This is a genomic window from Aliiroseovarius sp. S1339 (assembly GCF_023195695.1).
Classification (GTDB): domain Bacteria; phylum Pseudomonadota; class Alphaproteobacteria; order Rhodobacterales; family Rhodobacteraceae; genus Aliiroseovarius.
On record NZ_JALPQG010000001.1, the window covers coordinates 571,623 to 629,293 of the forward strand.

General features: G+C 58.5%; 52 protein-coding genes (2 of these 52 cut by a window edge). 26 read left to right on the forward strand and 26 right to left on the reverse strand.

Features of this window, described 5'->3' with window-relative positions; all coding sequences use genetic code 11:
- Positions 1-683, forward strand: partial view of an energy-dependent translational throttle protein EttA gene (gene ettA / locus MUY35_RS02650; RefSeq protein WP_248363733.1) — the 3' end only. It extends 973 nt beyond the left edge of the window; only the last 683 of its 1,656 coding nucleotides appear in the window; its start codon lies beyond the left edge, outside the window; the stop codon is at positions 681-683.
- 697 nt (positions 684-1,380) lie between these two features.
- On the opposite strand, the gene MUY35_RS02655 is transcribed toward ettA, so the two are convergent.
- From MUY35_RS02655 to MUY35_RS02690, 8 genes are all read right to left on the reverse strand, one after another.
- Positions 1,381-1,770: an acyl-CoA thioesterase gene (locus MUY35_RS02655; protein WP_248363735.1), complete on the reverse strand. Its 390-nt coding sequence runs from the start codon at positions 1,768-1,770 to the stop codon at positions 1,381-1,383.
- A gap of 72 nt (positions 1,771-1,842) precedes the next feature.
- Entirely contained in the window at positions 1,843-2,268 is a 426-nt protein-coding gene (gene hpaR / locus MUY35_RS02660; RefSeq protein ID WP_248363737.1) for a homoprotocatechuate degradation operon regulator HpaR, read from the reverse strand.
- The gene (locus MUY35_RS02665; protein ID WP_248363739.1) at positions 2,265-2,663 is read right to left on the reverse strand and encodes a 5-carboxymethyl-2-hydroxymuconate Delta-isomerase; all 399 of its coding nucleotides are present in this window, start codon (positions 2,661-2,663) and stop codon (positions 2,265-2,267) included. Before MUY35_RS02665 ends, hpaR begins: the two co-directional genes overlap by 4 nt.
- Before the next feature lie 74 nt (positions 2,664-2,737).
- The gene (locus MUY35_RS02670; RefSeq protein WP_248363740.1) at positions 2,738-3,970 is read right to left on the reverse strand and encodes a Tm-1-like ATP-binding domain-containing protein; all 1,233 of its coding nucleotides are present in this window, start codon (positions 3,968-3,970) and stop codon (positions 2,738-2,740) included.
- Positions 3,967-5,433: an aldehyde dehydrogenase gene (locus tag MUY35_RS02675; RefSeq protein ID WP_248363850.1), complete on the reverse strand. Its 1,467-nt coding sequence runs from the start codon at positions 5,431-5,433 to the stop codon at positions 3,967-3,969. Before MUY35_RS02675 ends, MUY35_RS02670 begins: the two co-directional genes overlap by 4 nt.
- Complete coding sequence (locus tag MUY35_RS02680) at positions 5,316-6,956, reverse strand: tripartite tricarboxylate transporter permease (protein ID WP_248363741.1); 1,641 nt, start codon at positions 6,954-6,956, stop codon at positions 5,316-5,318. Before MUY35_RS02680 ends, MUY35_RS02675 begins: the two co-directional genes overlap by 118 nt.
- 7 nt (positions 6,957-6,963) lie before the next feature.
- Positions 6,964-7,653: a tripartite tricarboxylate transporter TctB family protein gene (locus tag MUY35_RS02685; protein ID WP_248363742.1), complete on the reverse strand. Its 690-nt coding sequence runs from the start codon at positions 7,651-7,653 to the stop codon at positions 6,964-6,966.
- A gap of 55 nt (positions 7,654-7,708) precedes the next feature.
- Complete coding sequence (locus tag MUY35_RS02690; RefSeq protein ID WP_248363743.1) at positions 7,709-8,650, reverse strand: tripartite tricarboxylate transporter substrate-binding protein; 942 nt, start codon at positions 8,648-8,650, stop codon at positions 7,709-7,711.
- 170 nt (positions 8,651-8,820) lie between these two features.
- Between MUY35_RS02690 and MUY35_RS02695 the strand changes: the two genes are divergently transcribed.
- Entirely contained in the window at positions 8,821-9,621 is an 801-nt protein-coding gene (locus tag MUY35_RS02695) for an IclR family transcriptional regulator (protein ID WP_248363745.1), read from the forward strand.
- Between the two features lies 1 nt (position 9,622).
- Positions 9,623-10,975, forward strand: a complete 1,353-nt coding sequence (locus MUY35_RS02700) for an aspartate aminotransferase family protein (RefSeq protein WP_248363747.1) — start codon at positions 9,623-9,625, stop codon at positions 10,973-10,975.
- A gap of 50 nt (positions 10,976-11,025) precedes the next feature.
- On the opposite strand, the gene MUY35_RS02705 is transcribed toward MUY35_RS02700, so the two are convergent.
- From MUY35_RS02705 to MUY35_RS02715, 3 genes are all read right to left on the reverse strand, one after another.
- Entirely contained in the window at positions 11,026-11,394 is a 369-nt protein-coding gene (locus MUY35_RS02705; RefSeq protein ID WP_248363748.1) for a VOC family protein, read from the reverse strand.
- Positions 11,395-11,485: 91 nt separating this feature from the next.
- Positions 11,486-12,775: a glutamine synthetase family protein gene (locus MUY35_RS02710; RefSeq protein WP_248363749.1), complete on the reverse strand. Its 1,290-nt coding sequence runs from the start codon at positions 12,773-12,775 to the stop codon at positions 11,486-11,488.
- 46 nt (positions 12,776-12,821) lie between these two features.
- Positions 12,822-14,081 (reverse strand): cytochrome P450, encoded by a 1,260-nt coding sequence (locus MUY35_RS02715; RefSeq protein ID WP_248363750.1) that lies wholly within the window; start codon positions 14,079-14,081, stop codon positions 12,822-12,824.
- Positions 14,082-14,168: 87 nt separating this feature from the next.
- Between MUY35_RS02715 and MUY35_RS02720 the strand changes: the two genes are divergently transcribed.
- The 7 genes from MUY35_RS02720 (at position 14,169) to pta (ending at position 22,047) form a co-directional block, all read left to right on the forward strand.
- A complete protein-coding gene (locus tag MUY35_RS02720; RefSeq protein WP_248363751.1) occupies positions 14,169-14,876 on the forward strand; it encodes a type 1 glutamine amidotransferase in 708 nt (235 codons plus the stop codon).
- Positions 14,877-15,044: 168 nt separating this feature from the next.
- Positions 15,045-16,442 (forward strand): aminotransferase class III-fold pyridoxal phosphate-dependent enzyme, encoded by a 1,398-nt coding sequence (locus MUY35_RS02725; protein ID WP_248363752.1) that lies wholly within the window; start codon positions 15,045-15,047, stop codon positions 16,440-16,442.
- 102 nt (positions 16,443-16,544) lie between these two features.
- Complete coding sequence (locus MUY35_RS02730; protein WP_248363753.1) at positions 16,545-17,135, forward strand: GNAT family protein; 591 nt, start codon at positions 16,545-16,547, stop codon at positions 17,133-17,135.
- 121 nt (positions 17,136-17,256) lie between these two features.
- Complete coding sequence (locus MUY35_RS02735; RefSeq protein ID WP_248363754.1) at positions 17,257-17,559, forward strand: hypothetical protein; 303 nt, start codon at positions 17,257-17,259, stop codon at positions 17,557-17,559.
- A 57-nt stretch (positions 17,560-17,616) separates the two neighbouring features.
- Positions 17,617-19,095: a PLP-dependent aminotransferase family protein gene (locus tag MUY35_RS02740; RefSeq protein ID WP_248363755.1), complete on the forward strand. Its 1,479-nt coding sequence runs from the start codon at positions 17,617-17,619 to the stop codon at positions 19,093-19,095.
- 117 nt (positions 19,096-19,212) lie between these two features.
- Positions 19,213-20,985: a sulfoacetaldehyde acetyltransferase gene (xsc, locus tag MUY35_RS02745; protein ID WP_248363756.1), complete on the forward strand. Its 1,773-nt coding sequence runs from the start codon at positions 19,213-19,215 to the stop codon at positions 20,983-20,985.
- Positions 20,986-21,042: 57 nt separating this feature from the next.
- Positions 21,043-22,047, forward strand: coding sequence for a phosphate acetyltransferase (pta, locus tag MUY35_RS02750; protein WP_248363757.1), 1,005 nt, complete (start codon positions 21,043-21,045; stop codon positions 22,045-22,047).
- Here the strand turns inward: pta and MUY35_RS02755 are convergent.
- Genes MUY35_RS02755 through MUY35_RS02770 form a run of 4 tightly spaced genes read right to left on the reverse strand, consistent with a single transcriptional unit; the run spans position 22,044 to position 24,965 of the window.
- The gene (locus MUY35_RS02755) at positions 22,044-22,916 is read right to left on the reverse strand and encodes a phosphate acyltransferase (RefSeq protein WP_248363758.1); all 873 of its coding nucleotides are present in this window, start codon (positions 22,914-22,916) and stop codon (positions 22,044-22,046) included. The two genes, pta and MUY35_RS02755, sit on opposite strands and share 4 nt — an antisense overlap.
- 21 nt (positions 22,917-22,937) lie before the next feature.
- Positions 22,938-23,729 carry a metal ABC transporter permease gene (locus MUY35_RS02760; protein WP_248363759.1) on the reverse strand — a complete coding sequence of 264 codons (792 nt, stop codon included), beginning with the start codon at positions 23,727-23,729 and terminating at the stop codon, positions 22,938-22,940.
- The gene (locus MUY35_RS02765; protein WP_248363760.1) at positions 23,719-24,474 is read right to left on the reverse strand and encodes a metal ABC transporter ATP-binding protein; all 756 of its coding nucleotides are present in this window, start codon (positions 24,472-24,474) and stop codon (positions 23,719-23,721) included. Before MUY35_RS02765 ends, MUY35_RS02760 begins: the two co-directional genes overlap by 11 nt.
- Positions 24,471-24,965, reverse strand: coding sequence for a transcriptional repressor (locus MUY35_RS02770; protein WP_248363761.1), 495 nt, complete (start codon positions 24,963-24,965; stop codon positions 24,471-24,473). The genes MUY35_RS02765 and MUY35_RS02770 overlap by 4 nt, the downstream gene beginning before the upstream one ends.
- 80 nt (positions 24,966-25,045) lie before the next feature.
- Here MUY35_RS02770 and MUY35_RS02775 point away from each other — a divergent pair, with 80 nt between their 5' ends.
- On the forward strand, positions 25,046-25,960 hold the full coding sequence (locus MUY35_RS02775) for a zinc ABC transporter substrate-binding protein (protein ID WP_248363762.1): 915 nt from the start codon (positions 25,046-25,048) through the stop codon (positions 25,958-25,960).
- 70 nt (positions 25,961-26,030) lie between these two features.
- Here MUY35_RS02775 and MUY35_RS02780 read toward each other — a convergent pair whose 3' ends face one another.
- Positions 26,031-27,242 (reverse strand): acyl-CoA dehydrogenase, encoded by a 1,212-nt coding sequence (locus MUY35_RS02780; RefSeq protein ID WP_248363763.1) that lies wholly within the window; start codon positions 27,240-27,242, stop codon positions 26,031-26,033.
- Between the two features lie 3 nt (positions 27,243-27,245).
- Positions 27,246-28,541: a 4-aminobutyrate--2-oxoglutarate transaminase gene (gabT, locus tag MUY35_RS02785; RefSeq protein WP_248363764.1), complete on the reverse strand. Its 1,296-nt coding sequence runs from the start codon at positions 28,539-28,541 to the stop codon at positions 27,246-27,248.
- A 137-nt stretch (positions 28,542-28,678) separates the two neighbouring features.
- Between gabT and MUY35_RS02790 the strand changes: the two genes are divergently transcribed.
- Positions 28,679-29,260, forward strand: a complete 582-nt coding sequence (locus MUY35_RS02790) for a cupin domain-containing protein (protein WP_248363765.1) — start codon at positions 28,679-28,681, stop codon at positions 29,258-29,260.
- A gap of 8 nt (positions 29,261-29,268) precedes the next feature.
- On the forward strand, positions 29,269-30,372 hold the full coding sequence (locus tag MUY35_RS02795) for a CaiB/BaiF CoA-transferase family protein (protein WP_248363766.1): 1,104 nt from the start codon (positions 29,269-29,271) through the stop codon (positions 30,370-30,372).
- Between the two features lie 53 nt (positions 30,373-30,425).
- On the opposite strand, the gene MUY35_RS02800 is transcribed toward MUY35_RS02795, so the two are convergent.
- Positions 30,426-31,625 carry an imelysin family protein gene (locus MUY35_RS02800; protein WP_248363852.1) on the reverse strand — a complete coding sequence of 400 codons (1,200 nt, stop codon included), beginning with the start codon at positions 31,623-31,625 and terminating at the stop codon, positions 30,426-30,428.
- 196 nt (positions 31,626-31,821) lie between these two features.
- Positions 31,822-32,274, reverse strand: coding sequence for a MarR family transcriptional regulator (locus tag MUY35_RS02805; protein ID WP_248363768.1), 453 nt, complete (start codon positions 32,272-32,274; stop codon positions 31,822-31,824).
- A 413-nt stretch (positions 32,275-32,687) separates the two neighbouring features.
- Here MUY35_RS02805 and MUY35_RS02810 point away from each other — a divergent pair, with 413 nt between their 5' ends.
- Together MUY35_RS02810 and MUY35_RS02815 are read left to right on the forward strand one after the other, a co-directional pair.
- On the forward strand, positions 32,688-35,600 hold the full coding sequence (locus tag MUY35_RS02810) for an acetoacetate decarboxylase family protein (RefSeq protein ID WP_248363769.1): 2,913 nt from the start codon (positions 32,688-32,690) through the stop codon (positions 35,598-35,600).
- A gap of 7 nt (positions 35,601-35,607) precedes the next feature.
- A complete protein-coding gene (locus MUY35_RS02815; RefSeq protein ID WP_248363770.1) occupies positions 35,608-38,496 on the forward strand; it encodes an adenylate/guanylate cyclase domain-containing protein in 2,889 nt (962 codons plus the stop codon).
- A gap of 323 nt (positions 38,497-38,819) precedes the next feature.
- On the opposite strand, the gene MUY35_RS02820 is transcribed toward MUY35_RS02815, so the two are convergent.
- The 7 genes from MUY35_RS02820 to MUY35_RS02850 form a co-directional block, all read right to left on the reverse strand.
- A complete protein-coding gene (locus tag MUY35_RS02820; RefSeq protein ID WP_248363771.1) occupies positions 38,820-39,473 on the reverse strand; it encodes a Crp/Fnr family transcriptional regulator in 654 nt (217 codons plus the stop codon).
- Between the two features lie 184 nt (positions 39,474-39,657).
- Positions 39,658-40,398: an ABC transporter ATP-binding protein gene (locus tag MUY35_RS02825; RefSeq protein WP_248363772.1), complete on the reverse strand. Its 741-nt coding sequence runs from the start codon at positions 40,396-40,398 to the stop codon at positions 39,658-39,660.
- Complete coding sequence (locus MUY35_RS02830; RefSeq protein WP_248363773.1) at positions 40,395-41,252, reverse strand: ABC transporter ATP-binding protein; 858 nt, start codon at positions 41,250-41,252, stop codon at positions 40,395-40,397. The genes MUY35_RS02825 and MUY35_RS02830 overlap by 4 nt, the downstream gene beginning before the upstream one ends.
- Positions 41,252-42,160 carry an ABC transporter permease gene (locus MUY35_RS02835; RefSeq protein ID WP_248363774.1) on the reverse strand — a complete coding sequence of 303 codons (909 nt, stop codon included), beginning with the start codon at positions 42,158-42,160 and terminating at the stop codon, positions 41,252-41,254. Before MUY35_RS02835 ends, MUY35_RS02830 begins: the two co-directional genes overlap by 1 nt.
- A gap of 15 nt (positions 42,161-42,175) precedes the next feature.
- On the reverse strand, positions 42,176-43,249 hold the full coding sequence (locus tag MUY35_RS02840) for an ABC transporter permease (protein ID WP_248363775.1): 1,074 nt from the start codon (positions 43,247-43,249) through the stop codon (positions 42,176-42,178).
- The gene (locus tag MUY35_RS02845) at positions 43,250-44,845 is read right to left on the reverse strand and encodes an ABC transporter substrate-binding protein (RefSeq protein WP_248363776.1); all 1,596 of its coding nucleotides are present in this window, start codon (positions 44,843-44,845) and stop codon (positions 43,250-43,252) included.
- Between the two features lie 51 nt (positions 44,846-44,896).
- Positions 44,897-46,030, reverse strand: coding sequence for a dipeptidase (locus MUY35_RS02850; protein WP_248363777.1), 1,134 nt, complete (start codon positions 46,028-46,030; stop codon positions 44,897-44,899).
- Positions 46,031-46,078: 48 nt separating this feature from the next.
- Here MUY35_RS02850 and MUY35_RS02855 point away from each other — a divergent pair, with 48 nt between their 5' ends.
- The 11 genes from MUY35_RS02855 to MUY35_RS02905 form a co-directional block, all read left to right on the forward strand.
- A complete protein-coding gene (locus MUY35_RS02855) occupies positions 46,079-46,987 on the forward strand; it encodes a LysR family transcriptional regulator (protein ID WP_248363778.1) in 909 nt (302 codons plus the stop codon).
- Positions 46,988-47,123: 136 nt separating this feature from the next.
- The gene (locus MUY35_RS02860; RefSeq protein ID WP_248363779.1) at positions 47,124-47,894 is read left to right on the forward strand and encodes a DUF1538 domain-containing protein; all 771 of its coding nucleotides are present in this window, start codon (positions 47,124-47,126) and stop codon (positions 47,892-47,894) included.
- Positions 47,891-48,673: a DUF1538 domain-containing protein gene (locus MUY35_RS02865; protein ID WP_248363780.1), complete on the forward strand. Its 783-nt coding sequence runs from the start codon at positions 47,891-47,893 to the stop codon at positions 48,671-48,673. Before MUY35_RS02860 ends, MUY35_RS02865 begins: the two co-directional genes overlap by 4 nt.
- Positions 48,670-49,023 (forward strand): P-II family nitrogen regulator, encoded by a 354-nt coding sequence (locus MUY35_RS02870; RefSeq protein WP_248363782.1) that lies wholly within the window; start codon positions 48,670-48,672, stop codon positions 49,021-49,023. The genes MUY35_RS02865 and MUY35_RS02870 overlap by 4 nt, the downstream gene beginning before the upstream one ends.
- The gene (locus MUY35_RS02875) at positions 49,020-49,439 is read left to right on the forward strand and encodes a CBS domain-containing protein (RefSeq protein WP_248363784.1); all 420 of its coding nucleotides are present in this window, start codon (positions 49,020-49,022) and stop codon (positions 49,437-49,439) included. The genes MUY35_RS02870 and MUY35_RS02875 overlap by 4 nt, the downstream gene beginning before the upstream one ends.
- Before the next feature lie 355 nt (positions 49,440-49,794).
- Positions 49,795-52,206: a hypothetical protein gene (locus MUY35_RS02880; RefSeq protein ID WP_248363785.1), complete on the forward strand. Its 2,412-nt coding sequence runs from the start codon at positions 49,795-49,797 to the stop codon at positions 52,204-52,206.
- Between the two features lie 8 nt (positions 52,207-52,214).
- The gene (locus tag MUY35_RS02885) at positions 52,215-54,101 is read left to right on the forward strand and encodes a GMC family oxidoreductase (protein ID WP_248363786.1); all 1,887 of its coding nucleotides are present in this window, start codon (positions 52,215-52,217) and stop codon (positions 54,099-54,101) included.
- Entirely contained in the window at positions 54,091-54,534 is a 444-nt protein-coding gene (locus tag MUY35_RS02890) for a hypothetical protein (RefSeq protein WP_248363787.1), read from the forward strand. The genes MUY35_RS02885 and MUY35_RS02890 overlap by 11 nt, the downstream gene beginning before the upstream one ends.
- 7 nt (positions 54,535-54,541) lie before the next feature.
- On the forward strand, positions 54,542-55,843 hold the full coding sequence (locus tag MUY35_RS02895) for a hypothetical protein (protein ID WP_248363788.1): 1,302 nt from the start codon (positions 54,542-54,544) through the stop codon (positions 55,841-55,843).
- The gene (locus MUY35_RS02900; RefSeq protein ID WP_248363789.1) at positions 55,840-57,345 is read left to right on the forward strand and encodes a hypothetical protein; all 1,506 of its coding nucleotides are present in this window, start codon (positions 55,840-55,842) and stop codon (positions 57,343-57,345) included. The genes MUY35_RS02895 and MUY35_RS02900 overlap by 4 nt, the downstream gene beginning before the upstream one ends.
- A gap of 9 nt (positions 57,346-57,354) precedes the next feature.
- A protein-coding gene (locus tag MUY35_RS02905; protein WP_248363790.1) for a catalase family protein crosses the window boundary here: on the forward strand, positions 57,355-57,671 show its beginning. Its footprint extends 883 nt past the window's final position; 317 of the gene's 1,200 nt are visible here — the first part of the coding sequence; its start codon is at positions 57,355-57,357; its stop codon lies beyond the right edge, outside the window.

A 57,671-nucleotide genomic window follows, 5' to 3' on the forward strand; every position in this document is an offset into this window, starting at 1 on the left:
TGAAAAAACACATGGGCGATAAACTGTTGATCGAGGATCTGTCCTTCAGCGTCCCCCCCGGCGGCATCGTTGGCGTGATCGGCCCCAACGGCGCCGGTAAATCGACCCTGTTCAAGATGATCACCGGGGAAGAGACACCCGACGCCGGCACCATCGAAATCGGCGACACCGTGAAGCTGTCCTATGTCGACCAGTCCCGCGATGATCTGAACGCGAACGAAACCGTGTGGGAAGCGATATCGGGCGGGGCCGAGCTGATCGAACTGGGTGATGCGCAAGTCAATTCAAGGGCTTATTGCTCATCCTTCAACTTCAAGGGCGGCGATCAGCAGAAAAAGCTGAACCTGCTGTCGGGCGGTGAACGCAACCGCGTCCACATGGCGCGCCTGTTGAAAGAGGGCGGCAACGTCCTGCTGCTCGATGAGCCCACCAACGACCTCGACGTGGAAACCCTGCGCGCCCTCGAAGACGCGCTGGTGGACTTCGCCGGCTGCGCCATCGTCATCTCCCACGACCGCTTCTTCCTTGACCGTATCTGTACCCACATCCTTGCCTTCGAAGGCGAAGCGCATGTGGAATGGTTCGAAGGCAACTTCGAGGATTACGAAGAGGACAAGAAGCGCAGGCTGGGGCCGGATGCACTGGAGCCCAAGCGGTTGAAGCATAAGAAGTTTACGAGATGAACAAACGGCCCCGATTAAGGGGCCGTTTTTCATCGGCGCGAGGCAGTGGATTTGACTTCAAATCCGCGTTCGCGCTTGTTTGCTATTGAAGCTCGACGCGGAAGTTCTTATATTGTTCTAGCCCATGGAGGCCGACGAGGTCGGCTGTAGGGAAGGTGCGCCACTCCTTCGGGAACAAGGTTAAACCTGCCCACGATCTGGGAAGTGCTTAGCGGCGCTAAGTCGAGTAGCCTAGCGGTGAAAGGCGAAGGACGTCCGAGGCAACTCTGCGAGTGATTCAACGAGCAATGCTAGCGGGTCGCGCTCCGCTCGAGCAGCCAATCGGCCGAACGGTTGCTCAAACTGCTAGCAAGGGCAGTATAATCCACTGAGTGTTCTTTAACGCTCGTGCGCATGGGCATCGCTAAGGACAATTCCAATGCGATTTTCATACAAGATAGAGGGGCGAGTGTCATATGGTGACGTTGTTGGAACCATTGCGCTCTTGCTGACAATCATCGGCTTGTTCGTTTGAACGTCGGGCGGTCTTCGGATCGCCCTTCTTCTTTGGTACACAAGGACAGCGCCTGACCTCTAGGCGGGCGTGAAGCGCCCTCCCGTGGGGAGGGTCATCTCTCGGTGATTGCAAGCAATCACCTGCCGATCAGCGGGGCGCTGTCCGGTCTATCGACCGGACGGGGCATTGCAGTTTGGGGCGCTACCCCTTCTCCACCGCCACCGGCAGCCCCTTGTCATCCAACGCCACAAACACAAACACCCCTTCGGTGACCTTCTGGCGCTCGCCAAGACGATCGCGGTTGACCCAGGCTTCAAGCTCAATCGCCATCGACGTGGTGCCGACCCGTCCAACCCGACCATAGACGCACAGCACGTCGCCCACTTTCACCGGCTGGATGAATTTCATCGCATTCACCGCGACGGTGGCCACGCGGCCTTGTGCGCGTTCGCCGGCGATGATGCCGCCTGCGATGTCCATTTGGCTCAGCACCCAGCCGCCGAAGATGTCCCCGGACACGTTGGTATCCTTGGGCATCGCCAGTGTTCTCAGGATGATGTTGCCTTCGGGTGCGGTCTGTTGGTCGCTCATGGGAACCTCGTTCTAATCTAACCTTTCCCATGGGTAAGCCGCGCACCGTCACGGCGCAAGCAAATCGCAGCGTCAGGAGGCTTCGGCCACCGCGTAAAGCTCGTTCAGCAGGTCCAGCAGCGTTTCCATCTTCTCAGGCCCAAACCGGTTTTCAAGATCCTCATAGATCTTCGCGGCCTTGCCCGACATCTGGGTGTATTTCGCACAACCCGCAGGCGCGATCTGCACCTTGCGACGGCGACCGTCGCTGTCATCCACCCGCTCGATCAGTCCACGTTCCGTCAGGTTTTTCAGGATGCGGCTCAGGCTTGGCGGCATCAGCACGCAGCGTTCCGCCAATTCGGTCGCACAGCAGGCTTTGCCCTCGGCCAGCACACGGATGACACGCCATTGCTGCACGGTCAGGTCAATCTGGTCCAGCTCGTGACGGAAGGGCTTCAGGGTGGCTTCACGCGCGTGAAGCAGCGCGATGGGAAGGGCGCGTTCAAGTTTTCTCATTCCGGTTCCTTTTCGCGGAGGGCCGCGTGGATCGTGCTCCAGCTTTTGCGGCTGAAGCGGGTTTCAATGTCCTGAACCTCAAGGCTAAGAATGAAGGGCGTATCGCCCATCTGTGGGCGCAGAGCAGCCTCAACTGCCGCATATAGCTGGTCGGCGATGGCGTCGCGCGTCGCCTCGTCCCGACCCAGCCCAAGCCTAAGGATCATATCAAGGAAGTGATACCCGCCTGCCCCGTCGCCGATGGCGTCAACGTCCGCTTCGAACCCACGCACGCGGATGCCGCCGATGGGGCACTGCCCCGTGGCGGCCAGTGCGGCGCGCATGGTCTCGGCCAGCGCTGGCAAATCTGCCTGCTGGCCCAGCCCGTGGCTGCATTCGAAAGACAGGTGCGGCATGGTCACTCCTTAACACTGGCAGTAAACACCGCGCGCTTGGGAAACGCAATTCATTGTAGGTGCAACAAGTTGCCTCATGCCTTGACGATGCCTGCCGCGACCCATCCATCGAATTCGGTCAACACGCGGTCTGAAAACGCCGGGTCATTGATATGGGCGTCCAATTCCAGAAGGGTCACGTTGTCAGGGCATTGTGTACGAATTTCATCGATGAACGCCGCCAGACCTTCGGCATAATGCAGCGGTCCACCTTCACGGTCCCATTCGTTGCCACCCTTCAAAGGCAGGAGCAGCGTCACAGGCCCCTTCGCGTCGGAAAGCTGGGCACACATGGCCCGCGCCATCTCGCGCCGCTGATCCGGCGACATCACCACCGACGAGAGCAGCCGGTTATGAGCGTGCACCTCCTGCCCCGCCAGCTTTTGCGGCACGTCCTGCCAGCCGATGAAATCCACCAGATCATAGCACCCGATCGACACCATCTGCGGTGTTTCAGACCCACCTGCGCCTGTCATCCGATCTGGCCCGGCGGAAATCGTTGACCCCATGATATGATTGCCCAGTTCCTGCGGGGCAAAGTCCAGAACGGCGGCAAACGCTCCCTCTGCTGCAAGGCTCTCAAACGCCCGGCCGCCCATGCCGGTGGCGTGAAAGACAGCCACCTCGAACCCGCGTGCTTCCAGTGCCGGTTTCAGGCTCACCATATAGCGCAGCACCGTCTTGCCAAAGCTGGTCATCCCGATCAGCGGCTTTTTGAATTCCGGCGTCTCAACAGCCCGCGCCGCGCCCAACACAGCCCCCGCCGCCTGCGACAGCGAGGCCTTACAGATCGAGTTCAGCCCATAAAGCCCACCTGCCCACAGGATCATCTGCACATCAGCCGGAAGGCGTTCTGGCGGGATCAAGGGCGAGAAGCTGACGGTCGAGACCACGTATTTCGGCACCCCGATCGGCAGTGCCTGACACAAGTCCAGCGCCGCATCGGTGCCCATCGTGCCGCCTAACACAATCAGCCCATCAAACACACCTTCGCGATAGAGCCTCAATGCCAGCGCCGCCGACCCTTGCGCCATGATCTGCATGGCAGTGTTTTCATCCCCGCTGTCGATGGCGGCCTGTATCGTCGACCCACCAGCCTGGGCCACGTCATGCTTTGAATAGTCGCACGGCGCGTTGGGGTCGCCCAGGACCGAGATGTCCATCGTCCTGACCGCACCGCCCTGCCCACGGATCACGTCCGCGATGTAATTCAGCTCGTCATCCTTGGTGTCATAGGTCCCGACGACCAGAATTGTCTTATCGCTCATAGCTGCATCCAGGCTGTCTTAAGGTCGAAATACTTGTCGAACGCGTGCATTGATTTGTCATGCCCATTGCCGGATTGCTTGACGCCACCCAACGGCACCGTGCCGTCCGCACCGCCATAGGTGTTCACATGCACCACGCCCGCCTGAATGTCGCGCACCATTCTGTGCGCACGGCTTAGGTTCGACGTCCAAACCCCTGCGGCCAAACCGAAATTTGTAGAATTAGCTATTTGCACGGCCTCTTCATCGGTCTTGAAGGGGGTCACGGCAAGGACCGGGCCGAACACCTCATTCTGGGCCACATGATGCTGTGGCTGAACGCCCGTTAGCACTGTCGGTTCCATGTAATATCCGCCAGTGTCCTCAAGCACACGCGACCCGCCCAGCGCGACATGCGCGCCTTCTTCCTGCGCGCGGGTGACGAAGCCTAAATTGCCCTCAAGCTGGGTCAGGTTATTCACCGCGCCGATATTGGTGGTCAGGTCCAGTGGGTCGCCAACTTTCATGGCTGCGGCGTGTCGGGATACAGCTTCAACGAATTCATCATGCACGCTTTCCTCGACCAGCAATCGCGAGCCCGCGACGCAGACCTGACCGGCATTGCGGAAGATCCCAGCGGCAGACATTTTCGCCGCCACCTCGAGGTCAGGCGCATCGGAGAAGACCACGTTCGGCGATTTGCCCCCAAGTTCCAGATAGCAGCGTTTCAGGTTTGACCGCGCCGAGTACTCCAGCAACCTGCGCCCAACCCCGCCCGAGCCTGTAAAGACCAGCACATCCACATCCATCGACATGGCCAGCGCTTCGCCGGTGATGGATCCTTTGCCGGTCACGACGTTCAGAACGCCATCAGGCAAGCCCGCTTCGGACGCCAGTTCCGCGAGCTTGAGCAAACTCAGCGAAGCGGTTTCGGCAGGTTTCAACACAACCGAGTTGCCTGCCGCCATTGCAGGGGCCAGCTTCCATGCCCCAATCATCAATGGGAAGTTCCACGGCACAATGGCGCCGACAACGCCCACAGGCTCCTTGTGCACAAGCCCCAACACGTTGCCCGCCGTCGGAGCAATCTCGCCGTAAACCTTATCCAGAGCTTCGGCGTAATACCGAAACGTGTCAGCGGCTGATCCGGGTTCCGCCTTCAACGCCATTCCAACCTCGGTCCCGTTGTCACGGACACCAAGAACCGCCAGTTCCAGCGCATGGGCCTCGATCAGATCGGCCAACCTGTGCAGCACCTTCTTGCGATGTGCGGGCGCTGCCCTGCTCCAGCGTCCGTCGTCAAATGCGCGCCGTGCGGCTGCCACAGCGCGATCCACATCCGTCGCCGACGCACGGATGATCGTCGTCAGCGTCGATCCGTCAATCGGCGAGAGAACGTCTTGCGTTTCCCCCGAACCTTCTTCCCACGCTCCGTCAATATAAAGGTTCTGCGGCGCGACAGGATGGCGGCGAAGCTCGTTGATGCGTGACTGGTCTGCCATTCGTCCGTCTTTCTTTCTGTGTGATCCAGCCAGACCCTGCGGAAATGCAGCATCAAAACCAGAATGATCATTGTGAAAAGGATCGCCGCAATCGGGCGATCGATAAAGTCGAGCGGGGTTTTCACCCGCGCCATGGCACTGCGCAGCTTCACCTCCATGATGCCGCCAAGCACCATGCCAAGCACGATGGGCACGACGGGCAATTGCATCCGTTTCATAATGAACCCGAAGATGCCGAAGCTCGCCGCGAGAATGCAGTCCGTGAACGAGTTGCGCAGGCTATACACGCCGACGAAGCTAAGGATCAGGATGCAGACACCAAGGAACCGGTTGGGAATTTTCACAACCTTGATCAACTGATTGGTGGCGACAAGCAGAAAGATCACCACCAGCACGTTCAAGATCAAAAGCGCCAAATACAGTGCCACGACAAAATCCATGTCATTTTGGAATAGTTGCGGGCCGGGGATCACATTGTGCACGTAGAAGACCGACAGCATCATCGCCGTCAGCGCCTCACCGGGGATACCCAGCGCGAGCAGCGGCACCATGGCGGCCGCAGGCACCGCGTTGTTGGCGGTTTCGGCTGCGATCAGCCCTTCGCTTGACCCATGGCCGAAATCTTCGGGACGTTTCGAGGATTTCTGCGCATAGGTATAGGACATGAACTGCGCGGTAAACTCGCCCACACCGGGGATCATCCCCATGATCACGCCAAACCCTGCGGACACACCGGCGATGCGCGGGTGGCGGGCAAGTTCGCGGAACCCCTGAAAAAAGCTGCCCTTCAGTTTGGTCAAGCGTACCTTTTCATCGTCTCCGTGCAGCAGCGTAAAAGCTTGGCTGAGGGCGAACAGCCCCAACACCACGACAATCAGATTGACGCCACCCGACAGCCAGCTTTGGTCAAACGTATAGCGTTTTGAGTAGCTGGCCGAATGCAGCCCGATGGTGTTCAGCCATATGCCAAAACACGCCATGGCGGCGGCAATCAACGAGTGTTTGCGGTGCGCCGTCACCACAAGAATGATGCCCAGAAGGGCCGCCAAAAAAATTTCCCGGCTACCAAACATCGGGGCGACTTTTGCCAACACTGGCGCGAAAAAAATCAAGCACATCACCGAAAAGATGCCGCCAAAAAACGACGAACTATAGGCCAGCGACAACGCGCGGCGCGCCTCGCCTCGCGTGGTCATTGGAAAGCCGTCATAGGTGGTCAGCGCATTGACCGCCGTGCCTGGGGTGTTGATCAAGATCGCTGGGATCGACCCGCCATACATCGAGCTTCCATAGATGCCCAACAGCACCGTCAATCCGACAATCGGGTCCATCGAGAAGGTCGCGGGCAGCAAGATCGCAATGGCAACCGCTGGCCCCACGCCGGGGATCGCGCCGATGATCACGCCGCCAACCGACCCAACCAGAAGCGCCAGCACCACGTCCCAGCGCGCCAGATAGTTCGAACTGGCCTGAACCTGTGCAAGGAAGTCGAAAATCAGGTCCATCGGCCCCTCAGAAATTCAGGATGAAGAAAGAGCGCAACGCGCCGGGCAAATACTCATACAGCGCGCTGCCGGGGATTTTCACTTGCAGGAAGCTTTTGAAAACCAGCACGACGGCGATGGCGAACAGAACCGCGCTTATCATCATGATGCGGTCGCGGTAGCCCACCCGCCATGTCAAGAGCAACGTGAAGGCGACAGTCACCGGCAGATACCCGATGATCGGCACCAAAAGGACATAGGCCAGAAACCAACCCGCCCATTCAACCACGGACGCCCAGACCTTCGCCTCGCGCCGGTCGGTCCAGTGTTGGTACAGCCACGTCACGCGAATGGTCGCCACCAGAAACACATAGGGTGCGGCCTTGATCGGCCCCAGCCACAGAGATAGGGCAAGCGCCAGCACACCCCAGAACAGGCTTTCCGCCCATTGTAGCCAGTCCGCCTCACGCATCCAGCGCGGCAGACGTCGCGGTTTGCGAGGTAGATGCCAGAAATGCAGGGCAGTGAATAACACCATGCCACCCACGCCAATGGCGGGCCAGAACCGGGGCTGGGCAAAGAAATCTTTGCCGTCCAGCCACTTGGTCTGGCTGCCCAAGGCCGCAATCAACAGTGTCGCGCAGATCAGGAACAAGGCTGCGAACAGCACTTGGCCGCGCTGCGGTCGGTCCGGATGTTCGGAAATGTCGTCGCTCATGCCTGCCCCTCATCGGAAAACAGGGCCAGACGATGCCGGCCCTGCTCAGGGAGTATTATTCGAGGATCTTGCCAATCCGCGCACCGGTTTCTTGGTCGGTTGCGATGCGGGCCGCAGAGGCCTCTGCATCCATCCAATAGACCAGCGCGCCGGTTTCCTTGGCGACAGCCTGCGCCCGTTCGCTCATCACGGTCTTGGAGGCGACAGCGGCGATCTTTTCACGCACGTCTGCTGGGGTGTCTTTGGTGACAAACAGACCGTTCCATAGTGCGATGTTCAGGCTTTCATCCAATTCGCCGATGGTCGGCACGTCGGGGATAAGGCTGATACGCTCGTCGGTCACAGCCATCAGCACCTTCACACTGTCAAGGCAGGGCAGGATCAACTGCAACGTGGTGTTGATGACATCCGCGTCCCCCGATGCCAGCGTATTACAATCCAGCGCATCAAAGGCCGCATCCGATCCCCAGCTAAATTCAGCATTGATTGCATAGGCTTTCGTCACCTGCGTGGGCGTCAGAACGTCGCCGAAATGGCCCAGTGCCACGTCGTTTTCCTTGGCATAGGCCGCAAGCTCTTCCATCGAGCTATAGGGCGCATCCATGCTGGTCGCGATCACAAACGGATAAGTCAGGAAGATGCCAATCGGGTCGAACTTGGCCGGGGTCAGTTCGTCGATGCCGATCTCGTGGCCGATCACCGGCACGGCGGGGACGAAGCTGCCGATGGTGTAACCATCTGCCGGGGCGGTTGCCACGTCGATCGCGCCGGGGAACGGACCACCGCCGCCACCGGGTTTGTTCACCACAGCCGCCGACACACCGTATTCGGCCTGAAAGTCTTCGGCGATCATGCGGGTCAGCACGTCTTCCAGATCGCCCGGAGGCCACGGCACGATGAAGCTAACAGGCTTTTCCGGGTATTCGGCCAGCGCCGGGCCAGCAAGTGCAGCAGCGGTTAGCGCGACGGCCCCTGCCAGAATGGATTTGGTGTTCATGACGATCTCCCTATTGCGTCGTGGTCTCATATGTCGGTTCATTATTTGAACCATTGGTTTTAATTTAGATTGACAGAGCCGGGTCAATCCTGTCAACAAAACAATGAACATGAGAAGTGATTTTGCGGGCAGCGCCGTCGCTTGTGCCCCGCAATAATTTGGGACCACCGATGGGAACGACCTCCAAAGCCCTGTCTCTGCTGAATTTTTTCAGCCGCGCCACCCCGCAGATCGGGTTGAGCGAGTTGGCGCGCCTGTCGGGGTTGAACAAGGCCACGGTGTATCGGTTGCTGGGTGAGCTCGCCGCGCACGGATTCGTCGAACAGGTCGGAACCGGGCGTGAATACCGCCTTGGCCCCGCCTTTCTGCGTCTTGCAGCACTGCGCGAAAAGAACGTTCCCATGCGCGATGTTGCGTTGAAACACTTGACCGAACTCAGCGACGCGACGGGCGAGACCGCGCATATGTCGCTGTTGAATGGCGAGGTGCTGTCAAACCTCGCCTATGTCTATTCCAACCGCCACGGCACGATGGTGATGATGGACGACGCCGAAGTGTTGGAGCTTCATTCCACGGGTTCGGGACTGGCCGTGCTGGCCTATTCGCCAAAATCCTTCGTCGATGAGATGCTGTCGCGCCCGTTAACATCACGCACACCACAAACGATCACCGATCCAAACCAGATTCGCGCGCTGCTGCCGTCGATCCGCACCGAAGGCATTGCAGCCTCGGTCGGTGGATTTGAGGAAGATGTATTCTCGCATGCCGCGCCGATCTTTGATGCCCGGTCAAACTGTATTGGCGCGATGGCCGTGGCCGCGCCTGTGTCGCGGATGACGGACACGCTGCGCATGATGATCCGAGACAAGTTGATGGCCCATGCCCGCCAGACAACCCGCATTCTGGGTGGCTTTCCACCTGATACTTTTCCGACACGCGAACCGCAGATGATGCTGCAGAAAGAGGCCTGACATGAAAGATTCCAACTTTCTGAAAGAAAAGAACGCCCGTTCGCTTTGGCATCCGATGGCGCATCCGGCTGACAGTCTGGCCAACCCGCCCACCATTGTCACCGGCGCACATGGCGTGCGGATCAAGGATGTCGACGGGCATGAAGTGGTCGATGGTGTCGGCGGCCTGTGGAATGTGAACCTTGGTTTTTCCTGCCAACCCATCAAGGACGCGATCGCGGCACAGCTTGACCAACTGCCCTATTATTCGACCTTCCGGGGCACCACGAATGACAAGGTGATCGAGCTGTCCGAGATGCTGCGCGATTTCTTTGCGCCCGACGGGCTGACGCGCGCTTTCTATACCTCGGGCGGGTCGGACAGCATAGAAACCGCGCTGCGGCTTTCGCGCCAGTTTCATAAAATCAGGGGCGAACAGGGACGCACCAAGTTTCTGAGCCTCAAGAAAGGCTATCACGGCACCCATATGGGCGGCGCCTCGGTGAACGGAAACGCCAATTTCCGCACCCAGTATGAACCTCTTCTGCCGGGCTGCTTTCACATCCCCGCGCCCTATACCTATCGCAACCCGTTCAACGAAACCGACCCGGAAAAACTGGCGCAGCTGTGCCTGCAATCGTTCGAGGACGAGATCGCCTTTCAAGGCGCAGGCACCATCGCAGCGTTCATCATGGAGCCGATCCTTGGCGCAGGCGGTGTCATCCCGCCGCATGAAAGCTTCATGCCGGGCGTGCGCGACATTTGCACCAAGCACGGCATCCTGCTGATCGCAGACGAGGTCATCACCGCCTTTGGCCGCACCGGCGGGTGGAGCGGTTGCCGCTATTGGGGCGTTCAGCCCGATTTCAGTTGCACCGCCAAGGCCATCACCAACGGCTATTTCCCATTTGGCGCGGTGATGATCGCCGACCACGTGGTCGAAACGTTTGAGAATGACACGACAGGCAAGGCCGCCATCGGGCACGGCTATACCTACTCTGGCCACCCCGTAGGTGCTGCCGCCGCCATCGCCTGCCTGCAGGAAACTTTGCGTTTGAAGGTCAATGAAAACGCCGCTGCACGCGGGGCCGAGTTGTTTGCCGGACTGCAAAAGATTGGCTCGGCCAATGATATCGTGGGCGACGTGCGCGGCGGGCACGGGTTGATGTGCGCGCTAGAGCTGGTGTCGGACGCCGCCACCAAAGCCCCCATCGACAAGCAGACGGTCAACACCATTCAAGAGGTCACGTATCAGAACGGCGCCATGATCCGTGTATCCGGCCCCAACATCATCCTGTCACCGCCTCTGGTGCTGACCACCGAGGATGTGCAAACTATTTTGGCTGCTTTGGAAGCAGGGTTTGCGGCGGTCTGACCCACGTCGCGCAAATGCAAAAGCCGCCCCGATTTGGGCGGCTTTTCTCATTATCGGTGCTGATCAATCAAAACCGGCACGCCGTCGGGGTCGATCACAACAAAACTGGCTGGGCCGTCTTCGCCGCCTTGTTCCTGCGTCACCTCCAGCCCCGCTGCTTTCAAGCGCGCTTTAATGTTCCGAACATCTTCAAACGGGTCCACGTTGCCCGCCGATTGATCCCATCCGGGGTTGAAGGTCAACATCACGCCTTCGAACATGCCGTGAAACAGCCCCACAAGCGTGTCTCCGTTTTTCATGATCAGGTAATTATGCTCTTCAGTTCCGGCATAGGCGGTGAAGCCAAGCGTCTCGTAAAAGGCGCGGGATTTCGCCAGATCCTTGACGGCAAGACTGACTGAAAATGCCCCAAGCTGCATGATGTGATCCTCCGTTTTAAGCGCCCAGTGTAGCACAAATCAGACGGGGCTTCGGACCACCACAATTATGGTTAACAAGTTTTTCCGTGCGTCAAACGAAGTGCACGTAAAAATCCCGAAGCCCGTCGCCTTCCAGATCACGGGTTTTGATGACCTCTTTGCGCTTCATGAAAATGTGGTTGTCGACCAGAAGCCGCCCCACCGCGTCACCCAGCACCTGGTCAGCCTCCAGATCATTCATCGCGCGTTTCAGGTCGACGGCCGTGCCGTCACGCGCATCGGTGCGGTCAAACCCATCGCCCGTTTCCATCGGACCAAGGTCATAACCCTGCTCCACCCCCAGCAGCGATGCCTGCAACACAGCCGCCACTGCCGTGTAAGGGTTGGCCGTCGCGTCCGCCATCCGGTGTTCCAGCCGCGTTTTGGCCCCGCCCTCGCCCGAAATGCGCGTCGTGACGTTGCGGTGGTCCCCGCCCCAGTTGCGCCAATAGCCGGACAGCGAGCCGGGTTGCAGCCGTTGATAGGAATTCGAAGTGGGTGCCACCAAGCCCGACAGCCCCTTGTGGTGATGCATCAAACCCGCAATACAGCCGCGCGCCAGTTCGTTCATGTTATCGGGTCCGCCAACCGGGCCATTGTCCAGCGCATTGCGCCCGTCCTGATCCTGAAAGCTGAAGTTGATATGCATGCCGGACCCACCGGCCTCGGCAATTGGTTTCGGCATGAAGGTCAGGACCAATCCGTGCTCCAACGCGACCTCGCGCGCCATTTGACGAAACAGGACGATGTCATCCATCTGCTTCAAGGCTTCATCAAAGGTCAGCGTGAATTCAAACTGCGGGCTGTCATATTCCGCCGTAAACATATCGACATTGAAGCCCAGATTGTCCGCGCGTTCCCAGATATCGTCGGTGAAACGGAGAGGGTCCGAAAACGGCCCCGTCCCGTAAACCACCCCGCCCGGCGCGTCATAGGGCACAAGGCGCCCGATTTCGTTGGCCATCAGCGCGTAGCATTCCAGCTCAATCCCGATCATGGGTTTCAGGCCGCGCGCTTCCCACGCGGCAATCGCGCGCTTTAACGCTTGTCGCCCGCACAGCTCAAGCGGTGCACCGTCCTGATCATAAAGATCGCCAATCACGATCTGGGTTGAACTTTCCCAACTGTCGCGGATATCCGCCTCGCGCCAGCGAAGCTCCATATCCGGCAGGCCTTCCTTCATCATTGCGCCGGGAGCGTCCAGCAGGTCTTTGTCGTAATGCACGCCGAAGGTGGACCGGCAGAAGCGCGTGTTCCCATCCTCAATCTTGTGATTGGGCAGGTATTTGCCGCGCAGAATGCTCAGGTGATCGCACCACAGGGCGCGCAGTCGATCTTTCATCTAACCTCCCTGCCCGACATGTGTCAGGCTAGCCCTGTTGACCGGGCTATTTCGCCTGCATCGTGACAGGCAGTTCCTTGATTCCGCCGACAAAGTTTGACCGCAGGAATTTGTGATCCCCTGCCGGTTCGACCAGTTTGACGCGTTTTGCGAGTTCTTCAAACAAAACCCGCACCTCAAGCCGCGCCAAATGCATTCCAAGACAGACATGCGGGCCACCTTGGCCGAATGACATGTGCCGGTTGGGGCTGCGAAACAGATCAACGCGATGGGGGTCTTCAATGACCTCTTCATCGCGGTTGGCCGATATCCACCAGTAAAGGACCTTGTCGCCTTCGCGGATGGTCTTGCCGTGGATGTCATGATCGCAGGTCGCTGTGCGCCGGAAGTATAGCGCAGGCGTGGCCCAACGGATGATTTCATCGGAGGCCGTCGCCCAGATATCACCACCCTTTTGCATCTGGCCCAGAAGCTCGGGTTGGTGACACATCGCCTGAATGCCCGCCGCGATCGAATAGCGCGTGGTGTCATTACCCGCGGCGACCAGAAGGCAGAAGAAGTTGCGAAACTCCTGTTCCGGCATGACATTGCCGTCTTTATCGGGTTGTTGGATCATATGCAGCACGCCGTCCGTGTCGCCCGCGCGCTCCTTTTTCGCCAAAAGATCGTGGGCATAGTCGAACAACTCAGCCCCTGCCGGGCTGTTGAACGGCATCATCCGGTATTCGTCGGTTTCCATCTTGTCCAGAACGTGATCGGTAAAATCCGGGTCAGTATTGGCGATCAGCGCGTCGCCCTTCTCGACCAGCCACGGCAGGTCTTCGTCGGGCGTGCCAAGAATTCTGCCCAACATCATCATAGGCAGCAGGCGTGAAATTTCCTTGGTCGCATCAAACGTACCCATCGCAAGCGCTTTGTCCAAAATAGGCTGGCATAAATCACGGATCTGCTGTTCAAACTCCGACACCACGGGGCGCGAAAACGCCTTGCCCACCTTCATGCGCGTTTTCAAATGCTCGGGCGGGTCAGTTTCCTGAAAGGTGCGCCGCGCCAGATACTCTTGGTAAGACTGGTCCTCCATGCGGATGCCGCGGGCCGAGGACATGACCTGATAGTTGCGGTTCAGCTCGGTGATGTCCGCGTGACGCACGATGTTCCAGAAGCCTTCGCCACCCTCCCATTCGGTCCAACTGACCGGATCGTCGCGGCGCAGCCGGGCAAAGGTATTGTGCGGCGGGCCATTCACAAATGTGTCGTGGCTGGACAGATCGGCAAATCCGTCGTCATTAGGGGTCCAGACCGTCATGCGCGCCTCCTTGGCCGTTATGCAGTTGTATGTTGCGCGTCTGAAAATATGTTAGAGAACATGTTAAATATGTAAAGCGGGGAAATCATGCGTATTGCGATCTTGATGACCAACACCGATGAAAGCGAATTTGCCCGTCAACATCCGGAGGATGGCGAAAAATGGCGCGCGCTTCTTGGTACGAAACGCCCTGATTGGGAGTTCACGGTCTTCAGCGTAAAGGATGGCGAGTTTCCCACACACAGAGAGGATTTCGACGGGTGGATCGTAACTGGAAGCCCCGCATCCGTGCACGACGACGCACCTTGGATCACGCAGCTATTGGCGCTGATTACCCGCATTGAAGCTTCCAAGAAACCCCTGTTCGGTGCCTGTTTCGGGCATCAGGCCATCGCGCTGGCGCTTGGCGGCGAGGTTGAAAAAAATCCCGACGGCTGGGTCTTTGGCTCGGTCGAGGTTGAGGCCTGCGCCCGCCCACCGTGGATGGAGGCCCGGCGGTTCTGGCAATATGGCGCACATAGCGAGCAAGTCACCAAACTGCCCCACGACGCCGAGATTGTCTTGCTCCATGACGGCTGCCCGGTGGGAGGCCTTATCATCGGCGATCACGTTTTCACCACCCAAAACCACCCCGAAATGACGCACGACTTCATCGCCGCCCTGATCGAAGAACTCGCGGCTAGCAAACCCGTCGAGGTGATCGAAAAGGCACGCGCCTCGTTGCCCTTATCCGCAGATAACGGACTGTTTTCGGATTGCATCATCCAGTTTTTCGAACACGACCGCGCGAGCTAATGCACCGGTCATCCCAGCACGGAAAGCAAATCTGGACGTAAGACAAGATCGCGCTGGACCTATTTTTCGCTGCCAGAAATGCGATCCTATTTTTTGATCAAAGAATCTTTGTTTCCCTGTATTGCGAACTAGAAACGCCAAAGGAAACACTCAGCGTTGGAGGATACGATGGACGGCGCACTGAAAGAAAACGACATCTCGCATGTGGTCGCGGCTGACAAAGCCCATGTCTGGCATCACCTGACACAGCACAAGCCATTTGAAACCGTTGATCCGCGGATCATCGTCGAAGGCAAGGGCCTGCGCGTTTGGGATCAGAACGGCAAGGAATACATTGATGCCGTGTCCGGCGGCGTTTGGACCGTAAACGTTGGCTATGGCCGCGAAAGCATCGCGGACGTCGTGCGCGACCAACTGGTCAAGTTGAACTATTTCGCAGGCTCGGCAGGGTCCATTCCGGGGGCAATGTTCTCGGAAAAACTGATCTCGAAAATGCCGGGGATGACCCGCGTTTACGTGACGAATTCTGGGTCCGAGGCGAATGAAAAAGCCTTCAAGATGATCCGCCAAATCGCCCACAAACGCTATGGCGGCAAGAAAACCAAAATTCTGTATCGTGACCGCGACTATCACGGCTCGACCCTGGCGGCCATGTCGGCAGGTGGGCAGGATGAACGCAACATGCAATACGGCCCGTTTGCGCCTGATTTCGTGCGCGTGCCTCATTGCATGGAATATCGCAAACACGAACTTGGCATGGACCATCTGTCCGGTGCCGAATTTGGCCGCGCGGCCGCAGACCAGATCGAGGCCATCATCCTGCGCGAAGGACCCGACACTGTGGGCGCGCTGTGCCTTGAACCGATCACCGCAGGCGGTGGCGTCATTGAAGCACCCGAAGGCTATTGGGATCGCGTGCAGGAAATCTGCAAGACATACGACATCCTTCTGCATATCGACGAGGTCGTCTGCGGCCTTGGCCGCACCGGCACTTGGTTTGGCTATCAGCACTACGGCATCCAGCCTGATTTCGTCACCATGGCGAAGGGCGTTGCGTCGGGCTATGCGGCCATTGCGTGCTGTGTGACGACCGAGAAGGTGTTTGAGATGTTCAAGGACAACCCGGACGATGTATTGGACCACTTCCGCGATATCTCGACCTTTGGGGGCTGCACCGCCGGGCCCGCAGCAGCGCTTGAAAACATGCGGATCATCGAAGATGAAGGCTTGCTTGAGAATACCACCAAAATGGGTGAACGGATGCTCGACAATCTCAACGCGCTGATGGAAAAGCATGAAGTGATCGGGGACGTGCGCGGCAAGGGCTTGTTCCTTGGCGTGGAGCTTGTAACGGACCGCACCACCAAAGACCCCGTATCGGAAAAAGAGATTGGGGCCGTGGTCGGCGATTGTGGCGCACAGGGCGTCATCATCGGGGCTAGCAACCGATCCATCCCCGGTCGCAACAACGTGCTTTGCTTCAGCCCTGCCCTAATCGTGACGGCCGACGATGTGGATCGCATCACCGTTGCCGTCGATAAGGCGCTGACCAAAGTTTTTGGCTGATCATCTCACGGAACAGACCGAAAAGGCGGGCCTTTTCGAAGGCCCGCTTTTTTGTTTTATGTCGGCAAGGCTAAGCACGATTAACTCAAGGAAGGACCCGCCATGTGGCCCGCCCCTGTCACCCTGACCGGAGACCACGTCACCCTCGCGCCTCTGTCACAGGACCACGCCCCAGCCCTGCGCGAGGCCAGCGCGGACGGTGATTTGCACAAGCTTTGGTATACGTCCGTTCCCGCTCCGAAAGATATGGAGGCAGAAATTAATCGCCGGTTAGGGCTGCAAGAGACGGGGTTGATGCTGCCGTTTTGCGTCATGACGCCCGATGGTAAACCGGTTGGCATGACCACCTATATGAACATTGACGCGGGCAATCGGCGGGTCGAAATCGGCTCTACCTGGTATCGGAAATCGGTCCAACGCGGCCCGTTGAACACCGAGGCCAAGCGCCTGCTACTGTCCCATGCCTTCGACACACTGGATTGTATCGCAGTCGAGTTTCGCACGCATATCATGAACCAACAAAGCCGCCGTGCGATCGAACGACTGGGCGCAAAGCTGGATGGCATCCTGCGCAGCCATATGCTTGGCCCGCATGGTGCGATCCGCGACACTGCCGTCTATTCGATCATCGCATCCGAGTGGCCAGCTGTGCGCGCGAACTTGACTTGGAAGCTGGACCAACCTCCCAGATAACAGCCGCCTCACTCCAATGTGCTGCGCCCCAAATACTCACGGACTAGACATTTCGTCATTTTGTTCTATATTTGTTCTCATGCGTTAACCATGGATCAAACCAAGAACAGGAGGATCGAACATGTACGCTGCCCGCACATTGCCGCCGACTCCCAAACAGGTCGACTATGCCCGCCACATCGCCGCCCGTCTGGGCGCAAGCATTCCGGCAGACAAGATCAGCGACCGCGCTGCCCTATCAGGCTGGATCGGCGAACATCAGACCCGATTGAAAACCGGCACAACCCGAACAGGTGACAGCCGAGCCACATCGCGCCAAGTTGCTTTTGCCGAACGCATTGCGCGTGCGAAACGCCGCGCGATCCCGGATGAATGTTTTCGTGATGCTGGCCTGATGTCGGCGTGGATTTCATCCAACCGTTGAGATGTGAATTGTAAGTCCAGATTGCGTCACGTCTAAGTCCACGTTAGGGTCGTTCGCATGGCAGCACCCGTTGAAACTTTTTTTCTGGATCAAGACGCCCAAGGCACGCTTCAGGCGCAAATCCAACAGATGATCGCCGAGGCGATTTTGTCCGGTCGCCTGCCGCGTGGTGAAAAGCTGCCCTCAACCCGGCGTCTGTCGGCACATCTGGGCGTCAGCCGGATCACCGTGACACTGGCCTATACCGAGCTTCAGGCCAATGACTATCTGACCTCGAAGGGGCGCAGCGGGTTTTATGTGTCTGAAAATGCACCGGAACCGCCTTCCTTCAAGCTGCGCGAACGGGGCGAGGATACGGTGGATTGGCAACGCGCCATAGGCACCAACTTCACCGGAGGATGCACCCCGACGAAGCCTTTGGAATGGCGACGGATGAAGTATCCGTTCATCTATGGCCAAGCCGATCCGACATTGTTTGATCACAATGCATGGCGACTGTGTGCTTTGCGCGCATTGGGTCAGAAAGATCACCCGGCCATGATGCGCGACTACTATGATCAGGACGACCCGCAGCTGACCGAATTCATTGCCCGTCACATCCTGCCGCGTCGTGGTATTCTGGCCCGACCCGAGGAAATTCTGATCACCCTAGGCGCTCAAAATGCCTTGTGGCTGTCGGCACAGGTGTTGCTGACCCAACGGCGCACAGCGGCCATTGAAGACCCGTGTTATTACTCGCTTCGCGATATTCTGACGCAAAGCCGATGCCATTTGGTGAAAATCCCGGTGGATCGCGACGGACTTCCGCCAGACGCTTTGCCCGACGGCACGGACGTCATTTACACCACTCCAAGCCACCAAAGCCCCACAACAGCCACCATGCCAATTGATCGGCGCAAGGCGCTGCTAAATCGCGCACGTGAATTGGATGCTGTGGTGGTCGAAGATGATTATGATTTCGAAATGTCCTTCCTAAAACCACCCATGCCCGCGTTGAAATCGCTGGATCGCGAGGGGCGCGTCATCTATGTCGGAAGCTTCTCGAAATCGTTATTTCCGGGGCTGCGGCTTGGCTTTCTTGTCGGATCAGAACCCTTCATCCGCGAGGCACGTGCGCTGCGGTCCGCGGTGTTGCGCCATCCGCCCGGTTTGATCCAACGCACCGTCGCCTATTTCCTGTCGCTTGGCCATTACGACGCCCTTATTCGTCGCATCGGATCAGCCTATCACGAACGGCGCGACGTGATGAACCAAGCGATCGAGGATGCAGGGCTGACCATCGCAGGGCGCGGCGTTTTTGGCGGCTCGGCATTTTGGATGCGTGCGCCGGAAGGGGTCGACACGCGCGGGCTGGCGGCGGCTTTGCAGGCCAAAGATGTCGTGATCGAACCCGGCGCGCCTTTCTTTGGGGACGACGCGCCGCCGACAAACTTCTATCGTCTCGCATACAGCTCGATCCCTGCGTCGCGTATACCCAAAGGCATCTCTCTGATTGCCGAGGCGATCGCCGCCACCCCCCACACTGGCGTCAAATAGCCCGCGCAACTGGCCCTATAGAACACCCCCTCTGCTGCCTAAGAATATTGGCAACAAACTACTCGTCCGCGCAACGCGATGCCCGCGACGCTTGTTATTTCTAAGGGAGCGAACCAGATGAAGATGACCACGGAAGAAGCTTTTGTAAAAACGCTTCAATTGCACGGGATTGAACACGCTTTTGGCATTATCGGTTCGGCCTTTATGCCCATTTCCGACAATTTCCCCGCCGCTGGGATAACCTTTTGGGACTGCGCGCACGAAGGGTCGGGCGGTATGATGGCCGACGGATACACCCGCGCCACCGGCAAGATGAGCATGATGATCGCCCAGAACGGCCCCGGTATCGCGAATTTCGTGACCGCCGTCAAAACCGCTTACTGGAACCACACACCATTGCTGCTGGTGACCCCACAGGCCGCAAACAAGACCATCGGTCAGGGTGGATTTCAGGAAATCGAACAGATGAACATGTTCGCCGATTGCGTCGCCTATCAGGAAGAAGTGCGTGATGCGTCGCGCGTGGCCGAGGTTCTGAACCGGGTCATCATCAATGCCAAACGCGCCAGCGCACCTGCGCAGATTAACATGCCGCGTGACTTCTGGACGCAGGTGATCGACATCGACCTTCCAGCCATCGTCGAGTTTGAACGCCCCTCCGGTGGTGAAGAGGCGTTAAACGAGGCCGCCGATCTTCTGTCCAAAGCCAAGTTTCCGGTCATTCTGAACGGCGCTGGCGTCGTCCTGGGTGGTGCCATCGCAGAGTCGATGGAGCTGGCCGAACGCCTCGATGCGCCCGTCTGTGTGGGCTATCAGCACAACGACGCCTTCCCAGGCAGCCATCCTTTGTTTGCGGGGCCACTGGGCTATAACGGCAACAAGGCGGGGATGGAGTTGATCCAGAAAGCCGATGTTGTGTTGGCGCTTGGAACACGGCTGAACCCGTTTTCCACCCTGCCCGGCTATGGGCTGGATTACTGGCCCAAGGACGCCAAGATCATTCAGGTCGACATCAACCCGGACCGCATCGGCCTGACCAAGAAAATCAGTGTCGGTATCGTAGGCGACGCCAAGAAAGTCGCGACATCGCTGCTACATAACTTGTCTGCCGCTGCTGGCGACGCAGACCGGGAAGCGCGCAAAGCAACCATCGCACAGACCAAATCGGCGTGGGCGCAGCAGCTGTCGTCGATGGACCATGAGGATGACGATCCCGGCACGACATGGAACCAACGCGCTCGTGGTGCCAAGCCTGATTGGATGAGCCCCCGCATGGCGTGGCGCGCCGTTCAGGCCGCTTTGCCCAAAGAGGCAATCATTTCGTCGGATATCGGCAACAACTGCGCCATCGGCAACGCTTATCCGACCTTTGAAGCGGGCCGCAAATATCTGGCACCGGGCCTGTTTGGTCCTTGTGGATATGGCTTGCCCGCCGTGGTTGGCGCAAAGATCGGCTGCCCCGACACGCCCGTGGTCGGCTTTTCAGGCGACGGGGCCTTCGGCATCGCGGTGACCGAGCTAACCGCCATCGGCCGCGAAGAATGGCCCGCTGTCACGCAAATCGTCTTCCGCAACTATCAATGGGGCGCTGAGAAGCGCAATTCGACCTTGTGGTATGATGACAACTTCGTTGGCACCGAACTGGACAATCAGGTCAGCTATGCCGGGATCGCCAATGCGTGCGGCCTGCAAGGTGTTGTGGCGCGCACGATGGACGAACTGACCGCCGCGCTGGATCAGGCCATCAAGGACCAGAAAGCCGGCAAGACCACGATTATCGAGGCGATGATCAATCAGGAACTTGGCGAACCGTTCCGGCGCGATGCGATGAAAAAGCCCGTGGTTGTCGCTGGAATCAGCAAAGACGACATGCGGCCCCAAAAAGCTTGAGATTCTGGGTCGGGCGTCACCTCGGCGCCCGACAAACATAATGGAGGCGAGACCCCGATGAAGCCGCTGGAAACACTCTTGCGCAATGCCGCGCGGTCTCATCACAAAATCATACTTTCAGAAGGCAGTGAGCCGCGGGTTGTTCAAGCCGCCTATGACGCCACCACGCAGGGGATCGCGCAGGTGGGGCTGGTTGGCGACCACGATGAAATCTCCGCCGCATTCAAAGCGCTCGGACTGGACATGATCGACGGGATCGAAGTTCACAACCCCAAGACATCACCGCATTTAGACGCGTTGGCGACGCTCTATTATAACCTGCGCAAACACAAGGGCATCACGCGCAAGGACGCCGCAAACGCCGCGTTGAACCCACATGTTTTTGCGGCCCTGATGGTGAAGGCAGGCCATGCCGATGGCACCGTCGGCGGGGCGGTTACCACCACCGCCGAGATCGTGCGCACCGCCATCCAGGTCATCGGCCCCAAACCCGACAGCAAGCTGGTATCGAGCTTTTTCCTGATGCTGTTTTGCGAAGTCCATCACGCCCGCAAAGGCGCTATGATCTTTGCCGATAGCGGCTTGGTTGTGGACCCAACCGCAGAGGAAATGGCCCAGATCGCTTTATCCTCTGCTGCGTCTTTTCAAACGCTTACCGGCGATGTGCCGCGCGCGGCGATGCTGTCTTTTTCGACCAGAGGCAGTGCGGAACACGACGCTGTGTCGAAGGTCGTCACTGCGACGCAAATCGCAAGGGGCCGCGCGCCCGACATGCTGATTGACGGAGAGCTGCAGTTTGATGCCGCCTTCGTCCCGGATGTGGCAGCCCAGAAAGCCGAAGGCAGTCCCCTTGAAGGCAGCGCCAACGTCTTCATCTTCCCAAATCTTGAAAGTGGCAACATCGCCTATAAGATCGCGCAGCGCATTGGCGGTGCCACCGCTATTGGACCGGTGCTTCAGGGCCTGTCCAAACCAGCCAATGACCTGTCGCGGGGCTGCACGGCCGAAGATATCTTGCACATGATCGCGGTTACGGCTGCGCAAGCCAGCGCAGCCGATTAACTGGATTGACCGTTCTGGTCGCCTGCAATTGCAAGCACGGTGCTGGCCACGATGTCATCAACCGTCGCTGCGCGCGACAGGTCGCAGACCGGGCGTTTGAAACCTTGCAGGATCGGCCCATATGCACGAGCGCCCGCCAGTTCGACCATCAGCTTATAGGCGATGTTTCCGGCGTCCAGATTGGGAAAGACCAGAACATTTGCGTCCCTTTGCCCGCCGCAGCCTTTCTGCGCAGCGACAAGGCTGTTTAACGCGGCATCGCCCTGCAAAGGACCAGCAAAACCTGACAAACCGGCGGCTTCCATAACCTTGTCGACTGATGCCCCCGCGCCTGAATGGCCTGTCGAATAAGACAATAAGGCGACCTTTGCATCGCTTAGAAGGTTTCGGGCAGATGTATAGGATGCGCGTGCGATGTCAGCCAGTTGCGCCGCGTCCGGGTCCACGTTCACGGCACAATCGGCAAAGACCATTTCGCGCCCGTCCGGCAAAACCATCAAGAAGAAACTGGACGGTGTTGCGATGCCATCCTCCAGCCCGATGACGATGGACGCGGCCTCGATCACTCGGCGCGATGGGGCGACAGCACCTGCGATCATGATGTCGGCCTCGCCTGTGGCCAACATTGCAGCGGCGCGCATCAAGGGGCGTTGCAGCAGCCGTTTTGCGATGTTTTCGCGCATCGGACGCGCATCCACCAATGCTGCGATGTGTTGCGCGCCCAGTTCAGCCAATGGCACCGGTTCAGCCAGCCCCTCACGCGCCAATCTATCAGCTGCGGCTGCGATACGTGGGTCGTCCATCTCGGGCAAGATCACACGGCTTTTGCTGGCACGAGCGATCTTGATTGCGCGGTCGAGGGCGGACATGGAAGCTCCTTGCGGCATGGGTTAATTGCGACGTATCGCGCTATAGATCGTGAGCGCCAGATAGATCAACGCAGCGGCGACAATCATCGAAGGCCCCGCCGGGGTGTCATACCACAGTGACCCCCAAAGCCCCCCAAGGGTGGCAATCCAGCCAATAACGATAGCGGTCAGCGCCATCACAACGGGGCTCATCGCGACTTGGCGCGCGGCGGCGGCGGGAATAATCAGCATCGCCGAGATTAACAACGCCCCAACCACCTTCAATGACACCGCAACGACAACGGCCAGAGACAGGGTCAACACCAACCCCTCGCGCGTCGGGTTGATACCTGATGCCGCCGCCAGATCAGGGCTGAGCGTGGATAGCAGCAGTCTGGACCAGCGCCACACGATCAGCGCCGCAATCGCCACGCCACCGCCCCAGACCAACACCAGATCTGACCGCGTCACGGCCAGAATGTCGCCAAATAGAAAGGCCGACAGGTCCACCCGCACGCCGGGCGCGAATGATATCGCCACAAGCCCGGCTGACAAGGCGGAATAGGACAGAACACCCAACCCGGTGTCCGGTGACTGCCCTCGACTGGACATCCAGCTGACAGCCAGCGCCATGGCGAACGCGATGACCAATGTCCCCAACCAGATCGGCAGCGACATGAGCAGCGCCAGCGCGACGCCCAAAATGGCGGCATGCGCTGTGGCGTCGCCGAAATAAGCCATCCGCCGCCACACCACGAACGACCCAAGCGGCCCCGTGGCGATGGACAGCCCAATCCCGGCCAGCGCGGCGCGCACCAGAAAATCATCCAGCATTCACAGCGTCCTTTTCGGCGGTGTGATCGTGGTCACAGTCGGTATGATCATGGTCGTGCTGATGCTGATACAAAGCCAGCGCGCCTTGCGTGCCATGACCAAACAACGCGCGGTATTCGGGTGCGTCGCGCACAACATGGGGCGTGCCCTCGCAACAAACATGACCGTTCAGGCAAATCACCCTGTCAGATGCGCTCATCACCACATGCAGGTCATGCGAGACCATTAGGATCGCGACGCCCATCTCGGTCCGCACCGTTTCGATCAACTGGTAAAACGCAGCCTCGCCCATCTGGTCCAGCCCCTGCGTCGGCTCATCCAGCACAAGGATATCGGGTTTCGTCAATAGCGCGCGAGCCAGCAGCACGCGTTGCAATTGCCCGCCGGATAATTCTGCGATCTGGCGATGCTCGACACCCGGCAGCCCGACCCGTTGCAACACCTCGGCCCTTTCTTGGGCGCTGTGCGGTTTGGGCAGGTTAAGAAAGCTGGCCACAGGCATCGGAAGGCTGCGGTCCAGCGCAAGTTTTTGTGGAACATATCCGACGACAAGGCCCGGCTGGCGTGTGACCGTGCCCGACACCGGCAACATCCCCAGCAACGCTCGCAAAAGTGTCGATTTTCCCGATCCATTGGGGCCGACAATCGTGACAATTTCGCCGGGTTCAATCGTGAAATTGACATGTTCCAGCACCAAGCGCCGTCCATGCGAGACTGAAAGGTCTTTTGCCGTGATCAAGCTCATGAAGCAGCCTCGCCCGTGCAGGTGGGGCATAGGCCGAGCGCTTCGATATTGGTGCGTTCAACACGAAAGCCAAGGTCACGCGCAACGCGATCAACTTCGTCGCGCACCGATTGGCCCGACGTTTCTGCGACGGCTTTGCACGACTTGCAGATGAAGAACACTGGCGCATGCCCCTCGCCCGGCGACGTGCAGGCTGCGAACGCGTTCAGGCGTCGGATACGGTGGGCAAGCCCTTGATCCACAAGAAATTCCAAGGCGCGATAGGCGACAGGCGGCTGGCTGCCGAACCCTTCAGCCGCCAGACGGTCCAACACATCATAGGCACCCATTGCGCGATGTTCTTCCAACAAGATTTCCAACACCCGCCGTCGCACAGGCGTGAGGCGTGCGCCGCTTTCGCCGCACAATGCTTCGGCGCGGGCCAGTACGTCTTGGGCGCAGGCCGCGTGGTCGTGAGAGTGAAAGGCGCAGGATGGATCGCGTTGGTTCATTTGTGTTTGACGCCAAATTAATGTTATATTATCACTTATTGCAATAATATAACATCACTCAACCACACTCAAGGCCACAAATGATACGCCCTCTCGTCTCTGCCATTCTACTATCTGCCGCGCCTACCTTTGCCGACATCCCGCGCGTCGTCACTGATTTCGCCCCGGTGCATTCCCTAGCCGCCTCCGTCATGGGCGACCTATCCAGCCCCGACCTGTTGCTGCCGCAAGGGGGCGACCCGCATGCTTTTCAAATGCGCCCCTCGCAGATGCGCGCGTTATCGCAGGCCGATCTGGTGTTCTGGGTTGGGCCTGAGTTGACGCCGTGGTTGGAACGCGCGCTGGACGGCGTTAGCCAAGCGCAGTCGATTGCGCTGCTAGACGCGCCGGGAACGCATCTTCGCAACAGCGATCACGTTCATGGCGAAGCGGAACATAACCACCGAGAGACGGAAGATCATGATGAGGACGCGCATGACCCGCACGCGTGGTTGTCGCCAGAAAACGGCGCGACTTGGCTGCTGGTCATCGCCGAGGCCTTAGCCGCCCATGACCCTGAAAATGCGCAAGTTTATCACGCGAACGCGGCCCAAGCCCGGACGGACCTTGCCGCTATTGAAGCCAAGATTGACGACCAGCTGGCACCGGTGCGTGACCGTGGTTTTGTCGTCTTTCATGACGCCTTTGGATATTTCACCGATCACTTCGCGCTGTCATCCTTGGGCGCTGTGCGCGAAAGCGACAGCGCACCACCTTCGGCCAGCCAACTCGCTGATATCAAGGTCCTTTTTCCAGGCGGCAAGGTTCACTGCGCCTTTGCCGAGGCCGCCGAGGGCGAAGACATGATGCGCGATCTGGTGGTTGGCACCACGATTGGTTTCGGAGTACTCGACCCAAGCGGCGCCCAGCAAACACCCGGACCGAACCTTTACAGAGACCTCTTGCTGTCGCTCAGCGACACAATCACGGGCTGCCTGAGCGGCAAGGGCGGTTGATGCGACCTTCATGGGGGCAGATACAAAAAAGGGCGCTCGAAAGCGCCCCTTTTCTATTGGTTAGACGCGTCTAGAAAAACGCCTGCAATCCGGTCTGCGCGCGCCCAAGGATCAACGCGTGCACGTCGTGGGTGCCTTCATAGGTGTTAACGGTCTCAAGGTTAACCATGTGACGGATCACGTGGAAATCTTGACTGATGCCGTTGCCGCCATGCATGTCGCGCGCGTGGCGTGCGATTTCTAGCGCCTTGCCGCAATTGTTGCGCTTGATCAGGCTGACCATCTCGGGCGCTGCTTTCGCCTCGTCCATCAGACGGCCAACGCGCAGCGCGGCAAGAAGGCCCAGCGAAATCTCGGTCTGCATGTTGGCCAGCTTCAACTGGAACAGTTGCGTCTGTGCCAGAGGTTTGCCGAATTGCTTGCGGTCCAGACCATATTGACGTGCACCGTGCCAGCATGCCTCGGCCGCGCCCATCGCGCCCCACGCAATGCCGTAACGCGCACGGTTCAAGCAGCCAAACGGGCCTTTCAGACCTTCGACATTTGGCAACAGCGCGTCTTCCGACACCTCGACATTATCCATGACAATTTCGCCGGTGATAGAGGCGCGCAACGACAGTTTGCCTTCGATCTTAGGAGCAGTCAGACCTTTTGTGCCTTTTTCCAGCACGAAGCCTTTGATCTTGCCGCCATGGGCGTCAGATTTGGCCCAGACCACAAAAACATCGGCAATGGGCGCGTTCGAAATCCACATCTTGGACCCGTTCAGCACATAGCCGCCTTCGACTTTCTTGGCTGTCGTTTTCAACGACCCCGGATCAGACCCGGCATCAGGCTCGGTCAGGCCAAAGCAGCCGATCCACTGACCTGACGCCAGTTTGGGCAGGTATTTCTTGCGCTGTTCGTCCGTGCCGTAGGCATAGATCGGATACATCACCAACGAGGATTGGACGGACATCATTGAGCGATAGCCTGAATCCACCCGCTCCACTTCGCGCGCGACCAGACCATAGGCCACATAGCCCGCGCCCAGCCCGCCATACTCTTCCGGAATGGTGGTGCCAAGCAGGCCCATTTCGCCCATTTCGGCAAAAATTTCCGGGTCTGTTTCTTCCTTGGCAAACGCTTCTGTCACGCGCGGAAACAGTTTTTCCTGCGCATAGGCAAAAGCGCTGTCGCGGATCATGCGTTCGTCGTCTTCCAGTTGGCCGTCCAACAGGAACGGGTCTTCCCAATTGAAGCTCGACAGCTCGGGACGGGATTGCGGGGCAAGTTCGGCCATGTCTCAGGCTCCTTTCGCGTTGACGGCAGCCTCGATCGAGGCTTCAAGAATATCCAGCGCTTCGTCCAACTGATCCATCGGCACGGTCAGCGGCGGCAGAAGACGAACGGCGTTGGCGCGGGTGCCACACGGCAGAATGATCAATCCGCGCGCTTCGGCTTCGGCCACGATAGCAAGCGTTAGGGCGGCGTCGGGTGCATTGCTATCACGATCGGTGACAAGTTCAAACGCGATCATCGCCCCCAGACCGCGCACTTCGCCGATGGCTTCCATCCCCTGGCGCGATGCGATGTCGGTCAGGCGTGCCCTGATCTTGTCGCCAATATCGATGGCGCGATCACACAGTTTTTCTTCGTCGATCACATCCAGCACAGCATGCGCGGCGGCGACAGCCAACGGGTTGCCCCCATAGGTGCCGCCGATGCCGCCAACCGGGGCTGCGTCCACAATCTCTTTGCGACCAGTGACAGCGGACAGGGGGAAGCCGCCCGCAAGACCCTTGGCCATCGTGACAAGATCAGCCGCAACGCCCGCGTGTTCAAAGCCAAACATCTTGCCGGTGCGCGCCATGCCTGCCTGCACTTCATCCGCGATTAGCACGATGCCATGTTCGTCACAGATTTTACGCAGCGCGTGGAGGAATTCTGGCGGCGCAATGGTAAACCCACCCTCGCCTTGCACGGGTTCAATGATCATCGCGGCAACCCGTTCAGGATCAATCGAGCTTTTGAACATGTTGTCCAGAACCGACAGGGATTGTTCGACCGACCCGCCGTGGAAAGCGTTCGGGAACGGGACATGCACCACTTCGGGCGGCATCGCACCAAAGGCTTTCTTGTAAGGTGTCACCTTTCCACACAGCGCCATGCCCAACAGCGTGCGGCCATGGAAGGCCCCGGTAAACGCGATCACGCCCGAACGACCCGTATGCGCGCGCGCCATTTTCACCGCATTCTCAACGGCTTCCGCGCCGGTGGTGACCAGCATGGTTTTCTTCGCGAAATCACCCGGTGTCACCGCGTTCAAACGCTCGGCAAGTTTGACGTAGCCTTCATAGGGCGCGACGTGGAAACAGGTGTGGGTGAAAGCCTCGGATTGCTTGGCCACTGCGGCCATAATTTTGGGGTGACGGTGGCCGGTGTTGTTCACCGCGATCCCGACAGCAAAGTCGATGAAGCGCCTGCCGTCCACGTCCCACAATTCGGCATTTTCAGCGCGTGCAGCATAGATGCCACGCGTGGCGACCCCAGTTGCCACCGCATCCGCGCGGCGGGTCTTCAGCATTTCTGTATTCGACATGCGACACCTCTGTTCGAAAATTGATTCCGCCCCATATTGCGCAAAATCCTGCGCAATGCTATCGAAAAAATGCGCAGTAAATGCCGATGTGGCCCTGCGCGAAATACGCACAACGACCGCTGCGGAAAGGATGCTGAATGCAGGACGAGTTTGATGTTGGCACGCGTCTAAAATCGCTGAGACAGCAATTTGACTTATCTCAAAGGCAGTTGGCCGAGGCGGCGAATGTGCCGCATGGGCAGATTTCGATGATCGAACGCAACCACTCATCGCCCTCTGTCGCCTCACTGCGCAAAATATTGGGCGGCCTGAACATGTCGATGTCGGAGTTTTTTGAACCGGAAGCGCCCGCGACTCACCAAGTCTTCTTCACCCCAGGTGATCTGCGCGACCTCACATCTGCGCTGTATCAAGACAACGATGCCGCCCAGCGGATGATCACTATCAAGCAAGTCGGCGACGCAAAGGCGCACGGGCTTCAAGTGCTTCACGAGCTATATGAACCCGGCGCGGACACCGGCGAGACTATGATTGAACACGAGGCAAATGAAGGCGGCATCGTCATCGAAGGCGAGCTTGAAATCACCGTCGGCGAGGAGACCTGCGTGCTGAAAGCCGGCGACGCCTATTTGTTTAACTCGCGCGCGCCGCACCGGTTTCGCAACATCTCGGACCGTGCAGCCCGCATTGTGTCCGCCTGCACCCCCCCTTACCTCTAGGAGCTACCATGCACCCGCTTGAAGGACTGAAAGTCGTCGAACTCGCCCGTATTCTGGCCGGGCCATGGATTGGACAATCGCTGGCCGATCTGGGCGCCGAGGTGGTGAAGGTGGAAAGCCCCGATGGCGATGACACCCGCAAATGGGGCCCGCCGTTTATCGAACGCGATGGGGATAAGTCAGCCGCTTATTACTACTGTGCGAACCGTGGGAAAGATTGCGTGACCGCCGATTTCCGCACCCCCGAGGGGCAACAGATCGTGCGCGATCTGATCAAGGACGCTGACATTCTGGTTGAGAATTTCAAGGTTGGCGGGTTGGCCAAATACGGGTTGGATTATGACAGCCTGTCAGCGCTCAATCCGTGCTTGATCTATTGTTCTGTCACCGGGTTTGGGCAGGATGGGCCGTGGGCCAAGCGGGCGGGGTATGATTTTCTACTGCAAGGGCTGTCGGGCCTAATGTCTGTGACGGGTGATCCGACTGGGCAGCCTCAGAAAGTGGGCGTCGCGATCACCGATATCGTGACCGGGCTTTACGGCACAATCGGCATCCTTGCCGCCGTCGAACAGCGCCACCGCACCGGGCGGGGGCAGCATGTCGATATGAGCCTGCTGGACTGCGCGACTGCCATGATGGCCAATCAGGCGATGAACTTCCTTGCCACCGGCAACAGCCCGTCACGAATGGGCAACGAACACCCAAATATTGCCCCCTATCAGGTCTGCCCTGTAAAGGATGGGCACATCATCTTGGCCGTCGGGAATGACGGGCAGTTCCAACGGTTCTGCCAAGTCATCGGACGTGCCGAATTGGCCGACGATCCGCGCTTTGGCACCAATCAGGACCGAGTGGCCAACCGCACAGCCCTGACACCCGAAATCGAAGCAAGCCTTGCGACATGGTCCATGTCAGACATCCTGACGGCGCTTGAGGGCGCCACCGTCCCAGCAGGCCCGATCAACACGATGGAGCAGACCTTTGCCAACCCGCAGCTACAACATCGCAGGATGCAGATTTCGCCAGAAGGTGTGCCGGGCGTACGCGGGCCGTGGGTGTTTTCCGACGCTGAGCTAAATCTTGGCAAATCCGCACCGCGATTGCCGAAATAGAAAAGGGCAGACGCGACGCATCTGCCCTATCAAATCTTTGTGGGGCTTGCTGATTACTCGAATACAGCCATCGGGTTGTCCAAGCTGTCCGACCCTTCGATCGACATGCCCTCGGCCCCGACCAAAGCGACGGCGCGTTCGATGTTACGGGTCTGTGCGACCAGATGATCAATCGCGTTTTGCACCAATGCACCACCCGGATGGCCCGCGCCCAGCATCTGGTCATAGGATGTGCCAGCCTCGGCCGCTGTGCGAATATCGCCCAGCGCGATCATGGTTTTATCCATATCCCCCAGAAGGTTATTGGCCAGTGTTTCATCCTGCGCCTTTACCAGATCATACAGAGACGGCCCTTCAACGACCGATCCATCCACCCGCACATAGCGCCCGGTATAGACATTGCGGATGCCCAAACCATCAAAGTAGTGCGAATTATGGGTGTTGTCCGAAAAGCAGTCATGCTCTTCTTCCGGGTCATTCAAAAGTAGGCCCAACTTCATGCGCTCGCCCGCCTGTTCACCGTAGGACAAACTGCCCAGACCGGTGAAGGCCATAACGATGCCCTTGCTTGCATCCAAAGTCACGTCAGTGCGCCCCTGCCCACCTTCCAACCAGTTGGCAACCGCGTCCTGAAGGTCCGTGATCAACAATTCGGTTGCGGCTTTCAGATAGGCCACACGCCGGTCGCAATTGTCACCCGTGCAATTGGCGGTGTCGAAATCCGTAACCGGACGCTGACCCGCGCCATGGTCTGTGCCGGACAAATCTTGGCCCCAAAGCAGGAATTCGATGGCGTGATAGCCGGTGGCGACATTCGCCTCAATCCCCTCAACCTCATGCAGGCTTTCCAGCAAGGCCGGGGTGATTTCAGATGCGTCAATGGTGGTGCCGCCGACCGTCAGTTCGGGGTTCGCGATGAGGTTGGCAGTCGAAAACGGGTTTTCATCATTTGCCCCCTGCCCGTCCGCGACATAGTCAATCAGCCCTTCATCCAGAGGCCACGCATTGACTTTGCCTTCCCATTCATCGACCGACGGGTTGCCGAAACGGTATGCCTCGGTCTGTTGATACGGCACGCGCGCGGCCAGCCAAGCATTTTTGGCCACTGTAAGGTTAGCATCGGTCGGCTCTGCGATCAGCGCATCAACAGCTTCGTCCAGTTTCTGCGCCAGCGTCAGACTGTCTTCGTAACCTGCCTGTGCAATGTCAGCGTAGTTTTTCAAGATTTCGTCGGGCGTGGCGGCGTGCGACATGGTGGCGGCACACCAAAAAGCAGTGGTGGCAAGAAGAGTTGCGCGGATCATCCGTAACCTCGTCATTTTTTAAGGTTCGAGTCTGCTATAGATGAGTGTTTTAGTCAGGTAAAGTATTCTTGATAAATTTTGTCAGATTTAAGGTCGCACGCATCTTCCCTTCTACGCCCGGCATCAAGTCAGAAAAATAGAAAGGTCACAGACTTTCCAGCGCCTCCAGTGCGTCCAGAAGTGCCTCGTATCGTTCATCACCCAAATGGCGCACAAAGCTTGCAGCGATGCGCGCGGCCTCGTCCAAGTTATCGTCGATGATCTGTTGACCGGTTGGCGTAATAGCCAGCGTTTGACGACGACGATCTGATACATCCGGGGTGCGCGTCACCATCCCGTTGCCAACCATCGTCTGGATGATCCGTGTCAGACTGGGCAAAAGCAGGCTTGTCCGTTCACCCAGATGGGTCGCATCTTGTGGACCGTATTCCGACAACACGCGTAGAATGCGCCATTGCTGTTCGGTGATACCGGCAGGCGCAAGCATTTCGCGCACCGGCCCCATGACCTTTTCGCGTGCCCGCATCAAAGCGATCGGCAATGACCGACGGGTCGGCGGCAGTTTGGTCGCAACGGCGTTTTTTTGTAAATCGGGCATTAAAGCTCCTCTGGTCACGTCACACTGCCATAAAAGAAGCGTCGCCGACCGGGATCAACCATTAACTTTCCGCACGGAATACTGGCTTTTATGATCTGCAGGCTGACGGACATGCCTTTGACGTGGGATTTACGGCACAAGACACGGGTCAACTTCCTACAACAAGGTGCAATTCAACGCGCGTCGCAACTCTTGTTCGGCTCCGTGCAGACTGCGCCCGGACCGCGAGGCAGCGAAATTATCGTATCGCGCCAAATGGCCGGACCCATCGCTCTGATCGCTGTGGCATCGAGATAAATCGTTAACGTAGAAATTAACGGAGCGTTAAGATATGACTAAACCTTAAGTTAAACGGCGCGGCAGGCACAACATGCCTTAAGTGAATATCTTGATTAAGAACTGAGGACATGGGGATGGCCAAACAGAAGATCGCCGTTATCGGCGGGGGTGTGGGTGCGATTACCGCTGTCTATGCCATCACGCAAACGCCCGATTGGAACAAGAAATACGACATTACAGTTTACCAGTTGGGTTGGCGCAACGGTGGCAAAGGGGCCAGCGGGCGCAACAAAGAATTTGGGGAGCGGATCGAAGAACACGGGCTTCATGTGTGGGCCGGGTTCTATGACAACGCGTTTCGCAACATGCGCCGCTGTTATGAACAACTGGTCGAGCTTGGATTGCGCAAGAAAAGCGACCCCCTTGGTACGATGGACAAGGCGTTCAAACCACTGTCCCACCTGTTCCTCGCCGAAAAAGTCCCAACGGCTGAGCTAGACGACAACCCGTGGCATCCTTGGGTGATCGACCTTCCTGGCAACGATAAGCAGCCGGGGTCCGAAACCAAAGTGCCCGGACCGTTCGAGATGATGATGAGGATCCTGGAAATCGTCATCGAATTCATCGAAAAAGGTGAGATGGAGGACGGTGCGCATGAAAAACTGGGCATCTCGATCCCGCGCGGCCTGCTGACCCAACATCACAGCATCCACAGCCATGCCTCGGGCATGCCGAAAGACCCGGCGAAGCACACCGCGCGCGACACCAACTTGCTGCTGGATTTCATCATCGACGCACAGAAGGCGGTTCACGCGATGCAAACGCCCGAAAACCTTGGCGATGATGCCAAGCGCCGCGGGTTGTATCTGGTTGATATTGGATTAGCGTATATGCGCGGCGTGGTCGGGTCGGACACGTTCACCAGCGGATATGACGTGCTGGATCAATGGGAGTTCTCTGACTGGCTGCGGATGAATGGCGCAAGTGATCTGGCGCTGGATTGGGTCGCCATTCGGGGCTGTTACGACTTCGTGTTTGGCTTTCCCGGCGGTAATACCGACCGGCAAGGCGACACGGGGGCGGGCACCGCAATCCGGGCTATGTCGCGTCTGATTATCACATATTCGACGGCGATCTTCCATAAGATGCAGGCGGGTATGGGCGACACGATCTTCGCGCCCTATTATCAGGTACTCAAGGCGTTGGGCGTTAAGTTCGAATTTTTCTGCGCCGCGCGTGATCTGCATCTGAACGAGGCCGGAACACGCGTGGACCGTCTGTCCATGGTCCGTCAGGCCAAGGTCAAAACTGGCGACTACGAACCGCTTGTCAATGTCGGCGGCCTTCCCTGCTGGCCGTCCGAGCCTCACTGGAACCAACTGGTCGATGGCGCAAAGTTGAAAAAAGCAGGTGTGGATTTCGAATGCGAAAAATCCCCGCCAACCGGCGCGCCTTTCGATCTGCGGCGCGGCGAGGATTTTGACATCATCCTGTTGGGCGCTTCACTTGGATCGCTGCCCTATATGACGCGCGAATTGTCGGCCGCATCTGACCGCTGGCGGCTGATGCTGGACCGGGTGAAAACCGTCGGCACCCATGCCGCACAGCTTTGGCTCACGAAAACTCCGGACGAGATGGGATGGGGCGACCGGGTGAAGGCGCACAACAACGCCAAGGCGATCCCGTCCGCGCCCATGCGCACCGTTATCACCGGGTTTGCCGAACCTTTGGACACATGGGCGGACATGTCCCACCTGATCGCACATGAAGCTTGGCCAGCGCCCGGCCCCGCGTCGATATCATATTTCTGCGCCCCTGCTCTGGACGGTGAAACGCTGGAGGAATTCGACGACAACGTCGCCACCTGGATGGACAAGGACCTGCCTGACATCTGGCCCAACGCCAAAAAAGGCGGCAAGTTTGACAAGGCGCTGTTCTACGAAAGCCTACAGGCCGCTATCTATTCACGCGTCAACATGTATGGGTCGGAACGCTATGTTCTGTCGGTCACCAACAGCGTCTATCACCGCCTCGCCCCGTCTGAGAGCGGGTTTTCAAACCTTTTTCTTGCGGGCGACTGGACACGTTGCGGCCTGAACGCGGGCTGCGTTGAAGGTGCAACCATGTCGGGGATTGCTTGTGCGTCGGCGATCACGGGGGTCGAACTTCTGAATGTAGGGGCAGAAGATATCGACCGCGAGAATACGATGCCGGAAAAGGCAATGTTTCAGACCAACTCCATCTCAGGCACCAACTGGCCTTTGACCCCATTCTTTGCGCGCGGCGAGATGACGGGCGTATTCTTCTTCTACGACCTTCCGCGCGCCGAGGTGCAGGCGATGCTGCCAGATCGCATCCATTTGGGCCGTTGTCCGATGTCGCGACCCGGACATCATCCCGTGGGCATGTCCTTTTGCAGCTATCACAATGTGCGCGGGTCGTTCATACCCGGCTTTCTGGCCATGCGCCCTTACGGAGAGGCGACCTTCGCCATTCCCTACACCCATACGGATGAGGGAAAGACCGCCCCGCTGCTGTATCCGCGCAGGCTGTATGTCAACAACAGTTCAGCCATTTTCGCGGGCAAGTTCTTCTATGCCATGCCCAAATTCAAGGCCGAGATCGAGGTTGGAAACACCCATTTCACAGCCTCCGACCCAGATGGATTGACAATTGATTTCCGCGCGCAGCAACACCGCGATCCGGTCGCATTGTCAGGTCACCCCGCGCATGGGGCGATCTCGGATCTGCTGGACATGACCTTTGTGACCCGCAACAAGCACGGCAACATGTTCTATAACGCGTTCGATCTGCAACTGGACCGGTCCTATGTGGCACCGGTCACGGGCGAGGTCTCGGTCACCGATCCCAGCGCGGACGGCTTTCCAGCGACCCACATGGATGTTGCACCGTTGCAGCATCATCGTGGCATGGGACTTCCTGGCGCATTCCGAATCTGGTGTTCTTGGTCCATGACTAACCCGCTGGACAGTCGCCGGGTCAGACGCGCGGCTGTGGCACGGTCTTGGGTGCGGCGTAACGATTGAGGTAACGATGCAAGTTATGAATTGCTTGGCGTGTTCTGCGCCGCTTGCGCAGGGTGCGAAATTCTGCGGGAACTGCGGTGCCGAGGTGGTGGTCGACGCGCAAAACCCTGAAGTGCGGGTTCTGACGATCCAGTTTATCGACATGGTCGGATCAACTGCCTATGCCAGCCATTCCGAGCTCGAAGACTATGACAATACAATTTCTGCGTTTCACAGGTTGGTCAACGACGTCGTCACCACCTATCGCGGCACTGTATTGCAGCGTTACGGCGATGGCGTTCTGTCCTGTTTCGGGCTGGGACAAGACAGCGAAGATGCCGCCCTGTCGGCAATCGCGGCTGGCCTGTCGATTGCGAAAACTGCGCCGGAAAGGCTGCACGGCCAGAATGTCCGCGTCGGGGTCGACAGTGGACAGGTGATGTGCCGGGTGGGACAAAGTGGCACGCTTTTCCCCCAACTGGCCGGGCTGCATGTAAACCGTGCCGCGCGCCTGCAGGAGCAAGCCCCGACCGGCGGGGTCGTCATCTCGGGCGAAACGCAGACCTTCCTGTCCAGACTGGCCGAGCTGGACATCACCTCGCAAGAGAAGGTCGCGCTGAAAGGCATTGACGCGCCGGTGGATGTCATCGGCGTCGCTGGGTTCAGCTTTCTGGAACGGCTAGATACAGGTCGCGCGCTTCTTGAGCGCGATAAGGAACTGTCTATCCTGCTGGGCGATACGTCGACATCTTTCGCGCTGATCGGTCCAGCCGGGATTGGCAAATCCGCCCTGTTGGCTGAACTGGTGCGTTCAATAGCCCCCTCGCCTGTCATCCAAATGGATGCCCGTGCCAACCTTAAACAATCCGCGTTGTTTCCAATCGCCGAAGCGGTGCGCACCGAGCTATTCCTGCCCAGCACGTCGCAACCCGACGCAATGGGCAGTGCCTTGGCGACCATTGGTATTGCGCTGGACAAGACGGACCTCAACCTGATGGCGGGTGTTCTGGGGCTGACGGGCGCTACACCGGTAAACCTGACCCCCGAACAACAAAAGGCACGTCGCATCGAGTTGATGACGGGCATATTAGGCAAGCTTGCAGGTCAGAAACATGCCGCGCTGGCCTTTGACGATTTCCACTGGGCGGATGAAGAAAGCACGGCGGTTCTGCGCAATCTGATTGATGATCCGCAATTTACCAATCGGCTGTTCATCACCAGTCGACGCACCGAAAAAATCGTCGCATGGGTGGATGATACCGCCGTCCATCGGGTCGACCTTCACCCCCTGTCGAACGCGGCGGCCCAAAAAGCACTGGACGCTTACCCTGAGCTGACAAAAGACCGGCGCAAGAGCATCATCGCCGGGGCCGAAGGCAACCCGCTGTTCCTTCTGGCGCTGGCCGAACATGCCCGACAAATGGGTGGTCAAGCAGATGAACTGCCCCTGCCCCAAACGATTGAGGCGACCTTTCAAGCCATCATCAATGGGCTTGGGCCGTTGAAGGACGTGGTGCAATGTCTTTCGGTACTCGGACGCGTTTTTGATCCTGAACATGCCAGGCTTTTGCTGCCGAACCGCAACGCCATCGACGACGAGTTGCGCGTGCTGACCATCAATGGCGTCTTACACAAACGGCGCGATGGCTTGGCCTTCGATCACATTCTTCTGCGCGACGCCGCATATGAAATGCTGCCGGGCAAACGCCGTCGCGCGCTTCATTTGCGGTTTGCCGAGCAAGTGAAAGTGCACGACCCGGAACTTTGCGCGAAATTGCCCGAACTTCTGGCAGACCATCTTCTTGCCGCAAAAGCTCATAATCAAATTCCAGCCGCCTGCATCGCTGCTGGCGTCCATATGTTAAGGGGGGCCAATTTCGACCCCGCCATCAAATATCTGGACCGCGCGCGGATCGACATGGAAAAGCAGGCTGGCGGCAAGCCCGTGACCCGAGACGAACATCTTCCGGTCCTGTCCCTGTTGGCCAGTGCACAAGTTCAACGATTTGGATTTTCGCATCCTACGGTTCTGGAAAGTTATGAGAAACTTGAAAGCGCTGTCAGTCATGCAAAGGGAACAGACCGGCAAAGAATGGTCGCGCTTTATGGGCTGTTCGCCCATCGCATCATCAGTGGCAACGTTGACGAAAGCGGTGAGCTTGTTGATAAAATGAGAGAAATCGCTCATGGAAGCTCTGATGAGTTGTCGATCCTCTGGCTGGTCAACAAAACCGCGCAAAGGCTCTATGCAGGCGATTTCACAGCTGCCCAAGCCAGCAGCGATGCGCTGAAACGCCTCTATCGGGTTGAAGATCACGGCATGCTGTTCGTTGAACTTGGCGCGGACCCGCTCGCTTCTGTTTTGTCAGCAGATGCGCATATTCTGGTGCGCAAGGGCGACAAAGACGGCGCGCTGGCGGCGATTGAGGCCGCAAAACACCACCTGAACGCGATTGGTGCCACCGCGCAGTTGCCGTGGATCCACATTTTCGGCGCGCAGGCGTTTTTTGAAGGAGGACACATGGCGCTTGCCCATAGCGAAGTGCTGGCCGGCATCGACATTGCCGACGAGCAGCGGGCAGACTTCTGGTCGCTGGTCGGGCGATTATGGCAATCTTTGCTAAGAATTCACGACGGCGATTTAGACACGGCACCGGCCGAATTCGAGGCTTATGTCGGCCATGCAAGCGCCAGCGGCGTCCAGCTTAACCTGCCGTTCTATAAGGCGGTTCTGGCCAAAGCGACGGCTGCACGCGGCGATTTGGAAAATGCCAAAAAACTGCTGCGTGAAGCTGCCGATCTTATCGAAGCACGAGGCGAGCGCGAATGGGCATCTCGCATCAATGCCATCTCCGCGGAAATACACGGCGTTGAGGCGGTCGGCGCCTCCGGGTCGGACAACCCGGAGCTGACGTAGCGCCTTCACCACTCAGGCCACCGAAATTGGTATGGCCCTACCCATCCGTCATCTGACGGGCGGAAGCACCCCAGAAATGTCCAACTTGCGCTGGACGAAATGTCGCTCCAATACCGCCTACGCGGCCACCCAAAGCGATACCTTGCTAAGTTATCGTGCTAGAAAACCGTTTCGTTTTAGGGCCTTCAGCGCTTCCACCTACATGTATACGCTTGATTCCCGGCAAGGCTTGTGACGCAGATCACACCCCGAACCGCCTTTCGCGCGAGCAGGTGATTATTCCGCTCGAAAAGCAGCGTGCGGCCGGGTTTGACCAAGACCGCCTAGCTGCCATCGTTCAAGACAATGTCTTCCAACGCGCGCAGGTTCGTGACGACCACCGCGCCTTTTTCAAATCGCGCAATGTCGTCTTTTGCCCAACTTTTCAGTTGCCGGTTCACATTCTCGCGGGTCAGGCCAGCATAGGCACCCAGCCAGCTTTGGCTGACGCGAACGCGGTCATCGTGGGCATCGCCAGTCTTGTCTTTCAGCAGACGCAAGACGCAACTTGCCAGCCGCGCCTGGCCGCTGGTCAAGGCTTTCAGCTCAAACATCTCAGACGCGTTGCGTGCTTTCTGGCACAAGGCAATGATGACTTGGATCGCGCTGTCGCCGTCTTCTTTCAGGATATTCAGGATATCGCCACGCAGAACTTCCAAGGCTTCGACCGGCTCGGCCGCGATCACATCGGCACTGCGTGGACCGCCGTCCAGACAGGCGATATCGCCGATCACATCGCCCGCACCAACAAGGCCCAAAATGGACTTCTGACCCAAAGAGGTGGTGATGCTGACCTCTGCAATGCCAGTTTCGACAATCAGCAGAGACGCCCCCGGTTCACCATGATTGAATATCTGTGCGCCTTTCTTGAATTTGCGCAGCCGACCTTTGCTGGCAATGACGTCCAGCGTCTGGCGATCAAGTGCTTCAAAGACCATGGTGTTTCCTGTCGCTCGGCTGTCCGCAAGCTCGGCGCAAAAACGCAGCTCACAGCACAATATTCGGACGATACATAAGCCAGAAATTCAGGAAGCGGAATAACTTGGCGGTAACAATCTGGCAGGTTTGGCGTGCCATCGCCGTCTGACTGCACCACATCAACGCATTTACTTGGGCCGACCGCTAGATTGAAGCTTTCAGCAGATCGCGCGAATAAGGATGTTTGGCGTTCATGTTCCTCAGCGCGTCCACGTCCAAAATCTCGACAATCTCGCCATCCTTCATCACGGCCAGCCGGTCGCACATATGGCTCACAACCGACAGATCATGCGACACCATGAGGTAGGTCAGCTTATGTTCGGCGCGCAGGTCGGCCAGCAGATTCAGGATTTCCGCCTGCACCGACACATCCAGCGCCGAGGTGGGTTCATCGAGCAGCAGCAGGTCCGGTTCGGGCGCCAGTGTACGGGCGATGGCGACCCGCTGACGCTGCCCGCCGGACAGTTGGTGCGGATAGCGGAACCGGAAATTCTGGCCCAACCCAACGTCGCCCAACAGCTTCACCACACGGGTATCAATATCCTTGAACCCATGCAGTTGCAGCGTCTCGCCCAGCACCTGATCCACCGAATGGCGCGGGTGAAGCGAGGCATAGGGGTCTTGGAACACCATCTGCACCGTCTTGAAGAACGCCTTGGGGCGCTTGTGGGTTATCTGTTCGCCTTCGACCGTGATCGTGCCGGACCAGTCCGGCGCAAGGCCGGTGATCGCGCGCAGAATGGTCGACTTACCCGATCCGCTTTCGCCCACCAGCCCAAAGCTTTCGCCTTCCATTACGTCGAATGTGGCGTCTTTGACCGCATCCACCCGGTCGCGGTGGCTGCCAAACCAGACGTTCAGGTTTGCGACGTCTAACATCTTCATAACCGACCACTCACACTGGGGGCTTCGGACCATTCGGGGTCACGTTGCAACACTTCAAGCCGGTCGCGCGGCGCGTCCAGACGAGGCAGAGAATTCAGCAGCCCGCGGGTATAAGGGTGCTTGGCGTCATGCAGCTTGTCGGCGTCGCAAACTTCGACGATCCGGCCCGCATACATGATCAACACGCGGTCACAGAAATCGGCCACAAGGTTCAGGTCGTGACTGATGAAGATCAGCCCCATGCCGCGTTCTTTCACCAGCTTATCCATGATATCCAACACTTGGCGCTGCACAGACACATCCAGCGCCGAGGTTGGCTCGTCCGCGATCAGAATCTCGGGGTTCGGGATCAGCATCATGGCGATCATGATCCGCTGGCCCATCCCGCCCGACATTTCGTGCGGATAAGCGCGCATGACCCGTTCGGAGTCGCGGATCGACACGGCCTCCAACATCTCAAGCGACTTGTTATAGGCCGCCGACTTGGACACAGAATTGTGCAGCCGATACGCCTCGATGATCTGATCGCCGATGGTCATAACGGGGTTGAGCGAGAATTTCGGGTCCTGCATCACCATGCTGATCCGCTGGCCGCGCACGTCGCGCATTTCCTTTTCGGTCTTGTCCAGCAGGTTGACGCCTTCAAGGTTGATGTGATCGGCTTCAACGATCCCCGGCGGGCGGATCAGGCGCAGGATGGCGCGGCCGGTCATCGACTTGCCCGAGCCGCTTTCGCCCACGATCCCCAACCGCTCGCGCCCCAGCGTAAACGACACACCGCGCACCGCGTCAAACACGCCTTGGCGGGTCGGAAATTTCACCCAAAGGTTTTCGACATCAAGTAGCACACTCATCACTCACCTGCCTTCGGATCAAGGACATCACGCAGACCGTCGCCCAGAAGGTTGAACGCCAAAGAGACCGTGAAGATGGCCAAACCGGGCATGGTGGCGACCCACCAGTGGTCCAGAATAAAGCGCCGCCCTTCAGAAATCATCGCGCCCCATTCCGGGCTGGGCGGTTGCGCGCCAAGGCCGAGGAACCCAAGGCCGGCCGCGGCCAGAATGATCCCCGCCATGTCCAGCGTCACCCGCACGATCAGGGACGAAATGCACAAGGGCCAGATATGCTTGGTAATGATGCGCAGCGGCCCGGCCCCTTGCAGCTTGATCGCGCTGATATAGTCCGAGGAGCGGATGGTCAGCGTCTCGGCCCGCGCAATCCGCGCGTAAGGTGGCCATGCGGTCAGCGAGATCGCCAGAACCGCGTTTTCAATCCCGGCGCCCAGAGCGGCCACGAAAGCCAGCGCCAGAACCAGACGGGGGAAGGCCAGAAAAATATCGGTGATGCGCATCAGAATCGTATCGGTCCAGCCGCCAACATAGCCCGAGATCGTGCCAACCAGCAGCCCCGCCACCGGCGCGATCAGCGCCACCAGTGCCACAATATACAGCGTGATCCGCGCGCCATAGATCAGTCGCGACAGGATATCGCGGCCAAGGCTGTCGGTGCCGAAAATGTGGCCCTCGGTTCCCAGCGGTGCCAGCCGGTTGCCCAGATCCTGCACAAAGGGATTATGCGGCGACAGCCACGGCGCGGCGGCCGCTATGAACACCAAGGCTACCAGAATGCCCAAACCGATCATCGCCATCGTATTGCTGCGAAACGACAGCCAGCCCTGATAGAAGGCGGATATCTTGGCATGGCGGCGCGAGGTCGGCGTGTCCGTCAAAAGCCACTGTTTCAGTGTTTGTTCTGTCATTGATACTGTCCCGCCCTATTTCGCGCGTGGATCAAAGACCTTGTAGAGCAGGTCAGAGAAAATATTGAGCAGGATGAAGACCAAACCCACCACAACAGTGCCGCCAAGCACAGCGTTCATGTCCGCGGACAGAAGCGCTGTGGTGATATAGCTGCCGATACCGGGCCACGAGAAGATGATCTCGGTCAGCACGGATCCTTCCAAAAGCCCCGCATAGCTGAGTGCGATCACGGTGATCAGTTGCACGCGGATGTTCTTGAAGGCGTGTTTCCAGATCACGTCCCACTCCGACATGCCCTTCACGCGGGCTGTAGTGATATATTCAGCGCTAAGCTGTTCCAGCATGAACGACCGCGTCATGCGGCTGATATAGGCCAGTGAATAATAGCCAAGCAGCGAGGCTGGCAGGATGATGTGGGAAAACGCGTCCTTGAACACGTCCCAATTGCCGTCCAATGCCGCGTCGATCAGGATCATACCGGTCACACTGGGCACGACATCGACATAGAAAATGCCAACCCGGCCCGGACCGCCAACCCATCCAAGAATGCCATAGAAGATCAAAAGCCCCATCAGGCCGAGCCAGAAAATGGGCATGGAATACCCCACAAGGGCCAACACCCGTGCGACCTGGTCGATCCATGATCCCTTACGCACTGCGGCCAGCACGCCAAGTGGCACACCCAGAATGACGCCGAACAGAATGCCCAGCGTGGCCAGCTCTAGCGTGGCGGGGAACACCCGCGCGATATCCTCGGACACCGGGCGCGCGTTCAGAAGCGAGGTGCCGAAATCCAGATGCAGCACGTCCCAGAGGTAATACAGAAACTGAACGATCAAGGGCTTGTCCAACCCAAGCTGCTCATACACGGCGTCATAAGTCGATTGCGAGGCGCGTTCACCAACGATGGACAGCACCGGATCAATCGGCATGACCCGCCCGATAATGAAGGTGATAAACAGCAGGCCCAACAACGTCACCGCGATCGAGCTAAGCGTTCTGACAGCCGTTTTCAGCGCCGGCCAAAGCGTGTCTGAAAGAGGCGCCCGTGTTGGGCGCCTCTCGTTATTGTCTTCGGTCAGGGCCATTTATTTGGTGACCTGCCAATAGGCAGCAGAGGTCACGGCTTGTCCGGTCGACCAGTTCATCACGTTGTCACGCAGCGCAGATTGTTCGATCTGCTGGAACATGATCGCGAAGGGTGAGATCTCGCGGAACTCGGCCTGAATGTCCTGATACATCTGCACCCGCTTGTCGCGATCGCCCTCGGTTACGGCGGCCTCGACCTTCGGTGTCAGCCCGCCTGTATCCCAGGCATTCCGCCAGGCCAGAAGGCCGGTGGCGTTCGCCTCGTCGCTGTTGTCGGGGTTATAGGCAAAGGTGCCCGCATTGGTTTGCGGGTCAGGATAGTCCGGCCCCCATGCCCCCAGATACATATCCAACTCGCGCGCACGATAGCGAGCAAGGATCTGTTTCGCCGTACCCACGGTGATGTTCAGCGTGATTCCAGCCTGCGCGAAGGTGTTTTGCAGCGATTGAGCGATCTCCATGCGTTCCTGCGCCTCGCGCACGCCTGTTTCGATCTCAAGCCCTTCGACACCGGCAGCCGCCAAAAGTTCCTTGGCCTTTTCGATGTTCAGCGAGAAGGGATTTTCCTCGGACGCGCCAAGATAGGTGGCGGGCAGGAAGTTCTGGTGGATCGTATACTGCCCCTTCAGGAAGCTGTCTTTCATCCCCTCATAGTCGATCAGGTATTTGATCGCCTGACGAACCTCAGGCTTGGACAGCTCAGGGTGCTTCTGGTTCAGAGACAGATACATCAGACGGCCTTTCAGCTCGTCCTCGACCTTGATGCCGCCAGCTTCCATCACACCGGCAATATCTTCCGGGTTCAGGTTGCGGGCGATGTCGATGTCACCACGCTCCAGCAGCAAACGTTGCGACGCGCTTTCCAGCACGTGCCGCACGATCACCCGCTCCATCGTCGGCGCGCCGCCGTAATAGTCCGGATAAGCTTCAAGCGTCACGCTTTCATTGGGCTTCCAGCCTGCCATCGTATAGGGACCGGAGCCAGCCGAGTTGGTTTTCAGCCACGTGTTGCCCATGTCGCCGTCAACTTCGTTGGCCATGACGGTTTCTTTGTCGACAATCCCGCCAATGGTGGCCGTCAGACAGTTCAACACGAACGAGGTCGCGTATTGCTTGTCCGTCGTGATCATCAGCTTGTTGCCGTCGGCCTTGATGGTCTCGGTCGCGTTTTCAGGGGTGAACCCGAACTGGGTCAGGATGAACGCAGGCGTCTTGTTCAGGATCACCGCGCGTTGCAGCGAATACGCCGCATCTTCGGCGCGAACCGGGTTGCCGGAATGGAACGTGACGCCTTCACGCATGGTGAAGGTGATGGTCTTGCCGTCCTCGCTGACCTCCCAGCTTTCGGCAAGGCCGGGTTGGTAGCCTGCGGCAAGGTCAAGCGGGTCCAGGTAGACCAGACGGCTATAGACGTTGCGGCTGATGTCCGAGCCCGCGAACTCAAAGCTTTCCGCCGGGTCCAGCGTGGTCACATCGTCGATACGGTTGGCGATGACCAGCATGTTGGCGGGCGTTTCCGCGTAAGCCGCAAAGGAGGATGCCCCCATCGCCACGCCAATCGCAGCACTTGTCAGTAATCTATTGATAGAATTCATGTTTTGAACCTCTCCTGTTCAGTTTCGTATATTGCAGCGTGCGTTTTGGGCTTATTGTCCCCAAGTTTTTTCCAGCACACGCAGCCAATTCTCGTGGCACAGCTTGGCAATCAATGCCTCGCTATACCCGTGACGCGCCATGGCCAGTCTTAGCATTGGAAGACCGGCGCAGGATGTCAGATCTTCGGGCACAACGGCCCCATCGTAATCGGACCCTAACCCCACGCGCTCCTCACCCAGATGTTCGATCAGGTGATCAAGGTGGCGCAACATTTGTTCCAGCGGCACATCCGCAAGCATTCGCCCGTCAGCACGCAAGAAAGCCACCGCAAAATTCAATCCAACCATGCCATCACTTTCGCGGATGGCTGCCAGTTGCTTGTCCGTCAGATTGCGGCTGTGAGGGCAAATCGCGTGGGCGTTTGAATGAGTTGCCACCAGCGGCTTGGTGGAATGGCGTGCCACATCCCAGAACCCTGCCTCATTCAGGTGTGACAAGTCTATCATTATTCCCAACTGATTGCACCGTCGGATCAGCCGGAGCCCATGATCGGTCAGGCCGTCCCCGATATCCGGGTCGCTTGGGTACCGAAATGGAACGCCGTGACCGAAGATTGTCGAGCGGCTCCACACCGGCCCAATCGACCGCAGCCCGGCCTGATACAGCACGTCCAGAGTGTTAAGCTCTGCGTCAATCGCCTCGGCCCCTTCGATGTGAAGGATCGCGGCCATCTTTCCCGCATTCAGGGTTTCGCGGATCTGTGCAGCGGTGCGACAGACCGTTAAAGCCCCGCGTTCTTGAAGATCAAACAGGATTGCAATCTGCGCCATCGCGACAGGGAATGCGTCCTCCCAATCAATCGGTTCTGGCAACGGCAGGTCATAGCGCGGTTTCGTCATCTCCTGCATCTTGAAGTCAAGATCGACAGGCGACGGAACGTAAACTGCGAAAAAGCCACCGCCGAAACCGCCAACATGTGCGCGCTTGACGTCAATCGCACCGTCGCGACCGGAAACGAACGTGTCCGCTGCCGATTTACCGCCCGCGCGGTAAAGCTTCAACAAGACGTCGTTATGGCCGTCGAACACCAAAGGCGTGGTTTGGCTGTTCAAATGTGATTTCCCCCCAAGGCAACACCGGATCAGCTTATGCCATGATTTCTCATAGACTACAGAAATATGCATGATATTTTCTCATGCAGCGATTACAATAACGCAGAAAGACTATACCCCATGGCGACCAAATCCTGGCATAGTTTGCCCGAGTATCAGGCCCTACGGGCGTTGATGGAAAGTGGCACCACAGCGAAAGCTGCCATCCGGCTGGGCCTGTCGCAATCTGCGATCAGTCGGTCCATCGCCAGTCTGGAATCTCGCTCGGGTCGGATCCTGTTCGAACGCGAAGGCGGCCGTTTGCGCCCAACCGGCGAGGCGGTGCTGATGAACCGTCGGCTGGACCCGCTTTTTGAAGCCCTCGACAGAATTGACGGCCCGCCCGAGGTCGCACAGGAAGCCCTGCGTATCATCGCGCCACCGACCTATGCGCATCGCTTTTTGGTGCATCACATCGCCACTTTTCTGAAAACAAACCCTCAATTCTATGTCAGCCTTGACGTCGCCCCGTCCGAGGATGTGATCCGCGGTATTTTGGAACGGCGTTATGATCTGGGCGTCAGCGGGGTCGAGCTGTCGCGAAACGGCGTGAAACTGATCCCCTATCGGACCTCAAGCGCGGTTTGCGCCATGGCGTGTGACCACCCCTTGGCGAACCGGGAGATCATTCACCCCGAAGATCTTAACGGGCAAGCGCTGGTTGCGTTGACGCACCGCCATGCGCGCCGCGCCCAGCTTGAAAAGGTGCTACATGCCAGCCGCAGTACGCCACGCATCGTGGCCGAGGCATCCACGTCCTTTGCCGCAGTTGATCTGGCGAAAGAAGGGCTGGGCCTAACGATCGTCAATCCGTTTCCAATCGTGCAGTATCGGTCTGACGAGGTGGTGTTTCGCCCCTTCGCCTCGCAACTCGAATACCGCAGTTATTTCGTCACCTCCGATGACCGACCGACCTCTGGCGTCACACGCGCCTTCATGCGACATCTCAGGCTGCACACTGCGAAAGATCCTTTCTCGCAAAAGGCTTAGATGCGAAGCTTCGACCAACTCTGCCAAAACAGTGACAGAAAATCCAAGAACCGAATTGTATGCGGTCCGCCTTACTTCTACTATGCAAACAAGCATGACACGGTGACGGAGGTCGCGGCCCTTGCGGCCCACCTGTTTGAACCATCAAAACAACAGGTATCCGTTGCTGGACGAGTTCAAATCACTTGCGCTTCTGACGCTGGGGACGGCGCGCGATCTGGCGCCGATTGTTGGCGTTGTGGCCGTGTTCCAGTTTTTGGTTCTTCGTCAACCCATGGACGATATCGGCGAGAAGTTGATCGGCCTTCTTTTTGTCATGGCGGGGCTGGCAATTTTCATTCGCGGCCTGCAATTGGCGCTGTTTCCCCTCGGGGAATCGCTTGCGGACGCGTTTGCCAACAAGGGCAGCCTGTTCTGGCTGCTGACGTTCGCCTTTTCACTAGGCTTTGGCACAACCTTCGCCGAACCGGCCCTGATCGCCGTCAGTCGCGAGGCGGCGCGTGTCATGGCTGACATCGGCGCGGTCGGCGCCAGTGACGCCGCGCAGATCAGCTATGCCAATGCGCTGCGCTATACGGTTGCGGCGGCGGTGGGATCGTCACTTATCATCGGCGTGCTGCGCATTCTTCTGGGCTGGCCGATCCACTATTTGATCATTGGCGGCTATGCCCTTGTCGTCGTATTGACGGCCTTCGCGCCAGCCGAAATCATCGGCATTGCCTATGACAGCGGCGGGGTCACCACGTCCACCGTGACGGTGCCGCTGACCACCGCCTTGGGCGTGGGCCTGGCCAGTGTCATTAAGGGGCGAAATCCGATGATTGATGGCTTCGGTCTGGTTGCGTTTGCAAGCCTTTTGCCGATCGCATTCGTGCTCGGCTTCGGGATCGTGGGGGCTTGGAAATGATTGCGGACCTCGTGAACACCTTTACAGCCACGCTCAAAGATGTACTGCCCATCGCCATCGTGCTCGTGTTCTTTCAGGCAGTGGTCCTGCGCAAACCTGTCCCTCACTTAAAAAGTGTCTTGGTCGGAGGGGGCTATGTTGTTCTGGGGCTTAGCTTATTCTTGTTTGGCCTGCAGGAAGCCCTTTTCCCACTGGGCGAGGCTATGGCCCGCCAACTGACAGACCCGGCCTTTCTGGGTGATCCGACAGATTGGACAGCCCATGGCTGGACCTATCTTTTCGCCTTTGCCATCGGGTTTTCCACCACCATCGCCGAACCGTCACTGATCGCCGTTGCCATCAAAGCGCGCGAAGTATCTGGCGGCACCGTCAAAGAATGGGGGCTGCGCATCGCCGTTGCCCTCGGCGTCGCGTTAAGCCTTGTATTCGGCACCTATCGGATCGTCACTGGCACACCGCTTTATGTCTATATGATCGCCGGCTACGCCATTGTGATCGTTCAGACAATCGTTGCGCCGAAAGGCATCGTGCCGCTGGCCTATGACAGCGGCGGGGTCACCACCTCGACGGTGACAGTGCCCTTGGTTGCCGCCCTTGGGCTGGGGCTTGCCGCAGCCGTGCCGGGCCGCAGCCCGGCATTGGACGGGTTCGGATTGATCGCGCTGGCAAGTCTGTTTCCCATGATCACGGTCATGGGCTATGCGCAGCTTGTTCAGTGGAATGACGCTCGACGACATAAGTTACACGTGCCAAACCCGGAAATGGAGGACCCAGAATGAAGTTCAAACTGATCATCTCGCTGGTGCAGGATGCCTATACGGACGTTGTTGTTGACGCCGCCCGCAGCGCAGGGGCGACCGGTGCCACCGTGATCACCAGCGTCCGTGGCGAGGGGCTTGAGAAGAAGAAAACCTTCCTTGGGCTGACCGTGGCGGGACAGCGCGATATGGCTTTGTTTTTGGTGGAAGAACACCGCGCTGCTGTTATTCTTGAAACCATCTGCGCCGCAGGCGAGTTTCTGAAAGAACCGGGGCGCGGTGTGGTGTTCCAGATTGATATAGAAGACGCCATCGGCCTTGAGGCACAGGTCAAAGCCCTGAAAACCTCGTTAGAAAAGGACGAGTTATGAGCCAACCCGAAGAAACCCGTGTCCGCGATGCGATCCAGCAAGACCCCCATGTCATCAACGGGCTGGCGTCTGTGGCCGAAGCGTTACAAGTTTTTCAATCCTCAGGGCACGATACGCTGGTAATCGAAAAGCGGTCGCCCGACGATGAATTCGGCGTGTTGACCATCAGCATGATTGCCCGTCAGGTATTTGCCAGGAACCGCACACCGTCGCGGGTCAGCGTCTATGAGGTGATGGAAAAGCCCGCGATTAACATTTCTGGAAATATGCAAGCCCGCTATGCGATCCGACTGCTGGCGCGACTGAACCTGAATGTTGCACTGGTGGTCGAAGATGACACGCTGATTGGCACTGTGGGCTTGCGTGAACTGACACTTGCCGAGGCCGCAACCGAACTTACCGACACCACCGATTAACCCTTGCTGACACTTTTCAGGTGTCGACTTCTTCGAAACGCCCCCAACGTGACTCTGAAACGGCTGGACTTGCTCTATTGCGTAGCCCCTATGCGTAGGGGCGACCACAGTGCGACGACTGCAGTTTTCGCCGACATTACAGGTTGTTGGGACGCGAATCTCATTTCCCATAATGGCGTAAACTCATCATAAAATGTCGGACAAGAATCCGGCAATTTCAACTGTCCGCAACCCCTCCACAATCAAGCTGAAAATACAGAACTGTTGCAAAAAACGCGTTCTGCGCCGACAATGAAGCATTAATTTGACACTTAAAGTTGATTCTTTTTTGAATATCTTACTGAGGAGTTCACCGATGCTACTCCGTTTTTTTTCGTGTTTTTTGCTCGGTTTTTTTGTTCCACTTTCCGCCACAGCGCAGCTTTTTTCGGGCCCGCGGGACGAAGCCCTTCTGGTTGGCCGCGACGAAACCACCTTTCCCCCTGCCGATGAAGATTACTTCGCCGACATGGACAACGGGATTGCGCTGACACCGGATGAAATCAAGGGCCGCAACATGTGGTTGGTCTGGACCGGAGGCAATGATCTGCTCTGGGACACGCTGACGGTGGACACGTTCGGGCAGTTCGATCTGCTCAAGACATTGTCGTCACATCCCAGCCTTGAAGCCAAACGCAGCAATCGGTTTGAACAACTGGGCCTGATCAACGAACCATGCTTTGACGAGGCCACGGGTCCGGCCGCCGATCGCCACGGGCTGTGGCTGGACGTGCGCCAACCCGATTGCGCGCCCGACCCCTTCGCCAACGCCGAGAAGTATCCCGGCGTCGAAATCGGCGCGCGGGGCCGCAACATGCCCGTCTGGTCTTACTACGGAGAGCCGACCGGCGTTCTTGGCCTGCGCCTGTTCCCGAATCCGGAATTCGACGAACGCGCCGAAAGCCGCTGGGACGCTGAACGGTTCTACAATGATCCCGACTATTACAACGACGACGACCTTGTGCGTCCCTATCGTGTCGGCATGTCCTGCGCGTTCTGTCATGTCGGTCCAAGCCCGATTGATCCGCCAGAGGACCCCGAAAACCCCGCCATGAACAATCTGAACGCCACGGTCGGCGCGCAGTATTTCTGGTTTGATCGGGTCTTCGCGTGGAAGCCGGACAAGCGTCAGTACATGGTTCAACTGATCCACACCGCGCGGCCCGGCACGCTGGATACCTCGCTGGTTTCACCGGATTACATCAACAACCCGCGCACGATGAACGCGATCTATCTGCTTGAAGAACGGCTTGCCGTTGCGAGGCGCTTTGGCGAAGAGCGGCTTGAGGGCGGCGAACGCGACAACAAGCAATTTCAGGACTACATCGCGGAAGGCCCGCTGACCGAGTTTTTCGAAGAGCCTGACCTTAGCCTCAGCCCGCGTGTTCTGAAGGACGGGGCGGATTCCGTGGGTGCCCTTGGGGCGCTGAACCGCGTGTATCTGAATATCGGGCTGTTCAGCGAAGAATGGACGCGTCATTTCAACCCGATTGTGGGCGGGAAGGACATCACGCCGATCAAGATCGAGACCGCGCAGAAGAACTCGGCCTATTGGCGCGCGACCGAAAACCAGTCGCCCCTGACGGCACTCTATTTCCTCAAAGCCGGGCGCCCCGACCGTTTGAAAGACGCCCCCGGCGGCGACGCGCATCTGACCGAGGATGACGCCCTGCTGGATCAAGGCAAGACGATCTTTGCCGAAAACTGCGCGGGTTGCCATTCGTCGAAACTGCCCGATAGCGCCTATGAGGCGATGCCCGGCGGCTGTTCCGGCCCCGGTTATCTGGAATGTTTCCAGCGCTATGGCGAACTGACGCGGACCGACGGTTTCAAGGCCGAGATGCGCGAGATCGTGCATGCGGATGACTTCCTTGACGGCAACTACCTGTCAAACGAGCTGCGCATCCCGGTGACGGTGCTGCAAACCAACGCCTGCAGCCCGCTGGCCACCAACGCGATCGAGGGCAACATTTGGGACAATTTTTCGTCCTCCACCTACAAGGCGCTGCCATCGGTCGGGACGATCAAGGTGCATCACCCGAAAACCGGCGAGGAATATGACTACGTAATGCCCGCAGGCGGCCGCGGCTATACCCGCGTGCCGTCGCTGATCAGCCTGTGGTCAACCGCGCCCTACCTGCTGAACAACACGGTTGGGTACTACAATCAGGACCCGTCAGTGGATGGCAGGATGCAGGCGTTTGACGACGGCATCACCAAAATGCTCTGGCCCGAGAAGCGCCTGAGGGACACCGTCTTGGGCGACAAGGTGCCCGGCGTGATCGACCGCACAACCGAGCAGAGCTATCTGATCGTGCCGAAAGGGTTTCAGCCCGATTTCCTTGTGAAACTGTTGACCCCATTGCGTGACGATCTGCCGTGGTTGTTCAATCTGGATGGCGACATCGTCCTTGGTCCGATCCCTGCTGGGACGCCAATCGGGTTATTGGCAAACCTCAATATCCGGCTGGACCAAGCTGACCTGCTGGAACGTCTGGGCCACGATTTTGAGCTTGCGAAGCTGATCATCAAGATCAAACGCGACCTCAAGGAGCTGCCCGACGATGCCAGCGACGAACAGGCCCGCGCGATCTTTGCTGATCTGGTGGAACCACTTCTTGAACTCAGCAAATGCCCCGATTTCGTGGTCAATCGCGGGCATTACTTCGGCACCAAACTCGCGGACGAAGAGAAGCACGCGCTAATCGCCTTTCTCAAACGCTTCTGAGGAGCGGGATGGTGGAGCCAACCTATGACTACATTGTCGTCGGCTCTGGCGCCGGCGGGGGAACCGCTGCCGCGCGGCTGGCCGAGGGCGGGATGCGCGTGCTGTTGTTGGAAGCCGGTGGCGACCCGCGATCCCTGAATGGTGGCGTGCGCGGCATGGACGAGGCCGCGAACCGCCTGCCCGATGATTATGACGTGCCAGCCTTCCATCCGTTCGCGACCGAAAACGCGGCGATCAGATGGGACTTCCATGTCAGCCACTATGCGGATGCTGGTGCTCAGGCGCGCGATCCCAAAGCCGGACCCGAAGGCGTGCTGTATCCGCGCGCGGGCACGTTGGGGGGCTGCACCGCCCATAATGCGATGATCTTCGTCTATCCGCATCACTCCGACTGGCAGCGGATCGCGGACCTGACCGGCGATGAGAGCTGGTCGCCCAAGGCCATGCACAAGACCTTTCAGAAGTTGGAAAACTGTCGGTATCGGCCCGTGCAGCGCATATTGAACGCGATCGGCATAGATCGAACGGGTCATGGTTTCGATGGTTGGCTGTCGACTGAGAAGGCCATCCCGCGCGCAGCCCTCAGGGATGACGACATCATGAACGTTGTGCGCACGTCTCTGCGCGAGATGCTGGGGGCGGGAGGTGACGTTTTGCAACGCTTGCGCTGGCTTGCCAACAGCGCCGCAGACCCTAACGACCGTGACCGGATCAACGATGACGCGGACGGAATGGTCTATACACCCCTGACCACGCGCAACGGCTTGCGCATCGGGTCGCGCGAACGGGTTTTGGACGTGGCGAAGCGACACCCTGACCGGCTGACCGTCGAGCTGGACGCGCTGGCAACCAAGGTTCTTCTGGATGATGACAATCGCGCGGTCGGGGTCGAATATCTGAAAGGTGCCCAGCTTTACCGGGCCCATGCCGACCCGAGCACCGCACCGGGTGAACCCCAACAAGTCCACGCAGCGCGAGAGGTCATTTTGGCGGGCGGTGCCTTCAACACGCCACAGCTCCTGATGCTGTCTGGCATAGGCGACCCGGATGAGCTTGCCCCCCACGGGATCACGCCCAAGGTGGCGCTGCCGGGTGTCGGACGCTCGCTCCAGGACCGTTATGAAGTCACCGTGGTGAACCGGATGAATTTCGACACGTGGGAGTGCATGGCTGACTGCCGCTATGAGGTCGGCGACCCATTGTGGAAGACGTGGAAAGAACGTGGCGACGGCCTTTATGCCACCAACGGCGCGGCGCTTGCGGTCATCCGGCGCTCGTCCGAGGCTCAGACGGTGCCAGACCTGTTCTGCATGGCGCTTTTGGGCAAGTTCAACGGGTATTATCCCGGTTATGCCGCCGATCTGGCGCGCAGCAAGAACCACATAAGTTGGGCCGTTCTGAAGGCGCATACGTTGAACCGGACGGGGCGTGTCCGCTTGGCGTCCAGCAATCCACGCGACAGGCCGATCATCGACTTCAACTATTTCGCGGAAGGCGGCGAAGAAGACCTGTCCGCCGTGGTCGAGGGCGTCAAATTCGTGCGACAGCTCTGCGCGCCGCTGCACGAGGACGGACGTATCGCCGCCGAGGATACGCCCGGCCCGGAGGTGCAAACCGACGCACAAATCGCGCAATTCGTGCGCGACAATTGCTGGGGCCATCATGCGTCCTGCTCCTGCCCCATTGGCCCGTCGGATCAGGCCGGCGTTCTGGACAGCCGTTTGCGGGTTCACGGCACCAAGGGGTTGCGGATCGCCGATGCCTCGGTCTTTCCCGAAATCCCCGGATTTTTCATCGCGTCCGCCGTCTACATGATCGGCGAGAAAGCCGCCGACATGGTGCTGGAAGACGCGCAGTCCCACCCCCAAAGCGAGGATATGTTGCATGAAATATGATATTGATACCCTGATGGACATGGAGCAGGACGAGTTGGACGCGCTGTTCACCGTGTCCAATGCCGGTGAGATCCCTGATGGCGAGGCCGAGGGCACCGCGATCATCGCGCCGGGCACCCGGTTCACACCGCTGATTTCGCGCTTCATCAACGGGTTCGCGTGGCAAGGCAAGGTGTTTGACGCCGAGAAATGCGTGCTGAAAAACCGCATCCTGCCCTTCGGGCTGAACGCCATTCTGGCCAAAGTCTATAAGGATAAAAGCTGGCTGGACGGCAAGGAATGTATCGTGCTGGATTATTCCGACACCTCGATCGTCGCCCAGTGGATCCGCGATGAGATCCGCCAGATCGGGCCGGGCATGTATCTGGGCAAGGTCTATTGGGACGACACGCGGCTGATCGACTTCGCCCTCGATTTCAACGCGGAAACCTGAGGCCCCAATGACGCAGCAAGACACATTCTTCATCCTCGCCCCGGTCGCGGAAGGCCGGGCAGAAGAATTGGAGTCGCTGCTGCACAGCATGACCCTGAAGCCAGGCCTCGCTGATCCCGAAAACGCGCTTGTGCCTTTTGGCAGGTTCGACCAGCTGCATGTCGCGCGCTTCTTTCTGGTCGAGGCGAACACATGGCGCGATATCGAAGCCTATGGTCAGGAACCGCAGCCGTATCCGATGCAGCTTGCCTTTCTTGGTGATGTTGACGGGGATCGGCAGACGTTTTTGAAAGAACTGATGGTCCACTGTGCCGATGGGTTGATGGAGGTTTTCAGTCATTGCGAGGGCGTAGACCAAGGCACAGATCTTTTGCGCTGGATGGAAGACCATAACGTCAGAGAGTCTGCCAATTACATCAACACGCGCGGTCGCACCGTGCGTCAGGTCCACGAGGAAGCCGCTTTGGCCGCCGCCTTGCATGACGAACTGGCGAACGTGGTGAACGCCCGCGGATCCGCCGACCCGTTCGAAATCCACAAGCGGTTGGTAGATTATGTGCGCCGCGAGAGAGCCAGTGGCGTGCTTCACCTGACCCCGCCTGCGCGCACAACACTGCGCGAGAGGTTGGCCAACTGGATTGACCTGATCAGCTTGCCGCTGATCTTGTTGATGATCTCCCCTCTTTTGCTGCTGGCTCTGCCGTTTTTCGTGATCCGCCTGCGTATGCACGAGCGTTCGGACCCAGAGATCCTTCCCCGTCCAGCCGACGCCCGCATCGCCGATTTGGGCCGCTATGAAGACCATGATGTGACCAACCCGTTTTCCGCCTTTGGTGATGTGAAGCCCGGCCCGTTCCGGCGGATGATCGCGACCGCAGCGCTGTATCTGGTCAACTATTCAGCCCGCCATATCTTTGGGCGCGGCTATCTGACCCGCGTGCAGACCATCCATTTTGCGCGCTGGGTTTTTTTGGACGGCAAACGCCGGGTGATGTTTTGCAGCAATTATGACGGGGCGGTGGAAAGCTACATGGATGATTTTGTGAACAAGGTCGCGTGGGGCTTGAACCTCGTCTTTTCAAACGGCGTTGGCTACCCTTCGACACGCTTTCTGATCAAGGGCGGCGCGGAACAAGAGGACAAGTTCAAGCGCTATTTGCGCAATCGTCAACTGCCCACGCAGGTCTGGTACAAAGCCTATCCCGGCCTGACCGCGCGCGACATGGCACGCAACAGTGAAATCCGCAAAGGCCTTGAAAAGCGCCCCAATGGCGCGAAGGCCCTGCGCAACTGGTTGTCGAAGATATGAGCAAAACGCCCAACATACCCTCTGATCCCGTCGAATTTGACGACATGCAAGGGCTGATCCGGTTCGGCCATGGCGCATTGGTCGAGGCGGAGTTCATCTTGTGCACCGTCAAAGATCCCGTGGCCGCGGGCGATTGGTTGCGCGCTGCCCCGGTGACATCAGCGAAGACGCTGGACAGTCCCCCCGACACTGCCCTGCAAGTCGCTTTCACAGCCGCAGGCCTGTCGGTGTTTGGCCTGTCTGACAACGCCACTTCAGGCTTTGCGCAGCCGTTTCTGTCCGGCATGGCGGGCGAGGATAGCCGGTCACGCCGGCTTGGCGACACGGGCCAGAATGCGCCTGAGAACTGGCTTTGGGACGGGGCGAAGGCGCATTTGCTGGTCATGCTCTATGCCCGCAAAGGTGGCTTGGCGGATTGGAAACAAGAGGTTCTGAACTCCGATTTCACCGCCGCCTTCACACAGGCCCACAGCTTTCCCACCCGTCCAAACGAAGGGGTCGAGCCGTTCGGCTTCCGTGACGGGATTTCCGAGCCAAAGGTCGATTGGAAAAACACACATCCGCCGTCAAAACACGGGCGCGAGGATTACAGCAACCTGATCTCACCCGGCGAGGTCATCTTGGGGCACCGCAACGAATACAACGCGCGCTCGGGCTCGCCATTGCTTGACGCGAGCGTGCCGGGTCGCGACGCGCTGGCTCAAGCTCCCGGCGTGCCAGAACTGCGTGATCTGGGGCGCAACGGCAGCTATCTGGTGTTTCGCCAATTGGCGCAGGATGTGCCGGGGTTCTGGCGCTACATGGACGCGGCCAGCGAGGGGGACCCAACCCGCCGCGACGCACTGGCCGCCAAGATGGTCGGGCGCGAACGGGATGGCACCCCCCTGATCAGCGGTCGCCGCGATATCGAAGGGTCGCCGCGTAGCAATGACTTCACCTATGAGGACGATGTTAACGGCGTGTCATGCCCCCTTGGCGCCCATATCCGCCGCGCCAATCCCCGCACCGGCGACCACCCGCACCAGCTTGAGGGGCGCATTGGCTGGTTGCTCAGCACGTTGGGGTTCCGCAGGCGGCGCGACAAACTGCCGGGGCGGCATGATCTGGTTGCCTCGACCAGATTTCACCGGTTGGTGCGGCGCGGGCGGGTCTATGGCCCGAAATTGACGCCCGAGGATTCAGTGAAAAATGACGCCAAAACCGAAGAACGCGGGCTGTTGTTTATCTGCCTGTGCGCCGATCTGGTCCGGCAGTTCGAGTTTGTTCAGAACGCGTGGATCGCCTCGCCCAAGTTCAACGGACTGACCGGGGAAGCCGACCCCCTGCTTGGCGGTCGCACGCCGGTAAGCGGGGTCGCAAGCGACGGGTTCTCGATCCAGAAAGCCGACGGGATCGAAGAACGCCACACGCCCCTGCCGCAATTCGTAACCTTAAAAGGCGGCGGCTATTTTTTCCTGCCCGGTTTGCGCGCCCTGCAATTCATTGCCCGCCATGGCAGATAGGAGACCCGAATGCGCTCGATCCTGATCCCGATCCGCCGTCTGATCCACCGTGCGACACAGGTTGGCCTGCATTTCGAACGGCGGTTAGAGCCGTTCTTTCGCCGCCGCCTGAACGCGCTGGTCCGCGACCCGCTGGCGCGATTGATCCAACGGCTCAAGAACCGCAAGCGCGACGACTTTGGGCTGGAATTGGCGGAAGAGAAAATCTTTGATTGGGAAGAGGAAGCGCTGCAAACCATCATCGACGAGATGCGCGAGCAGATGAACCTGCACTTCCAGCCCGGCGCGTATGAACGGGGTGGAAACACCAAGACGCACGGGTTGGT

Coding starts and splice junctions, on each gene's coding strand:
- MUY35_RS02655 (WP_248363735.1), bottom strand. CDS start 1,770: ATGAGCGACCAACAGACCGCACCCGAAGGCAACATCATCCTGAGAACA.
- hpaR (WP_248363737.1), bottom strand. CDS start 2,268: ATGAGAAAACTTGAACGCGCCCTTCCCATCGCGCTGCTTCACGCGCGT.
- MUY35_RS02665 (WP_248363739.1), bottom strand. CDS start 2,663: ATGCCGCACCTGTCTTTCGAATGCAGCCACGGGCTGGGCCAGCAGGCA.
- MUY35_RS02670 (WP_248363740.1), bottom strand. CDS start 3,970: ATGAGCGATAAGACAATTCTGGTCGTCGGGACCTATGACACCAAGGAT.
- MUY35_RS02680 (WP_248363741.1), bottom strand. CDS start 6,956: ATGGACCTGATTTTCGACTTCCTTGCACAGGTTCAGGCCAGTTCGAAC.
- MUY35_RS02685 (WP_248363742.1), bottom strand. CDS start 7,653: ATGAGCGACGACATTTCCGAACATCCGGACCGACCGCAGCGCGGCCAA.
- MUY35_RS02690 (WP_248363743.1), bottom strand. CDS start 8,650: ATGAACACCAAATCCATTCTGGCAGGGGCCGTCGCGCTAACCGCTGCT.
- MUY35_RS02695 (WP_248363745.1), top strand. CDS start 8,821: ATGGGAACGACCTCCAAAGCCCTGTCTCTGCTGAATTTTTTCAGCCGC.
- MUY35_RS02700 (WP_248363747.1), top strand. CDS start 9,623: ATGAAAGATTCCAACTTTCTGAAAGAAAAGAACGCCCGTTCGCTTTGG.
- MUY35_RS02705 (WP_248363748.1), bottom strand. CDS start 11,394: ATGCAGCTTGGGGCATTTTCAGTCAGTCTTGCCGTCAAGGATCTGGCG.
- MUY35_RS02710 (WP_248363749.1), bottom strand. CDS start 12,775: ATGAAAGATCGACTGCGCGCCCTGTGGTGCGATCACCTGAGCATTCTG.
- MUY35_RS02715 (WP_248363750.1), bottom strand. CDS start 14,081: ATGACGGTCTGGACCCCTAATGACGACGGATTTGCCGATCTGTCCAGC.
- MUY35_RS02720 (WP_248363751.1), top strand. CDS start 14,169: ATGCGTATTGCGATCTTGATGACCAACACCGATGAAAGCGAATTTGCC.
- MUY35_RS02725 (WP_248363752.1), top strand. CDS start 15,045: ATGGACGGCGCACTGAAAGAAAACGACATCTCGCATGTGGTCGCGGCT.
- MUY35_RS02730 (WP_248363753.1), top strand. CDS start 16,545: ATGTGGCCCGCCCCTGTCACCCTGACCGGAGACCACGTCACCCTCGCG.
- MUY35_RS02735 (WP_248363754.1), top strand. CDS start 17,257: ATGTACGCTGCCCGCACATTGCCGCCGACTCCCAAACAGGTCGACTAT.
- MUY35_RS02740 (WP_248363755.1), top strand. CDS start 17,617: ATGGCAGCACCCGTTGAAACTTTTTTTCTGGATCAAGACGCCCAAGGC.
- xsc (WP_248363756.1), top strand. CDS start 19,213: ATGAAGATGACCACGGAAGAAGCTTTTGTAAAAACGCTTCAATTGCAC.
- pta (WP_248363757.1), top strand. CDS start 21,043: ATGAAGCCGCTGGAAACACTCTTGCGCAATGCCGCGCGGTCTCATCAC.
- MUY35_RS02755 (WP_248363758.1), bottom strand. CDS start 22,916: ATGTCCGCCCTCGACCGCGCAATCAAGATCGCTCGTGCCAGCAAAAGC.
- MUY35_RS02760 (WP_248363759.1), bottom strand. CDS start 23,729: ATGCTGGATGATTTTCTGGTGCGCGCCGCGCTGGCCGGGATTGGGCTG.
- MUY35_RS02765 (WP_248363760.1), bottom strand. CDS start 24,474: ATGAGCTTGATCACGGCAAAAGACCTTTCAGTCTCGCATGGACGGCGC.
- MUY35_RS02770 (WP_248363761.1), bottom strand. CDS start 24,965: ATGAACCAACGCGATCCATCCTGCGCCTTTCACTCTCACGACCACGCG.
- MUY35_RS02775 (WP_248363762.1), top strand. CDS start 25,046: ATGATACGCCCTCTCGTCTCTGCCATTCTACTATCTGCCGCGCCTACC.
- MUY35_RS02780 (WP_248363763.1), bottom strand. CDS start 27,242: ATGGCCGAACTTGCCCCGCAATCCCGTCCCGAGCTGTCGAGCTTCAAT.
- gabT (WP_248363764.1), bottom strand. CDS start 28,541: ATGTCGAATACAGAAATGCTGAAGACCCGCCGCGCGGATGCGGTGGCA.
- MUY35_RS02790 (WP_248363765.1), top strand. CDS start 28,679: ATGCAGGACGAGTTTGATGTTGGCACGCGTCTAAAATCGCTGAGACAG.
- MUY35_RS02795 (WP_248363766.1), top strand. CDS start 29,269: ATGCACCCGCTTGAAGGACTGAAAGTCGTCGAACTCGCCCGTATTCTG.
- MUY35_RS02800 (WP_248363852.1), bottom strand. CDS start 31,625: ATGTCGCACGCCGCCACGCCCGACGAAATCTTGAAAAACTACGCTGAC.
- MUY35_RS02805 (WP_248363768.1), bottom strand. CDS start 32,274: ATGCCCGATTTACAAAAAAACGCCGTTGCGACCAAACTGCCGCCGACC.
- MUY35_RS02810 (WP_248363769.1), top strand. CDS start 32,688: ATGGCCAAACAGAAGATCGCCGTTATCGGCGGGGGTGTGGGTGCGATT.
- MUY35_RS02815 (WP_248363770.1), top strand. CDS start 35,608: ATGCAAGTTATGAATTGCTTGGCGTGTTCTGCGCCGCTTGCGCAGGGT.
- MUY35_RS02820 (WP_248363771.1), bottom strand. CDS start 39,473: ATGGTCTTTGAAGCACTTGATCGCCAGACGCTGGACGTCATTGCCAGC.
- MUY35_RS02825 (WP_248363772.1), bottom strand. CDS start 40,398: ATGAAGATGTTAGACGTCGCAAACCTGAACGTCTGGTTTGGCAGCCAC.
- MUY35_RS02830 (WP_248363773.1), bottom strand. CDS start 41,252: ATGAGTGTGCTACTTGATGTCGAAAACCTTTGGGTGAAATTTCCGACC.
- MUY35_RS02835 (WP_248363774.1), bottom strand. CDS start 42,160: ATGACAGAACAAACACTGAAACAGTGGCTTTTGACGGACACGCCGACC.
- MUY35_RS02840 (WP_248363775.1), bottom strand. CDS start 43,249: ATGGCCCTGACCGAAGACAATAACGAGAGGCGCCCAACACGGGCGCCT.
- MUY35_RS02845 (WP_248363776.1), bottom strand. CDS start 44,845: ATGAATTCTATCAATAGATTACTGACAAGTGCTGCGATTGGCGTGGCG.
- MUY35_RS02850 (WP_248363777.1), bottom strand. CDS start 46,030: ATGCATATTTCTGTAGTCTATGAGAAATCATGGCATAAGCTGATCCGG.
- MUY35_RS02855 (WP_248363778.1), top strand. CDS start 46,079: ATGGCGACCAAATCCTGGCATAGTTTGCCCGAGTATCAGGCCCTACGG.
- MUY35_RS02865 (WP_248363780.1), top strand. CDS start 47,891: ATGATTGCGGACCTCGTGAACACCTTTACAGCCACGCTCAAAGATGTA.
- MUY35_RS02870 (WP_248363782.1), top strand. CDS start 48,670: ATGAAGTTCAAACTGATCATCTCGCTGGTGCAGGATGCCTATACGGAC.
- MUY35_RS02875 (WP_248363784.1), top strand. CDS start 49,020: ATGAGCCAACCCGAAGAAACCCGTGTCCGCGATGCGATCCAGCAAGAC.
- MUY35_RS02880 (WP_248363785.1), top strand. CDS start 49,795: ATGCTACTCCGTTTTTTTTCGTGTTTTTTGCTCGGTTTTTTTGTTCCA.
- MUY35_RS02885 (WP_248363786.1), top strand. CDS start 52,215: ATGGTGGAGCCAACCTATGACTACATTGTCGTCGGCTCTGGCGCCGGC.
- MUY35_RS02890 (WP_248363787.1), top strand. CDS start 54,091: ATGAAATATGATATTGATACCCTGATGGACATGGAGCAGGACGAGTTG.
- MUY35_RS02895 (WP_248363788.1), top strand. CDS start 54,542: ATGACGCAGCAAGACACATTCTTCATCCTCGCCCCGGTCGCGGAAGGC.
- MUY35_RS02900 (WP_248363789.1), top strand. CDS start 55,840: ATGAGCAAAACGCCCAACATACCCTCTGATCCCGTCGAATTTGACGAC.